49 protein-coding genes and 1 tRNA gene (1 of these 50 cut by a window edge) are annotated in these 57,671 nt (G+C 55.1%); 36 read left to right on the top strand and 14 right to left on the bottom strand.

The features are described from left to right. Positions 1-162: 162 nt before the first annotated feature. From B2952_RS11285 to B2952_RS11270, 4 genes are all read left to right on the top strand, one after another. Complete coding sequence (locus tag B2952_RS11285; protein WP_290728483.1) at positions 163-738, top strand: pilus assembly FimT family protein; 576 nt, start codon at positions 163-165, stop codon at positions 736-738. A 7-nt stretch (positions 739-745) separates the two neighbouring features. Continuing rightward, entirely contained in the window at positions 746-1,252 is a 507-nt protein-coding gene (locus tag B2952_RS11280) for a type IV pilus modification PilV family protein (RefSeq protein ID WP_290726290.1), read from the top strand. 114 nt (positions 1,253-1,366) lie between these two features. After that, positions 1,367-4,906, top strand: coding sequence for a hypothetical protein (locus B2952_RS11275; RefSeq protein ID WP_290734244.1), 3,540 nt, complete (start codon positions 1,367-1,369; stop codon positions 4,904-4,906). Between the two features lie 25 nt (positions 4,907-4,931). Continuing rightward, complete coding sequence (locus B2952_RS11270) at positions 4,932-6,113, top strand: acyltransferase family protein (RefSeq protein ID WP_290734246.1); 1,182 nt, start codon at positions 4,932-4,934, stop codon at positions 6,111-6,113. A gap of 7 nt (positions 6,114-6,120) precedes the next feature. On the opposite strand, the gene B2952_RS11265 is transcribed toward B2952_RS11270, so the two are convergent. The 3 genes from B2952_RS11265 to B2952_RS11255 are packed head-to-tail and all read right to left on the bottom strand — an operon-like array spanning position 6,121 to position 10,580. Then, complete coding sequence (locus B2952_RS11265) at positions 6,121-7,398, bottom strand: M16 family metallopeptidase (protein WP_290734248.1); 1,278 nt, start codon at positions 7,396-7,398, stop codon at positions 6,121-6,123. An 11-nt stretch (positions 7,399-7,409) separates the two neighbouring features. Continuing rightward, positions 7,410-8,294 carry a nuclease-related domain-containing protein gene (locus tag B2952_RS11260; protein WP_290734250.1) on the bottom strand — a complete coding sequence of 295 codons (885 nt, stop codon included), beginning with the start codon at positions 8,292-8,294 and terminating at the stop codon, positions 7,410-7,412. 18 nt (positions 8,295-8,312) lie between these two features. Next, positions 8,313-10,580, bottom strand: coding sequence for a DEAD/DEAH box helicase (locus tag B2952_RS11255; protein WP_290734252.1), 2,268 nt, complete (start codon positions 10,578-10,580; stop codon positions 8,313-8,315). Positions 10,581-10,859: 279 nt separating this feature from the next. On the opposite strand from B2952_RS11255, the gene B2952_RS11250 reads away from it, so the two are divergent. The 3 genes from B2952_RS11250 to B2952_RS11240 all read left to right on the top strand — a co-directional run bounded on the left by B2952_RS11250 (position 10,860) and on the right by B2952_RS11240 (position 12,602). Next, positions 10,860-10,944, top strand: a tRNA-Ser gene (locus B2952_RS11250). A gap of 308 nt (positions 10,945-11,252) precedes the next feature. Continuing rightward, positions 11,253-11,702, top strand: a complete 450-nt coding sequence (locus B2952_RS11245; RefSeq protein WP_173366416.1) for a hypothetical protein — start codon at positions 11,253-11,255, stop codon at positions 11,700-11,702. Positions 11,703-11,717: 15 nt separating this feature from the next. Continuing rightward, positions 11,718-12,602, top strand: coding sequence for a hypothetical protein (locus B2952_RS11240; protein ID WP_173366415.1), 885 nt, complete (start codon positions 11,718-11,720; stop codon positions 12,600-12,602). On the opposite strand, the gene B2952_RS11235 is transcribed toward B2952_RS11240, so the two are convergent. Further along, on the bottom strand, positions 12,599-13,771 hold the full coding sequence (locus B2952_RS11235; RefSeq protein ID WP_290734254.1) for a TraB/GumN family protein: 1,173 nt from the start codon (positions 13,769-13,771) through the stop codon (positions 12,599-12,601). The two genes, B2952_RS11240 and B2952_RS11235, sit on opposite strands and share 4 nt — an antisense overlap. Before the next feature lie 151 nt (positions 13,772-13,922). Here B2952_RS11235 and B2952_RS11230 point away from each other — a divergent pair, with 151 nt between their 5' ends. From B2952_RS11230 to B2952_RS11180, 11 genes are all read left to right on the top strand, one after another. Further along, entirely contained in the window at positions 13,923-14,531 is a 609-nt protein-coding gene (locus tag B2952_RS11230; protein ID WP_290726301.1) for a hypothetical protein, read from the top strand. A gap of 61 nt (positions 14,532-14,592) precedes the next feature. Continuing rightward, the gene (locus tag B2952_RS11225) at positions 14,593-15,033 is read left to right on the top strand and encodes a hypothetical protein (protein WP_290734256.1); all 441 of its coding nucleotides are present in this window, start codon (positions 14,593-14,595) and stop codon (positions 15,031-15,033) included. Between the two features lie 23 nt (positions 15,034-15,056). Further along, complete coding sequence (gene cmk, locus B2952_RS11220) at positions 15,057-15,728, top strand: (d)CMP kinase (protein WP_173381844.1); 672 nt, start codon at positions 15,057-15,059, stop codon at positions 15,726-15,728. Positions 15,729-15,763: 35 nt separating this feature from the next. Continuing rightward, the gene (gene rpsA / locus B2952_RS11215; protein ID WP_290734258.1) at positions 15,764-17,551 is read left to right on the top strand and encodes a 30S ribosomal protein S1; all 1,788 of its coding nucleotides are present in this window, start codon (positions 15,764-15,766) and stop codon (positions 17,549-17,551) included. Between the two features lie 186 nt (positions 17,552-17,737). Further along, the gene (locus B2952_RS11210; protein WP_290734261.1) at positions 17,738-18,970 is read left to right on the top strand and encodes an FISUMP domain-containing protein; all 1,233 of its coding nucleotides are present in this window, start codon (positions 17,738-17,740) and stop codon (positions 18,968-18,970) included. 68 nt (positions 18,971-19,038) lie between these two features. Continuing rightward, positions 19,039-20,337 (top strand): bifunctional phosphopantothenoylcysteine decarboxylase/phosphopantothenate synthase, encoded by a 1,299-nt coding sequence (locus B2952_RS11205; RefSeq protein WP_290734263.1) that lies wholly within the window; start codon positions 19,039-19,041, stop codon positions 20,335-20,337. Next, positions 20,330-21,148: a hypothetical protein gene (locus B2952_RS11200; RefSeq protein WP_173365746.1), complete on the top strand. Its 819-nt coding sequence runs from the start codon at positions 20,330-20,332 to the stop codon at positions 21,146-21,148. Before B2952_RS11205 ends, B2952_RS11200 begins: the two co-directional genes overlap by 8 nt. Positions 21,149-21,194: 46 nt before the next feature. After that, complete coding sequence (gene dnaB, locus B2952_RS11195; protein ID WP_173382789.1) at positions 21,195-22,613, top strand: replicative DNA helicase; 1,419 nt, start codon at positions 21,195-21,197, stop codon at positions 22,611-22,613. A gap of 2 nt (positions 22,614-22,615) precedes the next feature. Next, positions 22,616-23,398 carry an MlaE family ABC transporter permease gene (locus tag B2952_RS11190; RefSeq protein WP_173382788.1) on the top strand — a complete coding sequence of 261 codons (783 nt, stop codon included), beginning with the start codon at positions 22,616-22,618 and terminating at the stop codon, positions 23,396-23,398. 14 nt (positions 23,399-23,412) lie between these two features. After that, the gene (locus tag B2952_RS11185) at positions 23,413-24,195 is read left to right on the top strand and encodes an ABC transporter ATP-binding protein (RefSeq protein WP_173382787.1); all 783 of its coding nucleotides are present in this window, start codon (positions 23,413-23,415) and stop codon (positions 24,193-24,195) included. A 120-nt stretch (positions 24,196-24,315) separates the two neighbouring features. Beyond that, positions 24,316-25,518, top strand: coding sequence for a hypothetical protein (locus B2952_RS11180; RefSeq protein WP_290728509.1), 1,203 nt, complete (start codon positions 24,316-24,318; stop codon positions 25,516-25,518). Between the two features lie 81 nt (positions 25,519-25,599). Here the strand turns inward: B2952_RS11180 and B2952_RS11175 are convergent, their stop codons facing one another. Beyond that, entirely contained in the window at positions 25,600-26,298 is a 699-nt protein-coding gene (locus B2952_RS11175; protein WP_290728511.1) for a porin family protein, read from the bottom strand. Positions 26,299-26,435: 137 nt separating this feature from the next. Here B2952_RS11175 and B2952_RS11170 point away from each other — a divergent pair, with 137 nt between their 5' ends. From B2952_RS11170 to B2952_RS11130, 9 genes are all read left to right on the top strand, one after another. Further along, the gene (locus tag B2952_RS11170; RefSeq protein WP_290728513.1) at positions 26,436-27,869 is read left to right on the top strand and encodes a T9SS type A sorting domain-containing protein; all 1,434 of its coding nucleotides are present in this window, start codon (positions 26,436-26,438) and stop codon (positions 27,867-27,869) included. A gap of 69 nt (positions 27,870-27,938) precedes the next feature. Then, positions 27,939-29,357, top strand: coding sequence for an ATP-binding cassette domain-containing protein (locus B2952_RS11165; RefSeq protein WP_290734265.1), 1,419 nt, complete (start codon positions 27,939-27,941; stop codon positions 29,355-29,357). Between the two features lie 2 nt (positions 29,358-29,359). Then, positions 29,360-30,484: an Mrp/NBP35 family ATP-binding protein gene (locus tag B2952_RS11160; protein WP_290734267.1), complete on the top strand. Its 1,125-nt coding sequence runs from the start codon at positions 29,360-29,362 to the stop codon at positions 30,482-30,484. Beyond that, positions 30,481-30,777, top strand: a complete 297-nt coding sequence (locus B2952_RS11155; protein WP_173365739.1) for a DUF971 domain-containing protein — start codon at positions 30,481-30,483, stop codon at positions 30,775-30,777. Before B2952_RS11160 ends, B2952_RS11155 begins: the two co-directional genes overlap by 4 nt. A gap of 58 nt (positions 30,778-30,835) precedes the next feature. Further along, positions 30,836-31,684 carry a sigma-70 family RNA polymerase sigma factor gene (locus B2952_RS11150; protein ID WP_173365738.1) on the top strand — a complete coding sequence of 283 codons (849 nt, stop codon included), beginning with the start codon at positions 30,836-30,838 and terminating at the stop codon, positions 31,682-31,684. After that, on the top strand, positions 31,684-33,399 hold the full coding sequence (locus B2952_RS11145; protein ID WP_290726328.1) for a tetratricopeptide repeat protein: 1,716 nt from the start codon (positions 31,684-31,686) through the stop codon (positions 33,397-33,399). The genes B2952_RS11150 and B2952_RS11145 overlap by 1 nt, the downstream gene beginning before the upstream one ends. A gap of 65 nt (positions 33,400-33,464) precedes the next feature. Further along, a complete protein-coding gene (locus B2952_RS11140; RefSeq protein WP_173381750.1) occupies positions 33,465-35,378 on the top strand; it encodes a tetratricopeptide repeat protein in 1,914 nt (637 codons plus the stop codon). Between the two features lie 9 nt (positions 35,379-35,387). Next, a complete protein-coding gene (locus tag B2952_RS11135) occupies positions 35,388-35,822 on the top strand; it encodes a septal ring lytic transglycosylase RlpA family protein (protein ID WP_290734269.1) in 435 nt (144 codons plus the stop codon). 137 nt (positions 35,823-35,959) lie between these two features. Next, positions 35,960-36,145 carry a hypothetical protein gene (locus B2952_RS11130; protein ID WP_173381751.1) on the top strand — a complete coding sequence of 62 codons (186 nt, stop codon included), beginning with the start codon at positions 35,960-35,962 and terminating at the stop codon, positions 36,143-36,145. Positions 36,146-36,149: 4 nt separating this feature from the next. Here B2952_RS11130 and prmC read toward each other — a convergent pair whose 3' ends face one another. Together prmC and prfA are read right to left on the bottom strand one after the other, a co-directional pair. Beyond that, positions 36,150-37,064, bottom strand: coding sequence for a peptide chain release factor N(5)-glutamine methyltransferase (gene prmC, locus B2952_RS11125; RefSeq protein WP_290734271.1), 915 nt, complete (start codon positions 37,062-37,064; stop codon positions 36,150-36,152). Positions 37,065-37,107: 43 nt separating this feature from the next. Then, positions 37,108-38,175 (bottom strand): peptide chain release factor 1, encoded by a 1,068-nt coding sequence (prfA, locus tag B2952_RS11120; protein ID WP_290734273.1) that lies wholly within the window; start codon positions 38,173-38,175, stop codon positions 37,108-37,110. Positions 38,176-38,513: 338 nt separating this feature from the next. Between prfA and B2952_RS11115 the strand changes: the two genes are divergently transcribed. Beyond that, positions 38,514-39,404, top strand: coding sequence for an FISUMP domain-containing protein (locus B2952_RS11115; RefSeq protein ID WP_349682244.1), 891 nt, complete (start codon positions 38,514-38,516; stop codon positions 39,402-39,404). A 27-nt stretch (positions 39,405-39,431) separates the two neighbouring features. Continuing rightward, positions 39,432-42,335 (top strand): FISUMP domain-containing protein, encoded by a 2,904-nt coding sequence (locus B2952_RS11110; protein ID WP_290734275.1) that lies wholly within the window; start codon positions 39,432-39,434, stop codon positions 42,333-42,335. Here the strand turns inward: B2952_RS11110 and polA are convergent. Beyond that, the gene (polA, locus tag B2952_RS11105; protein WP_290734277.1) at positions 42,332-45,130 is read right to left on the bottom strand and encodes a DNA polymerase I; all 2,799 of its coding nucleotides are present in this window, start codon (positions 45,128-45,130) and stop codon (positions 42,332-42,334) included. The genes B2952_RS11110 and polA overlap by 4 nt on opposite strands. A gap of 53 nt (positions 45,131-45,183) precedes the next feature. On the opposite strand from polA, the gene B2952_RS11100 reads away from it, so the two are divergent. The 4 genes from B2952_RS11100 (at position 45,184) to B2952_RS11085 (ending at position 50,100) form a co-directional block, all read left to right on the top strand. Further along, positions 45,184-45,885: an SIMPL domain-containing protein gene (locus B2952_RS11100; RefSeq protein ID WP_290734279.1), complete on the top strand. Its 702-nt coding sequence runs from the start codon at positions 45,184-45,186 to the stop codon at positions 45,883-45,885. Positions 45,886-45,992: 107 nt separating this feature from the next. Continuing rightward, entirely contained in the window at positions 45,993-47,150 is a 1,158-nt protein-coding gene (locus tag B2952_RS11095) for an FprA family A-type flavoprotein (protein WP_290734281.1), read from the top strand. Positions 47,151-47,393: 243 nt separating this feature from the next. Next, complete coding sequence (locus B2952_RS11090; protein ID WP_290734283.1) at positions 47,394-49,184, top strand: T9SS type A sorting domain-containing protein; 1,791 nt, start codon at positions 47,394-47,396, stop codon at positions 49,182-49,184. 79 nt (positions 49,185-49,263) lie between these two features. Beyond that, on the top strand, positions 49,264-50,100 hold the full coding sequence (locus B2952_RS11085) for a fibrobacter succinogenes major paralogous domain-containing protein (RefSeq protein WP_290734285.1): 837 nt from the start codon (positions 49,264-49,266) through the stop codon (positions 50,098-50,100). A 7-nt stretch (positions 50,101-50,107) separates the two neighbouring features. On the opposite strand, the gene B2952_RS11080 is transcribed toward B2952_RS11085, so the two are convergent. From B2952_RS11080 to B2952_RS11065, 4 genes are all read right to left on the bottom strand, one after another. After that, positions 50,108-51,883, bottom strand: a complete 1,776-nt coding sequence (locus B2952_RS11080) for an NAD(P)H-hydrate dehydratase (protein ID WP_290734287.1) — start codon at positions 51,881-51,883, stop codon at positions 50,108-50,110. A gap of 15 nt (positions 51,884-51,898) precedes the next feature. Further along, the gene (locus B2952_RS11075) at positions 51,899-52,198 is read right to left on the bottom strand and encodes a hypothetical protein (protein ID WP_072812312.1); all 300 of its coding nucleotides are present in this window, start codon (positions 52,196-52,198) and stop codon (positions 51,899-51,901) included. Continuing rightward, positions 52,183-52,425 carry a hypothetical protein gene (locus B2952_RS11070; protein ID WP_173381759.1) on the bottom strand — a complete coding sequence of 81 codons (243 nt, stop codon included), beginning with the start codon at positions 52,423-52,425 and terminating at the stop codon, positions 52,183-52,185. The genes B2952_RS11075 and B2952_RS11070 overlap by 16 nt, the downstream gene beginning before the upstream one ends. A gap of 217 nt (positions 52,426-52,642) precedes the next feature. Further along, positions 52,643-53,530, bottom strand: coding sequence for a hypothetical protein (locus B2952_RS11065; RefSeq protein ID WP_290734288.1), 888 nt, complete (start codon positions 53,528-53,530; stop codon positions 52,643-52,645). A gap of 348 nt (positions 53,531-53,878) precedes the next feature. On the opposite strand from B2952_RS11065, the gene B2952_RS11060 reads away from it, so the two are divergent. Continuing rightward, positions 53,879-54,688, top strand: a complete 810-nt coding sequence (locus B2952_RS11060; RefSeq protein ID WP_290734290.1) for an alpha/beta fold hydrolase — start codon at positions 53,879-53,881, stop codon at positions 54,686-54,688. A gap of 15 nt (positions 54,689-54,703) precedes the next feature. Here the strand turns inward: B2952_RS11060 and B2952_RS11055 are convergent, their stop codons facing one another. Further along, positions 54,704-55,675 carry a glycoside hydrolase family 16 protein gene (locus tag B2952_RS11055; protein ID WP_290734291.1) on the bottom strand — a complete coding sequence of 324 codons (972 nt, stop codon included), beginning with the start codon at positions 55,673-55,675 and terminating at the stop codon, positions 54,704-54,706. 127 nt (positions 55,676-55,802) lie between these two features. Between B2952_RS11055 and B2952_RS11050 the strand changes: the two genes are divergently transcribed. Continuing rightward, positions 55,803-56,807, top strand: a complete 1,005-nt coding sequence (locus B2952_RS11050; protein WP_290734293.1) for a glycoside hydrolase family 11 protein — start codon at positions 55,803-55,805, stop codon at positions 56,805-56,807. 5 nt (positions 56,808-56,812) lie between these two features. Here B2952_RS11050 and ybaK read toward each other — a convergent pair whose 3' ends face one another. Beyond that, a complete protein-coding gene (ybaK, locus tag B2952_RS11045) occupies positions 56,813-57,313 on the bottom strand; it encodes a Cys-tRNA(Pro) deacylase (RefSeq protein WP_173823916.1) in 501 nt (166 codons plus the stop codon). Between the two features lie 63 nt (positions 57,314-57,376). Between ybaK and B2952_RS11040 the strand changes: the two genes are divergently transcribed. After that, positions 57,377-57,671 carry the 5' portion of a 4'-phosphopantetheinyl transferase family protein gene (locus B2952_RS11040; RefSeq protein WP_290734297.1) on the top strand. It continues 425 nt past the right edge of the window, so 295 of the gene's 720 nt are visible here — the first part of the coding sequence; it begins with the start codon at positions 57,377-57,379; its stop codon lies beyond the right edge, outside the window.

Here is a 57,671-nt window from a genome sequence, read left to right as displayed (position 1 = left end):
ATTATAGTAAATAAAACTTTACCGCCTTCGGCGTTTTTAATATATATTTAGGGAGCCGGTCGTCCGCGGAGCCGGTTTTTTTGAGGTGTATAAAAATCCGCGGAGGGTTTGAATTGCTAACTTTTTGAGTATCAAGTAGTTGTGGTTTTACAGGAGTGCAGGATGAAACTGGGAATACGCCCCGGAAAAGCTGGTTTTACCTTGGTCGAGGTCCTCGTGGTGGTCACCATCATGGGCATCCTCTCCGGTATCGGGGTGGCCAGTCTGCGCAGTGCGGTTGCGAACAGCCGAATCAAGGACGCCGGTATCAACGTGACCGCCTTCATGCAGCGCGCGGCGAACGAGGCTACGCGGTTGAACGAGAAACTGACCGTGGAAGTGGAAAATAACAACAAGTCACTGAGACTTTATAAATGTACTACAGTTGGCGATGATGGAAACTGCTCTGCGCATGATTCACAAATTCTTGATGAGATGACGCTTGAGTCGGTAAGCGCGTTTGTTCCTGGACAGGCTGGTGGTACTGACTGTCCGACGCTTGGGGGCGAAACGACGCTAAATGCCAAGACGTCAATATTGCTTACTCCTAAAATAGGTGTGTCACCTATTTCCAGTGGCTGTATTTTGATCCGATATGGAAGTACAGACCGGTTTGCGGCCTCCATCAAGTCCCCGACGAAGTTCTCTATGTATTATGAGTTGAGTTACGATTCTGGTGCGAGCTGGTTTGAACCGTAGGTGTGTTATGGATAAGTTAATGAAGAGCAAGAAAGGTTTCGGCATCACGGAGGTGCTTATCTCCGCGGTGGTTCTCGGTCTTTTGTACATGGCGATTCTCCACATGCAGACGGGCAACCGCGAGGCTTTGCTCCGTATCCGTGGGCGTGACGGCGCCATCGAGGTCGCACAGCAGGTCATAGATTCCCTGAACCGTATCGGCATCGCGTCCATTCCCGATGAGTCTACGCCACCAGGGGACGACAGTGAAGATGAGGTTGTTGGCCATGACTATATCTGGAAATGGGACCCGATACAGCGTTCCTGGGACCGTGGCGAAAAGGTCGGTGGAGGACAGTCCACCATCCAGTATACTCCGACCGTGACGGTTTCTCCTACGACCGACTATACTGCGACAAGCGAATCGAACCTTGAGTCGGTTCAACATGTCTATGCCAAGCAGGTGAACGTGCAGGTCTCCTGGCAGTTCAAGGGCTCCACGCAGTCCATTAATATGTCCACCGTGATTCGCTAGGCCGCATTGACTGTGATTTTCGCCGGGATTTGCTCCCGGCTTTTTCTTTTGGATTTGCATTTCTAATTTTTTTATATACTTTTTAAAGAGTATGGTTTTATTAGGAGATTCCGTATGGTTAGGAAATCTACCCTCTTGAAAACAGCAACTGCGCTTGCGCTTTCTTTTCTTGTGACAATCTCCTGGTCCGCGGACCTTTCGGACGAGCAGGAAGGTGCGTCCAAGTTCTATTGCGTGAAACTGACGCGGAATGTCAATTATAATGCTGCAATCCAGCTGTCGCAGCAGAATGCATCGTACGAACCGGACTCGGGCGAGTCGTGTTTCGAAAAATGGGATTCTCCGGAGGGTTACCAAACGGCATATGAGTTTATTGGCGAACTTCTCTATAATTCTAACGTTCAGCCAGAAGCGTTGTTGCTTGCTTCGGATATCGACTTCGGCGGTTATGACGGGCAGACGCAGTCGTGTAATGAATATTTCAAGCCGTTCGAGTTTGATATTACGTCTCAGATAAAACTTACAAGTGCGGAAGACGGTATCTATACGATTAGGGGAATCTGTTATACCTCGCTTTCTGATGAGGCCTCGTTTGGCGGAAACTTGATTGGTTCCATTCAGAATGTCCGGTTCGAGAACATTCGTCTGGAATCCCTTACCTTTGCGAGCCTTTTTGGCACGGCTGTGAATGAACCCGAAGTGAATAATGTCTATGTTGCAAACGCGACCATAAGTGCCCCTGTAGCGGGCCTTTTCGTTTCGTCGTCGGTCGGGCTTTATGTGACGGATTTCGAGGGAAACTCCATTCAGGTCCGTTCTGTTCCCGATATGGACTTGAATGACGCTGTCGATTTAATTTATCCTTCTTCGGTCGCGATTGGAGGCCTTGCGGGCAGCGTGTCTAATATGTCTGCGGTCGGCGTCTCCGTAGATGGCCTTAGCGTGTCGAACAACGCATACCTCTGGGATGGTGCCCATCACTTTGTCGAGGAGGTTTCCATGGTTGAAGCGCACATAGGTGGAATTGTCGGTCATACAGGGCGTGTCGAACTGCGCCGGGTGGGGCTTGAGACGTCTTTGCTGAGTGACGATGCTTCTGCGGGAAATAAGCAAATATCTTACCTGGGCGGACTTGTCGGCTCGCTTACGTACAATACGATGGTGTGGTTCCATTCCACCTACACCTTTAGCGATATCACTTGTTCATCGGAAAGGGGCCCGCAACATTGCAAGGCGGGTTACCTTGTCGGTTTGGCTGTATTCTCTGATTCCCTTTCCAAGAATGCGAACGATATAAGTATAGTCTCGAATTTCCATTACACCGAAGCCGCCAATGATTCCGCTTCTGGCATGTTTGGTGAAGCTTACTGCGACTACCTGAAAGAATATATGCCGGAAAATGAGCAGAACCAGGAGCATATATCCTGTGCATACGAATTGAATACCTTTGGCGAACTTTCCGTGATTGACGTTGAAGAGAAAGCCCTCGCTCCCAAGGCCTATGCCCACGGCAACTACCGGAGCGCAGCCGGGAATGCGGTGGCGACGGACAACTTTGACTCGGACACCTACATGTTGGGTGGAGATACGCGCGAAGCGGTCTCCGTGGGCATCATTGAGAAGGAGTATATGCAGGGTCAGGCCTTTGCCGATGTCCTGAACCGCTTCAATGCAGATTACGGGAATGCCACGGTGGAGTGGATTGCAGATTCCTCACGCGTTTATCCGTATGTTGCATCGACTTACCACGGTGTAAATGCGGAAATCTCCAACGTGCACAGGATTGTGTTTATGCTTGACTGCATCGAGTCGGGATGCCTTACCGAAAGCGAGGAGCGCATGCTTGGACAGTTTAATAATTACCGGATGGGTACTAACGAGTTCGAGTTCGTGACGGATGAATCTGGAGCAATCACGAATACGGCGTGGCTCGAATTTGCGGCTAGTCTAGAACAGCCGAATGCCGACCGCGACCCTGTTCACTGGGAAGGCCCGAGCGACAACGGCCCGTACAAGAGGTTCTCTGCGGAAGAGGCGTACGATGGTGATTACTTCTTCAAACTTATGGCAGGTGCTTCGCCAGATTCAAACGGCGTGGATGAGGGAGAAGTTGATGTGGCCTCCTCGACTCTGTTCCTGTCGGGTAACGCTGTCCAGCTTGCCGTAAAGACGGACGACTTCACGATTGGAAATGGAACGCCTTTTGTAAGTGTTTTCCTCGAGGATTTGGACGGAAATGTAATCGATGATTCCACGATGGATTTTCCGAACGGCGGATGGCCCGAAATGATCACGTGGGAAAAGTATCCGCTTGCCGCAGGCATGTACCATGTCGTCGCAAAGATGTACAACGGGAAGGGCGACAATCCGGACGTGCGCGAGTGGGATTTCGAGGTGAATCGCGAAATCGCGAATGATTGCGGAGACTGCTGGCAGATGATTGCGCTTTCGGATGTCGATTTCGATAGCTACAAGTGGAACGATGACGGGGTGTTCTACTGGTGGGATGAATTTGCCAGTTTCGGCGATTACTGGCAGTACAAGAATTTCACAAAGAAGGATTCACCGGAACAGGGAAAGGGGTACTGGTACAATTCGCTCGAAGGCCGCCCGCTTGTGCTCAAGGATGAGGCCTTTACAGGCGAGGCCGTGTGGTCGCTCGATAGCGTAAACAGCGGCTGGAACCTGGTCTCTAACCCTTACGGCTGGAAGATGAAGATTGGCGTTGCTGGTCAGGAAAATCGGGAAGAAAAGCCTGAGTTGGAATTCTGGCGCTGGAACACGCAAACTGGCCAGTACGACCCGCCTGAAGCTGTGGAGGAACTTGAACCTTACGAAGCCGTGTGGGTAAGGCTCAATCGCGGTGTGGCAAAGGATTTGCCGCTTTCTACGGAGCCGGCCTTTGTTGATTTCGTGAATGAGGAAGGTGAAACGGAACCCGTGAAGTCGCTCAACAAGAAGGGTGTGCTTGCGAAGGCGGCCGGCGCCGACGGCTGGGCATTGCAGGTGGAACTCTCCGATGCGAACGGCAAGATGGACAGCTGGAATATGCTCGGCGCGGGCAAGGTAGCCTGGAGTTCCGAGGAACCGCCTGCAGGCATGGGCAACCGCGTGAACCTCAGCATCATGGATGCGGGCAGGCGCCTTGCAAAGAGCGTGAAGGCACTCGGCGAAGACGCGTATGAATGGGACGTGGAGCTTTCGGCAACAAGCGCGCGTGCGGGTTACCTGAAGTTTGCGGGTATCGATGGAATTCTCCCGAGCGGGCTTCGCGTGTTCGTGACTGTCGATGGCGTGACTACCGAAATGCGTGACGGTGAGACGCTGCAGTTGGCGCTTTCTACGACGGCGAAGTCCGCGAACATCCGTGTTGCGAAGTCTGCAAGGAAGGTTGTCGCGCAGACATTGCAGGGCTTGCGCGCCTCGCAGAATGCCGGCGCCTTGCAGGTTGTATTTGATGCTTCTGCCGGCTTGAACGGTGCCAGATCGCGTGTCGATGTTGTCGATACGAAGGGATCCGTTGTCGCTACTGTGGATTTCAAAGCGGTCGAAGGCTCTAACAGGATTTTGCTGGAAATCCCGCGCCGCGGTCTCCACGTTATCCGCGTTGTCTCTGGTAGCCAAGTCGCCTTGCAGAAGATTTTGCTGCGGTAGCAGATTTTCTAAATTATACCGCACGATGGCAGAGAACTCCCCGAACGCAGGTGCAAAAAAGCCGGATTACTTTCCGGCGATTGACGGCCTGCGCCTCCTCGCGAGCATAAACATCGTGATGCTCCACTTGGGTAGTTCGAGCGCGCTTGCCTACATGGCAAGCAACACTTGGCTTATGCCCGTCTTTACCGCTCCCGCATTTGCGGCAGGCATATTCTACGTGTTCGCGGGGTTCCTCTTTGCAAGCAAGTTCAGCGATCCGGAACGCCGCATACCGGTAATCCCGTTCATGTTCGCCCGTATAGCGAAGCTATATCGGCTCCACTTCTTCATGACCCTTCTCATGTTCGTGGTACTCGTGTTCAAGTTCAGCGGCTACACGCACTTGCCCGGCCCAGGCGAAATCGTCGATTGCGCCTCGGCGGGGCTTGCGAAGATGTTCCACCCCTGGCGTAGCCTGCTTCTGCACCTTTCGCTCACGTGGTCTATCGTTCCCGACCTGGGCATGAAACTCAATGAACCCAGCTGGTCGCTCACGAGTTTCTTCATGTGCTACGCCATCACGCCGTGGTTCAGCCGCTGGCTCTTTAGGCAGAATCGCCGCACCCTCTGGATCCTCTTCTTTGCGGTGTTCATCCCGGGTATCGCGTGGGCAGTGTTCTTCGGGCTTACGGGCAACCTCTGGTTCGACAGTTACGATGAAAAGTACAGGTTCTTCCACATGTTCGCCCCCGTGCGCGTGTTCGAGTACATCTTCGGCATGGTCATCTTCCGCCTGTACAAGGAAGGCTTCTTCGAGTTCCTCAAGAAGGACTACGTGAGCGGAATCGTTCAGGCATTGCTCCTTGCCGCCCTCTACGGGAGCCTCTTCCTCATGTCGCCCTCGTTCAATTCCGGCGTAAACTACTTTATTCACCATAGCGTCGCCGTGTTCATCTACGGGTTGTTCGTGCTCTCGCTCCTTTCGGGCAAGGGGTTCATGGCGCGATTCTTCTGTATCGGCATCGTGCGCAAGGTGGGCCGCGCGAGTTTCTACCCTTACCTCATACACCTTCCGCTCATCACGATTGCTTGGGGTATATGCAACCTGAACACTCCCAAGAACACGCTCCTCTTTATGCTGTTCGTCTACACGGTGAGCACGCTCTACATGGAGTTCAAGGTCTGGAACAAGAAGCGCAGGGCGCGCGCCGTGCAGTCGAAATAGCTGTTGCTTAATGTTCGAAAAAGTCGAGGGGGAGCTCGGCCTTCTTGCGGCCGGCGGGCTCGATGACCGCGGCGGAGAACTTTGCGGCACCGAACAGGCGGTTTACGGTACCGACGACTTCTTCTTCGGTCATGGACTTGATGATTTTCTCGGAGTGCTCCATCGTGTGGAACTCGCCCAGGTGTAGCGTCTGTTCGGCCATGCGGACAACGCGTTTTTCGGGACTGTCGGCGCCGAGGTACATGCCTCCCAGAATGTTTGTTTTGGTGCGTTCGAATTCGCCCTTGTTGAAACCACGCTTCAAGAAACCGTGCGTTTCGTTCAGCGAAAGCTCGAGGGCAGTCTTGAGCTGGTGCGGCTCGGTCGCAAGCGATACGCCCCAGTCGGTGCAGTCGCAGTAGATATCCGCGGTAGAATACACGGAGTAGGCGAGGCCCTTGTCTTCGCGAATCTTCTGGAACAGGCGGGATGCCATGCCCGCACCCATCGCGACGTTGAAAAGCGAGAGGGCGCAACGCCCGCGCTCGTCCATCAGGTTGCGGTCAAAGCTCAAGCCCCAGAAGAGGTTCGACTGCGCGATGTCCTGTTTCTGCACGACCTTCACGCTGTTGTGTGCCCTGTAGGTGTCTGCGGGCAACACGCCGGAGCATTTTTTCTGCGCGAACTTTTCCGCACAAAGTTGCACGAGTTCCTCGTGGTCCACCTTGCCTGAAGCGCAAATGAGGAGCGGAATCTCGCTTATGACCTGCTCCCTATACTTGAGCATCTGCCTGTGCGTGAGCGCCTTCACCTGCTTGACGGTGCCCGTGATGGAATGCGCGATGCCACAACCCTTGAAGTGGATTGCATTGAATACGTCGCCCACGATTTCTTCGGGAATGTCGTCGTAGCTGTGGATTTCCTCGATGATGACGCGGCGTTCTTTTTCCATCTCGCCCTTGTCCATGCGCGGGTGCATGAGCATGTCGGCAATCACGTCGATAGCGAGCGGAAGATGGCTCCGTTCAATCTGCGCGTAGAACCCGGTCTCTTGCCTTGTGGTGTATGCTTCCAGGTTCCCGCCCTTGTCCTCGATGGCGTGCGCGATTTCGAGGGCGCTGCGCTTTTCGGTTCCCTTGAATACCAGGTGCTCGTAAAAATGACTTAGGCCAAATTCATCCTTCGCCTCGTGGCGGGATCCGCGCGGCACCCAAACGCCAACCGCAACCGAGTAAGCGTGCGGCATGTAGTCTGTCAGGATGGTGATGCCGTTATCGAGAACTGTCTTTTTTACAATCTGCTTCATAGTGTATCGTTTTAATTTTGTTCGCGGGATACTCCCTTTCGGTGCGTGTAATCCCGGTGTTTCGCCTTGACTTCTTCGCTTGCATTCATGCAGGTGGTGAGTTTGTAGTAAAAATCCTCGATTTGTTTCGGGGTATAAATTGTCTTACGTCCCGATATGCGCTTGAGCAGGACATCCTGCAGTTCGCTGCAGTGGACGATGCTCCAGAATTCGTTGTCCTTTGGTACCTTGCGGAGAACGCAGCGGTCGCTGAATACAATGAACGAAATAAAGTGAGCCTGCTCGTGGCGGATTTTCAGGAAATGTTCCAGTGCGAGGATGTGTCCGATGTTTTGGCGGATGGGATTGTGGAACGTGTGCTCCGTGTGCTCGGTTAGGTGCTGATTCCAACGTTCGCTTTCGAGGTCGCCCGAGATTTCGCCGGAGAGGTTCTTGCTTTCGAGAACGTAGAATCCCGACTGGTGCAAAAGCAGCGCGTCGATTTCGGTGTAACCTGCGCGCGCGGGAACGTAGAGGTTCCGCATTAGCACGTACTTGCGCTTGTCGGTGTCGCAGACGCGTGCGGTGAGCGCCATCATCGCCGCTTCGCCGAAAATGCCGCGCGGGTCGTTCACGATGCGTTCATCGTTGAATTTCGGGTCTAGCTTGAAGAAGTTCTCGCTGCGGTTGGGGGCATGCGTGATTCCGTAGCCTCCCAGTTCGAAGGGCTTGCCCATGTCGCGAGCTTTATTCCCGAGTCCCTGGCGCCGTTCGTGCTCAAAATCGTGAAAGGTCTTGCGCCGTCCATCGCTGTGGTACATCTTGTGGTTCTTTTTCGGCGCCTTGCCCTTGATTTTGAAAAAGACAAGGGCGAGCAGCAGAATTAAACCGAGGAGAGTCGAAAGCGAAAAGGACATGCCGCAAGTATAGAAAAACTAGACTCTGCCGAATCGCCTTGTCTTGCGGAAGGGCTTGTCGCCTCTCTTTTCGCCGAAACCCCGCTCGTCGCGGTCCCTGTGGAACTTGCGGTCGCCGAACATGCGTTCTCGGCGGGCCTTGCGGTTTTCGAACGGGTGCGCCTTGCCGTGCGGCTTGGTTCCGGGAGCGGGGCCGGTGGGCGGCTCGTCGGTCATCAGGCGGAAGCGGGCTTCGTTCCCGCGGATGGTCATGCCCGACAGAATGTCAAGCACTTCCTGCGGCATGGTCTCGGGAAGCTCTACGGTGCTGAACTTGTCGAACAGCTTGATGCGACCGATGTTAGAACTGCTGATGTTGCCTTCGCCGGCGATGGCGCCCACGATGTCCTTGGGAGTCACGTGGTCGCGGCGGCCTACGCCCAGGTAATAGCGCAGGTAGCCTTCCTCGACTCCATTTTCGCCTTCCTTGCGCTCCTTGCGGAGTCGATTCTTTTCTTCGCGGTCGAGCCCGAAGTTGTCTCCGCGTTCGCGGCGTTCGCCTCTTTCGCGCGGGGCGTCGAGCGGTTTCAATTCCGGGAATAGCGGCTGCTTTTTCTGCCAGATCTTGATGACGGCGGCAGCGACATCTTCTGCCGTAATTTCATGCACGGAACCGTCTTCGAGAGCGACGCCGTTTTCCATATTGCAGCCTTCTGCGACCATGCTCTGGACAAGTTCCTTGAACTTGTCGAGTTCGCCGTAGCTGAGCACGCTCTTGATTTTTGCCTTGAACGCGGCGACACGCTTTGCGCTGATGACGTCGGCGGTCGGCATCTCCATCACCTCGATGGGCTGGCGGGTGGCCTTCTCGATGGTCTTGAGCATGCGCTTTTCGCGCGGGGTAATGAAGAGGATTGCGTTCCCGCTTCGCCCGGCGCGGCCCGTACGACCTACGCGGTGCACGTAGGATTCCGTATCGTAGGGAATGTCGTAGTTTACCACGAGCGAGATGCGGTCCACGTCGATACCGCGGGCGGCCACGTCGGTGGCGACGACGATATCGAGCTTGCCCATCTTGAGGCGGTTGATGGTGCGTTCGCGCATGGACTGCGCGAGGTCGCCGTTGAGCGGGGCCACGTTGAATCCGCGGCTTTCGAGCTTCTCGGCGACTTCGGTGGTGCTCTGCTTGGTGCGCACGAAAATCAGAACGCCGTCAAAGTCTTCGCCCTCCAGCACGCGGGCGAGCGCCTCGATCTTGTGCTCGTTTTTCACCAGCAGGTAGCGCTGTCGGATATTCTCGACGGTCGTCGTCTTGCCTTCGATGCGGGCTTCCTCGTATTCGCCGAGGTGCTGGTCGATAATCTTCTTGACTTCGTTCGGCATCGTGGCGCTAAAGAGCGCGCGCTGGGCCGTGGCCGGGATTTCTTTCAGGATGGTTTCCACGTCTTCCATGAATCCCATGTCGAGCATCTCGTCGGCTTCGTCGAGCACGATGGCTTTCACGCCCGAAAGCACGATGGAGCCGCGCTTGATGTGGTCAATGAGGCGGCCCGGGGTGGCGACCACGATGTTCGCCTGGCGTTTGAGGGCGCGCAACTGCACTGCGATATCCTGCCCGCCGTAGACGGGAACTACGTGCACCTTCGGCATCTTGGCGGCATACTGCTGGATAGCTTCCGCTACCTGGATGGCGAGTTCGCGTGTCGGCGTGAGCACGAGCATCGTGGTCTCATGGCCGTTGAAGTCGAGCCTGGAAAGCAGCGGGAGCGAGAAAGCGGCTGTCTTGCCGGTACCGGTCTGCGCCGTGCCGAGCAGGTTTGCTCCTTGCAACAGTGCCGGGATCGCCTTCGCCTGGATGGGGGAGGGAGTCTCGTAGTTCATCGCCTTGATGGCTTCGAGAACTTCGTCGGCAAGTCCCAGGTCTTCGAAGGTTACGAGTGCTTCGTCGCCCGGATCTTCGTCTGATTCTTCGGCCGGTTCCGCGCAGTCCTTCTTCGACTCGGCATAATCCTCGTCCGAGGTGGATGAAGTTGCCGAATCGTCATCTTCGGGCTGTTCGACTTCGCCGTCCTCGATTTCGACCTTCGTGCCGACTTCGATGGCCGATTTGGGGCCCTTCTTCAGCACGTCGCCTTCTTCGTCGACGACAACGCCGTTCGGGTTTGTTGCGAAGAATGCGGCCTCGTCTGCCTCGTCTTCGTCGGCGCCGCCGGCGATGGCAATCAGGAAAGCGTCCGCCTCGCGTGCAATTTTGGATTCCGGGTCAATTTCCTCTTCAGGGATACGCTCTTCGGTATCTTTCGACATAGTTCACCTTCAGGACCCGTAAACTTCATCTGCGGCCCATGCCGCACTATCGAATGGTTCTAGCGCCGGTTGCCCGGCCGAACCTTGAAAAGCCCCGAAGCGCACTCGCGCTTATAAACCTGAAGTTCTGTTGGATCCTTTTTTTGGATTCGCGGCCAAATGTAGAAATACGGCAGGCCGTTTCAAAGGGTGGCAAGAAAAGAAAACGAGCGGGGGAAGACCTGTCGTGGGGCCTAGGGTAGACAAACCGCGAAATCTTTACTAAATTATGCGAACCTTGGAGAGATGCCAGAGTGGTCGATTGGGCCGGTCTCGAAATCCGGAGACTGTCACAGGTCCGAGGGTTCGAATCCCTCTCTCTCCTTGAAAAAATAAGGAACCCCTTGCGGGTTCCTTATTTTTTCATAGGGTAGCGGTTCGAACCCTCGCAGAGGGTTCGACAGACGTCTGCGGAACGCAGTGAAGCGCAGACGTCTGAGATTTTGGCCGAAGGCCAGAACCCGAAGGGCTGCACGGGAATGAAATGACCGCGCAGTCCATCCCTCTCTCCAATCACACACTTTCATAGCTCTCCTCGTTGTCGCACTCTCAACAAAAAAAACTCCATACCCTTGTATGTTAATATAAATAAACCTAAATTTGTGCGCGAAAATTTTCAAACAGGAGCTCAAAATGAAAAAATTCGTCTATATCGCCATGATTGCTGCGGTCGCTTTTGCCGTGACCGGTTGCGCCGGAATGATACCCGTGCAGCAGACCCAGAAGAAGGAAGGACCTGTCCGCACCGAGAAGTACGGCTACGTCGACAAGCAGAGTTCTACCATGGGCGTCTATGGCGCCAGCACCTACGAGATTGTCGGACCGGTGTCCTGGGAAGACAAACACAAGTGTTCCGTTCTGGATTTTGTCACTTACGCAACGGTCACGAGCCCGAGGAACGGAGCCCAGGACGTCATCAATGTCAGGGCCGAGGAACTCTGCAACAACGTCAATGGCGAAAAGAAATGCTCCTGCAAATACTGGGGCCTCTCGATCCGCTACAAGATGCTTTCTTCGAGGGAAGTCAAGGACATGCGCTCTACCGCCGAAACTCCGTCTGACGCTTCCGTCAACCAAGAATAATTGTCTGTTAGCGTAATGAAGAAATTATTGCTCGTTTTGCTCGCCCTCGCCTGTCTCGCGTGGAGTGACGATTATGGAGACCGAGGTACTTACGGTTCAACGGCGTATGGCTCGACGGCGTATGGCTCGACGGCCTACGGCTCGACGGCGTATGGCGAGAAGGGATATGGTACGGCCGGCTACGATGGTGCCGAGAATCCGAAATCGAAGGCGAAGTCTTCCAAGGAGGCGCCTTCCTCGTCTTCGTCTTCCTCGATTTTTGGCTCCTTGCTCTCGAAAATTGCTCCCGCATCCCAGACGGCTTCGTCCGCAGGTGGAGCATCCGGAGCGTCCTCGGCAGGCGACGTTTCTTCCGCCAAGCCTAAGACAGAAAAATCCGGAGATCTCAAACCGTACAAGTTCAGGCTTGTGTTCGATCTTGACGGCTTATTTTACGATGCCGATCGCATTCGCTTTAATGGCTTAGGCGTTGGGGCTAATGTGCAGGCCTTTATGCGCTCGGGCCAAGGAAAATTCTTCGTGGAATATGGCCTGGGTCTGGGGCTTAGCTCGTGGACTTACGAAGACAGCTATTACGACGATATCTGGGAATGGTGGGTCTATAATATAGATGCGCTGGTCCAGGGTGGGCTGCAGTTAGGGAACGCCATTTTGCGTTTTGGCGGGTATGTCGGTTATTTGAAGGATAACGACGTCCGCTATGGTTACTATGACGACAATATGTTAGTGAACAATTATCACTATGGTATTGCTTTGGGTGCGTCGTACTATTTTTCCCGCGTCGAGCTGGGCGTAGTCTTCAGGGATGACCTTTCCGAGATAAATCCTGAAATCGGGAAAATGGACTTCGGGAAGAAAGGCTTTATCAGCGGCGGCTTCTCCGTCGGCCTCGTCTTCTAGAACGCCTGGTAAATCTGGAATATCGCGAGTATCTTCCCGATAATCGCGGGGATTCCCGGACACAGGAAGCAGAGGATTACGCGGGTCACGCGGTTCTTCCACCAGCGCTTCACCTGCCAGATGTCATCGGAGAGGGTTTCCATCTCGGACACGCGCGGCGGTCTCATGTACACTTGCGTGAGCGCGGTAAAGAAACCGACGCCGATAAGCGGAGTGAGTCCCGTGAACGGGGCGACTAGCAGCGCTACCAGAATGGTGAGCGGATGCCCGCCTGCAATAATCGTACCGAGCATGGCGCCGCCGCCGGTGAGCATTGCCCATTGCAGGCTCAGTTCGCCAGCCTTCTCTACGCCCGCGTTGTAGCCCACGAAGATGATGCTTGCGATAATGGCGAGCGGGATGGCCCATCCGATAATTTTCCAGATGGGAGCCCCCTTCGGGATGACCGAGATGGATTCCTCGCTCGGGAGTTCCTTGTTTTCTTCGATGATGCTTGCGATGCCCCTCATGTGGCCCGCGCCGATGACGGCCACGATCTTCTTGCCTTCCGCATTTTTGATTTTGCTTGCAAGGAACTGGTCGCGTTCGTCGATGAGCACCTGCTTCACCTCGGGGAATGTCTTGCCGAACTCCTGCATCATGGAGTTGAGGGCGTCCTGCTCCTTGATTTTTGCGAGTTCCTCCTCGCTGATTTCGGTCTTGTCGAAAATGCTCCCGAAAAGGCCGCCCAGCAGGCTGAACTTGCGGTACCAGGGGGTGCATGCCCAGGTGCGCCTGAGTGTTATCTTGATGTCGCGGTCGGCGAGGACTAGAGGAATTTGCTTTTCGTTCGCTATGTTGACCGCTTCCTTGAGTTCGGAACCCGGTTTCACGCCGGTCTGGTCGCCCATCCTCTTCTGGTAAGACCCGAGCACGAGGTTCGCGATGAGGGTCGCGAGCTGCTTTTTCTTGATGACCTCCTTCAGGTCGGTCTTTTTCCAGCGGTCGGGGTCCTGGATGGACTTGAGGCGGCCCTCGTCCAGTTCGACGCAGACAGTGTCGGGGTGCTCGTTTTCGATGGTCTCGCGGACTAGTTCCAGGGAGGTCTTCGAAATATGCGCGGTGCCAACAAGGATAATTTCTTTTCCGTCGGAAGAATTGATGCGGTAGATGTCTGCGTTTTCGCTCATGATAGGGAGAAAATAGAAAAATGAGGGCCCGAAAAGCTCCGTAACTGCAATAATGACACGGAGTTAGGTGAAAAAATGATTTTTTTTGGATTTTTTACGAAAAATTTGTTATATATTTGAAATGGTATCATTTTTTTAGGAGGTTTCCTCTATGAAAAAGTTATTGATGGGATTGGCTCTTTTTGCTCTGGTGTTGTCCGGTTGCGCCGGCACTTCCGATGACCCGGAAGCCCTCGACAACGCCCTTGTAGGCTTTACCTCTTGCGTGCAGAGCTCGCGCTGGCAGGAAGCCCTCGAATATGTCACTTCGGACGAAGCCCGCGAAATCAGCAGCGACGGTTACGAATTCAAGCAGGAATACCAGGTCGCCGCACGCCGCCTGCCGCTCTCCACTCTCCGTAAGGCTGGCCTCAAGGTCGATGGCCACGGTCGTCTGGTGGGCATCAAGGCCGCCATGGACGAAGCCAACGAACGCTACGTCGTTTCCGAGGAACAGGCCAAGGTAGGCACGAACCTCGAGGAAATGGAAAAGCAGCGTATCCAGCGCCGCCTCGAAGAAGGCCAGAAGATCCTCCAGGGCGAGGAAGAAGAGGCCAAGGCTGAACCCGAAGTCGAAGTGTTCACGAACAAGTTGACCGAGGAAGAAAAGAGGAAGTACGGCAGCACCCGTGACCTCCAGGCTCCCGAGGAATACAAGGACGAGAATACGGAAGAAGCCGAAGAACAGATCTTCAATGGTGACTACGAATCCAACGACTAGCTGTTAGTTTGTTTTGAACGAATCCCCGGCGCCCGTCGGGGAATTTTTTTAGGAATTTTTGATGTCCCGTTTTACCGCAAAAATGACGTTTGCCTTGACGGCGCTCCTTCTCCTTGCGGCGTGCGGCGATTGGACCGCCGGATCCCCGGATGCGGACGGCGCCGTATTTAACCGCTCGTACCGATACTACTACGTGATGGACTGCCGGTTCGACGGCATCGGACTTTTCGATTGCAGCCTTGCCGCTCCGATAAGCCCTGCCTATACGGCCTCGCTCCGGATCGATTCCGACGATCTCGCAACGCTCTCTTTGGACGGCAACTACAGCTACTATTATACGACCCACGAGTACACCTCGGGGCACGACGACTACGGTAGTTACTACTACTTCTACGACAACGGCTGGGAGCTGACCTTCTACAAGGACGGCTCGGAGCTGATTTTCTGGGATACCGACGAAAATACTGCCACGGTTTACCTCAACGACTTGGACTACGAGTAGTTTTTTCTAAATTTGCGCTCACTATGGTAAAAACCAGTGAGCATTTCGTTATCGCCCTTGATGGCGGTTCGGGTACCGGGAAGAGCACCACGGCGAAGATCGTGGCGAAGACCCTCGGTATAACCTACCTCGATACCGGCGCCATGTACCGCGCGGTGACGCTTGCCGCCCTCGACAAGGGTCTGCCGGCCGAAGAAGGCCCCGCCATGGACGAACTGCTCTCTGACCTCACCCTCGGGTTCGACTCCGAAAACCACATCCTCATCAACGGTGTTTGCCGCGAAAGCGAAATCCGCGGCATGAAGGTCTCGAGCAACGTGAGCATCTACTGCGCCCTTCCTTCCGTCCGTGCCGCCATGACCAAGCAGCAGCGCGAAATCGGCAAGAAGCAGAGCTGCATCCTGGACGGCCGCGACATCGGCACGGTCGTTTTTCCCGACGCGAAGTACAAGTTTTTCATGGTGACGGACGTGAAGGTCCGCGCCGAACGCCGCTACAAGGAACTCCTTGAAAAAGGCGAAAAGGTTACCCTGGAAGAAGTCCTCGAAAATTTGGTCGAACGCGACCGCCTGGATTCTTCCCGCGCGAACGCCCCCCTCAAGAAGGCGGACGACGCTATCGAAATTGACACTACACACATCTCAATCCAACAACAGGTCCAAAAGATTCTCGACTACGTAGGTGTAGTGGCGTAGCCCCGAGTCCTTTGAACCGCAACCAAAAAAACAATATGTCTCAAAATCTCAAATTCGGAACCCAAGAAGATCTCGCCGAAATCCTTGCCGCCCAGGGAGAATGCTCCCCGGACTTCCGCAAGCAGAACGCCGACGTGTATGCCGGCATGGGCTGCCTCGAACAGGGCAAGCTCGTCATGGGCAAGATCAGCCAGGTGAACGACCAGGAAGTCCTCATCGACGTGAACTACAAGAGCGAAGGTGTTATCGACCGCGCTGAGTTCAAGGACTCCGACTCCCTCGAAATCGGTTCCGAAATCGAAGTGTTTGTCGAAAAGCTCGAAGATGAAGACGGCCGTCTCATCCTTTCGAAGCAGAAGGCCGACTTCGTGCGCGTGTGGGATCGCATCCACGCGGCATTCGAAAACAACGAAGTCGTGCGCGGCACGCTCACGAAGCGTATCAAGGGCGGTGTGGTTGTCGACTTGTTCGGCATCGACGCCTTCCTCCCGGGTTCCCAGATCGACCTCCGTCAGATCCCGGACATCAACGCTCTCATCGGCCAGGAATTCGACCTCAAGGTTATCAAGGTCAACAAGGCCCGTCGCAACATCGTCGTGTCTCGCCGCGTCGTTCTCGAAGAAGAACGCAACAAGCAGCGTGGCGACGTTCTCGAAACTCTCGAGAAGGGCCAGGTCCGCAAGGGTATCGTCAAGAACATCACCGACTTCGGTGCCTTCATCGATCTCGGCGGCGTGGACGGTCTCCTCCACATCACCGACATGAGCTACAAGCGCATCAACCACCCGACCGAAATGGTCCAGCTCGGCCAGGAAGTCGAAGTCATGGTGCTCGACTTCAACGACAAGAAGGAACGCATCTCTCTCGGCATGAAGCAGCTCAAGCCGCATCCGTGGAAGGACATCGCCGAACGCTACCCCGAAGGCGCTATCGTCAAGGGCAAGGTCGTTTCCATCACCGATTACGGTGCATTCGTCGAACTGGATTCTGGCGTCGAAGGCCTCATCCACGTTTCCGAAATGTCCTGGACGCAGCATGGCAAGCACCCCTCCAAGATCCTCTCCGTGGGTCAGGAAGTGGAAGCCGTCGTGCTCAAGGTTGAAGAAGATGCAGAACGCATCTCTCTCGGCATGAAGCAGCTCGAAAGCGATCCGTGGGATTCCATCGAGACTGAACTTCCGCCGGGTGCCCGCGTGGTTGGCGAAATCCGCAACATCGCTTCCTTCGGCGCCTTCGTCGAAATCAAGGAAGGTGTGGATGGCCTCATTCACGTGTCCGACATGTCCTGGACCAAGAAGATCACTCACCCGAACGAAATGGTCAAGAAGGGCGACAAGGTCGAATGCGTCGTGCTCGCTGTCGATAAGGAAAAGCGCCGCATTTCTCTGTCCATGAAGCACCTCACCGAAGACCCGTGGGATTCTATCGAAACCACGTTCCCGGTGGATTCCGAAGTGAAGGGCAAGATTGTCCGTATGCTCGACCGCGGCGTCGTGGTTGAACTCAACGACGGTATCGAAGGCTTCATCCCGGTCTCCAAGCTCACTGCTGAATACATCAAGGTTCCGGCCGATGCATTCAAGGTTGGCGACGAAGTCCCGGCTGTCGTGACCGAAATCGACCAGAACAACCGCAAGATCTACCTCTCTGTGGTGGACTACTTCAAGAACCGCGAATCCGCAGAACTCAAGGCTTGGATGGATTCCCACAAGCCGGGTGAATCGGGTACGACGATTGGCGAAGCTGCCGCCCCGAAGAAGAAGGCTACCAAGAAGAAGGCTGAAAAGCCGGCCGAAGACGCCGCTGCTGAAGAAGCCAAGTAAGGTGCCGTTGCAAACCCCATAAGGGGAACAACAATCGCTTGCGACATTAAAAGTCCCGTGGGTAAAACCACGGGATTTTTTTTATTATGAATTTTAATAATAAGTTATTGTTGTTTGTATAAATTATTACATTTGGTAGTATAGAATAAACAAGCAATTCTGCTGTTTACAAAAAAGGAGAACACGATGATCGGGAATAGCAAGCGATGCTGGGGAATTTTCGCAGCAGGAATTGTCACATCCATGGTTTGTCTTACTGCCTGCAATGACACCATTACAGAATCAAAAGGCGTAGAGTCTGTCGCTACTTTCGAGAAGCTCGGTGACTGCACCAAGGACAAAGACGGCGAAATGATGTTCGTTGCGGATTCCGCAATGCTCTATTATTGCTACGAAGAAGAATGGGTGAGAGTGAAGGGCCTTGACGGCGAAAAAGGCGAAAAAGGTGAAAAGGGCGATAAAGGCGACGATGGCGCCAAGGGCGCAAAGGGCGATGATGGCGACAAGGGCGACGATGGAAGCAAAGGCGACGACGGTGCTGATGGCAAGTCGGCCTACGAACTGGCCGTTGCCGCCGGATTCACCGGAACGGAAGAAGAATGGCTCGCTTCGCTGAAGGGTGAAAAGGGCGAAAAGGGCGATGACGGCAGCGGTTGCGCCGTTGCTAAAACCTGGAATGGGGTCAAGTTCGTATGCAGCGGAGACACACTCGAAGTTTCTCTCCAGGATGAACAGGAATATCCTCTTTGCGGCGGCATTCCCTTTAATCCCTCGACTAGCTTCTGCGATGTGCGCGACAGTTCGCTGTATTACTATGTTACCATCGGTAACAAGAAGTGGATGGCCGAAGACCTCAGGTACATCGATAGCGTCCAGACCCCCAGCCTGCAGAACAATTTCTGGTGCAAGGACAGCTGTGAAACGGGTGGCCGCTATTACAAATGGGCGGCAGCCATCGATTCCATTTACACTTACGAGAACAGCGATATCAACTGCCATGATTCGGTCGACTGCAATCTCCCCGAAACGCTGAGAGGCATTTGCCCCAGAGGCTGGCACCTGCCGACAATCGAAGAATGGGAAGGCTTGTTCATCCTTATTGGCGGCCTCGAAAATGCATCGTGGGTTCTCAGGGAAAGAATGGAATGCTACGGACAGTGGTACGACCATGGAGGCATTCCCGGCCTGAACTCGTTTGATTTTACCGCAGATCTTGGCGGTCACATGGAATACATGGATTACTACGGTTACGAGCATGTCCAGAACTACGGTGGCATTGCAGAATACTGGACCGCATCGACTCCGTTCCAGGAGGCCGACAAGGGTTACGGCGTCCAGTTCTCGTGCGAAAGGAAAGACGCCGTCTTCACAAAATACAAGAAGGATATTGCGCTTCCGATTCGTTGCGCTAGAAATTAGCCGCTAGCTTGCAAGAAATATTTCCCTGAAAGGGCCGGCCATGCCGGCCTTTTTCTATCTTGCATTATATGGAACTAGCCGGAAAGAAGATCCTCCTTGGCGTTTCGGGCGGAATCGCCGCCTACAAGAGCTGCGAACTTTTGCGCCTGTTGCAGAAGAAGGGCGCCGAGGTGCGCGTGTGCATGACGGAGGCCGCGACGGAGTTCGTGGCGCCGCTTACGTTCGCAAGCCTCAGCAAGTGCCCCGTCTACCTCAAGAGCGGAGCCGTCGAGGCGCGCCCCTTCCAGCATATCGATTTTCCTCGCTGGGCCGACCTCTATCTGGTTGTTCCCGCTACTGCAAATGTCATCGGCAAGTTCGCCTGCGGTATTGCTGATGACCCGGTGAGCCTCTGCTTCATGAGTTGCACGTGCCCGCGCGTGATTGCGCCCGCGATGAACGTCGCGATGTACAACAGCCCCGCCGTAAAGCGCAACCTCGAAATCCTGCGTGGCTTCGAAGACACGACCGTACTCGAATCTCCGGCTGGTGAACTCGCCTGCGGCGAAGTCGGGCAAGGCCGCCTGATGGAACCGGCAGAAATCGTGAAGTGGCTTGAAGGCGCGGCGTTTTGTCATCCCCGCGAAGGCGATAGGGGCCAAAGCAATCCGCCCGCATTCCCTGTCGCACAGGACGTCCAGCCCACGCAAGACAAAACGCTCCCCGGCCATGGCAAGAAGCTGCTCTTGACGGCCGGTCGCACCGAAGAAGCGATTGATCCGGTCCGCTACATCTCTAACCGCAGCAGCGGAAAGACCGCGGTTGCGCTCGCCTCGGTATTCTATGCGAACGGCTTCGAGGTCGAAGTTGTCGCGGGCCCGATGGAGGCGGCGTTTCCGGGCGGCGTCGCGGTTACCCGCGTGAAAAGCGCCCGGGAGATGCACGACGCCGTGATGGCACGGCTCGCCGAGGCGGACGCCGTCGTGCATTGCGCGGCGGTAGCGGACTACCGCCCCGCCCACGCCGCCGACGAGAAAATCAAGGACAGCCGTAGCCAACTCACCATCGAGCTTGTGCCGAATCCGAACATCTTGCGCGACTGCACCGCGGCCCGCGCTGGAGCCAAGATGTCCCGGCACCAGGTCATCGTCGGCTTCGCGCTCGAGACGGACCACTTCGAAGAACATGCGGCAGAGAAACTCAAAAAGAGCGGTGCCGATGCGCTCCTTCTCAATGCGCCGGTCGCCTCCGACTCCGGCTTCGGTCTCGACCGAGTGCGCTTCGCCCTAGTGGTTCCGGGTGCCGACGTGCCGCCGATGAAGATGGGGGGCAAGGTGGACCTCGCCGAAACAATCTTGAACTTTTGCCTGGAGCGCCTGAATGCCTGAAGAATATGACATGAGCGAATTGCGCAACTACTTGCGCGGTCAAATCGACATGGGCGATTCCGAAGTTTTTTTGGATGAACCCTGGTCTCTGAATGCGAAGAAGCCGCGTGCGGTTCCGCAGCCGCGGCCTGTTGTCACACCGCAAGCGGTCGCATCCCGCAGTGCTGTTGCCCAAGAAGTTCCCCCTGCACCCGTGCGAACGCAGGAACCCCTGTCCGTGGGCCCCGCGATGGCGGCTCCGTCTGCCCGCCCCGTCATGAGGAAGGCTGCGTCGGCTTTCGAAGCGGCGGAATCCCTGGATGCCTTCTACGACTCTATCCAGAACGAAGCCGTCTATGCGAAAGTCGGGGACATTGTCCGCTATGCGGGCCCTGCGAATCCGAAACTTCTTCTGTTGATGCCGAATCCGCTTCCGGACTCGGGTGATTTTTTCTCGTCGGAACCGGGAGCCATGCTCGTGAGGCTCTTTGCGAACCTGAACGTTGCCGAAAACGAAATCGGGGTCACCTACTTCTACAAGGGCCATGCCGCAAGGAACATTCCCGCCCTGCTCGAAACGGCGCTCCGCAAAATGCTTGCGAAGGAACTCTCCTTTATCGCCCCGCAGGTGATGGTCTCCTTCGGCGAACCGCTGTTCCACCAGCTCTTCGGCAAGGGCAAGGTCTTTAACGACCTGGCCGGAACCGACCTTGATTTTTCGGGCGTAAAGACATGTTCGCTTGTGGACGCGGTCGCCATGTCGCAGGACAAGCAGCTAAAATGGCTCACCTGGAAGGTCCATATCCCGAAGTGCACATACTTCAAGGCCTGACGGAGTGCTGGTCGATTTATAAAAATTATATTTCCGATGTATTGCTATGTCTGAATTTGTAAACGAAGGTGGAAGTTTCGAAGGTCGCCAGGTCCCCATGGACGGCGAGGCCGAACGTTATTTGCTGGGTGGAATCCTGCGCGATCCGAATGTCATGACTCCGGTCATCGATGTTGTTTCGGACGATGACTTTTTCTACCTGGAACGCCATCAGCTGATATGGAGGGCGATGCGGCAACTCTATAGCGCCGGAACCCCCATTGACATGCTTACCCTCCCTGCCGAACTCGAGAAAATGGGCAGGTTGCAGCAGTCGGGCGGCCGCGAATATATCTTTGAACTCATGGAGAGCGTCGCTTCCTCGGCGAATGTGGAGTGGAACCTGGAGCATCTGCGCGACAAGTTTGTGCTCCGCAAGCTTATCCGCATGTCGTCCGATACCATCAAGAAGGCCATGGACGTCTCTTCCGCTCCCGACGAGGTGCTCCAATCGGCGGAACGTGCCGTTTTCGCGATTGCCGAGAAACAGGTGAAGAACTCGCTTCGCCCGATTGAAAATTTTGTGACCCCGCTGCTCGACCGCCTGAACAACAGGAAGGACGGCATTACGGGAATCCCCACGGGACTCACCGAACTGGACGAACTTACGAACGGTCTGCAGAATTCCGACCTCATCATTCTCGCGGCCCGTCCGGGTGTCGGCAAGACGTCGTTCGCCCTGACGATTGCGGCGAATGCGGCCATCGACTTCAACAAGCATGTGGCGTTCTTCAGCCTCGAAATGGATGGCGTGCAGCTCGCCCAGCGTTTGCTCTGCTCCCGCGCTCAGGTGGACCAGTCCAAGCTGCGTAACGGAAAGCTCAACCGCGACGAGATGAACAAGCTCATCGCACATGTCGCGCCGATTAACCAGTCTCCGCTGTTCGTGGACGACAATGCGGACCTGGGCATCATGGAACTCATGAGCAAGGCGCGCGACCTCAAGCGCCAGGGCAAGCTCGACCTCCTCTTGATTGACTACCTCCAGCTGATGAAGACGGGTAAGGAAGAGAACCGCGCCGTCGCTATCGGTGCTATTTCGCGCGGCCTCAAGATTCTGGCCAAGGAACTCCACATCCCGGTCATCGCGCTTGCTCAGCTGAGCCGTAAGGTCGAAGAAAAGGGCCGCGAGCGTCCGCAGCTCTCCGACCTCCGCGAATCGGGTTCTATCGAACAGGACGCCGACATGGTCTGGTTCGTGGAACGCCCCTACGTGCGCACCCACAAGGACGACGACAAGTACAAGGCGGAACTCATCGTTGCAAAACACCGTAACGGTTCCGTGAAGGATATCCCCCTCGCGTTCGTTCCCGAATACACGACCTTCTACGATGCGACCGCGGACGACGGCGGTTCGGATGACGGTGGCGATTACCAGTTCGGCGGCGACGACCAGGGCGGCGGCTACAGCTTTGGGGAGTTCTAGCGATGACTGTTTTGCTCAAGCCCATAGCGTGGATTGGACGTGTCATCGTGGATGGCATTTCGAGCATCGGCGAGGTGCTCTGTATACTGCTCTTGACGCTCAAGCAGATGCCGCACGTGTTCAAGAACCCCGACCTCATCGTGAAGCAGATGATATCCATCGGCGTGTCCTCGCTTCCGCTCCTGTTCGTGACGTCCATATTCACGGGCATGGTGGCGACCGTCTGTGCCGAGTTCGAATTCCAGAACCTCGTGGCGGACAAGTTTGTCGGTACGGCTGCCTGCAAGATGGTGCTTATCGAGCTTGGCCCCTTGCTTACGGCTATCGTGCTTTCGGGCCGCGTCGGCAGTGCGGTCGCAGCCGAACTCGGGAGCATGAAGGAGAAGGAAGAACTCGCTGCCTATACTGTGCTCGGTCTCGAACCCTACCGCTATCTTGCACTCCCGCGCTTTGTCGCCTTCATGACGATGATTCCCTGCCTCACCGCGATTTCGAATGCTCTCGCGCTTATCGGTGGCTGGATCGTGTGCGTGCTTGGCCTAGATATTACTACGTACACTTACACTACCGGCATGCAGTACCTGTTCGAATCCATGGACTTGTGGTCGGGCATGATCAAGTCCCTCGTGTTCGGCGTGCTGATTTTCGTGCTCGGCTACTACCACGGGATTAACGCCCAGGCGGGTGCCCGTGGCGTGGGACTTGCGACCATGAACGTCGTGGTTTCGAGCTGCCTCATGATTTTGATTTCTGACTTTATACTTGACGCTATCATGTTCTTCTAGTTCCAGGTGAAATTATGCCAAACGTAAAGATTGACCCGAACGATATCGCCATCCGCCTGAAGGGTCTCAAGAAGTCCTTCGGTCCGCAGACCGTCCTCGAAGATGTGAACCTCGACATCCGCCGTGGAGAGACCATGGTTATCATCGGCAAGTCCGGCGGTGGCAAGTCCGTGATTTTGAAGCACATGATCGGCCTGTTGCAGCCGGATGGTGGCGAAGTGTCCGTCGATGGCGTGACCATCAGTACCCCGAAGTTTTTCGACACGCATACCATCCGCCGCAAGATGGGCATGCTGTTCCAGATGGGCGCGCTGTTCGATTCCATGAACACCGGCGAGAACATCGCGTTCGCCCTCCGCGAACACCATCCGGAACTCTCCGAGAAGCAGATCCAGGACGTGGTGACCGAGAAACTCCAGATGATCAACCTCGTCCCCGAGTTCCGTACCAAGATGCCGAGCGAACTTTCGGGCGGTATGCGCAAGCGTGTGGCCCTTGCCCGCGCGATTGCCCTGAACCCCGAAATCCTCCTTTACGATGAACCGACGACCGGCCTTGACCCCATCACGAGCGACGTGATTAACGACCTCATCCTCGACATGCAGAGCAAGCTCGGCGTGACCTCGGTGGTGGTGACCCACGACATGGTGAGCGCCTTTAAGGTGGCCGACCGCATCGCGATGCTCTTGAACGGGCGCATCATCGAGGTGGGCACGGTGGACGAAATCAAGAACACGAGCAACCCTTACGTGCACCAGTTCATCACCGGGCAACGCAAGATTTCGGTCGAAGAATAGGGCGAGGAGCGTTTTTTTAGCCTAAAATGCCGTTTTTTTTGTGTTTTCCTTCACGAAAAATTGTTTTTTGTGTCCGTTTTTGCAAAGATTTATGTAAATTTCTCTAGAAGAGGTTTTTATATGAACAAGAAACTTTTGATAGGTCTTTCCTCTATCGGCATGGCTGCCGGTTTTTGGGCCTGCGGTAGCGGTTCGATTGAACCCATGGCCGACGATACGGATGTCTTCGTCGAGGCCATGCTGAACAATTTGGATTTTAGCACCCAGATTAACGATGCCATGAGCAAGTGCAACGAGGATATCGTTTGCATGAACGAGATGGCCAAGGCTGCCCATGGCGTTGTCGAACTTTCGTCGGAATCTACGCTTCCGGAATCGTCCGCAGATGGACAGCCGGTCGTTAGCTCCAGCTCTGAATCGTTCTTCAAGTTCTCCTCGATTGGCGATGTTGGTCGCCTGTCCAGTTCTTCCGATGCGGGAACCGTAGTGAGCAGCTCCAGCGAACAGGTCATAATAACGGGTATGGGTCGCTGCTACCCGCTATCCGAAACGATTGAATCGAACGGCCAGGCTCAGTGGAAGGTGGAGTGGAACTCCAACTATGGCATAAGGGATGTTGCGGCTGCAACGTATAGCTGGATTTTTGGCATGGATGCGACGCCCGACAACAATACAGCGGCGAGCCCGAAGGTCTCTTACTCGAAGTCCGGTCCGAAGTCCGCTTCTGTTGATGTCGTTATCGGCGGCCAGAAGGGGCACATCGACTGCGACAAGACTGTGAACGTGAACGGAGCCCCGATTACGGGATGTGTATGCTCTACGGCCGCCACTTCGGTTGACTTTACTGCGACTCCCGATGTAGTCTGGACGGTGGACGGGTGCAAGTCGCAGGGACAAACGACGTTCTTCTATTCATGGGAGGGTGGCGCTGCCGGTGCAGAAGCCAGCTTTACCAAGACATTCACGGCTGCGCAGGCTGGATATGCCCCGAAGCTCAAGGTTAGCCATGCGGATAACTCGATACAGGAATTTCAGTGTCCGGCAGTGAAAACGACCGATGGCCCGGAATACACGTTTAAAGTTAGTCAGGATAAGCTTGATATTCCGGCAGGAACACATTCGGTGACTACGAGAGGAGATGCCTCTGTCACTCAGTGCTATTTTAGTTGCAATGCGCAGGGTGATATATCTGTAAAATTAAGCACTGGAGAATCGATGACAGGAAGTTACTATGCGGGAGGCCCTGTTTCAGCGGATGCTTGTAAGGGTACATTTGAGTTGACTTTAAGTGCTGCTGCAACCTGCACAATACAGTGGAATTAAAAGAGATATCAAACGTTAATGCGAATATTAAAGAAGCTCCCCGTCGGGAGCTTCTTTTATAAGTAGAAAGGTGGGATCCTGTTACAGGAACCAGTATCCGATGCCGGCTTTGAATGTCATCTGCTTGCCGCCGTCCATGGAATCTATCAGGTCGTTCTTTAGGGGGTCGATGTCGGGGTAGACGTCGGTAAGCCCGAGGACGAGCCCTGCGTCAATGGAGAGGCGTTCCATCACGAAGCCGCCGACTCCAAAGGCGATGCCGAACCCGAATGCGGCCTGGTCGACCTCTTCCTTGTACTTGAAGTCGGTTTTGCCGAGGCCGCCGCCCAGGGATATGTCGTTTTGTTCGAGCGAGACTTCGCTGCTCAGGTTCAGCGAAAGCTGCACGCCGGCGGCGACATAGAAGCGTTCCTTGACGAGGGCTCGCATCATGAGGGGGATTTCGAGGTCCATCTGCTTGAACTTGTGGTCACAACCTTCCTCGTCCATGGAAAGTTGCGCATAGTGGAAGTTGATTTCTGGCGTGAATTGCAGGATGCTTGCCATGGGAATCCTGCCGCGGAGGCCTATATCGAACCCGATTCCGGAAGGAGCCTCGGCATCGTCTCCCAGGTACCAGTCCTGCGGAAGCCCGATGAGGTAGCTGTAGTTGAAGTCGGCATGCGCGCCGATGCCGGGTTTGCCGTTGATGCCGCCCTGGGCGTTGGGGGTGGCGCCGTCCTGTGCAAGCGCGATGGACGATGCGATTGCGCCTGCGGCGATGATTCTGGAAATCTTCATATTTCCTCCTTGTATGGGTGAAATATAGGAAATTTGCCTGTGGATTTATTGTCCATGAAACATGCTTTTGAATGTGAGCGGAATCACCGTATTGAAAGTAGTTTTGTATCAGGTGAAACTCTAACGGAGTGTTTGGTATGAAACATACTTTATGGACAAGCGTGTCCTTCGGTGTTGCAATGGCTCTCTCTGCCGTTGCGGCGAATGCATTCACCCTTACGGGTACGGTGAACGACGAAAGCGGCAAGGCCGTTCAGGATGCTGACGTTTCTCTCCTGAAAAACAAGCTCGATACGAAGACCGATGCGGACGGGAAATTCTCGTTCAACCATGAGATTTCGGCCTTGGCTTCGTCCGGTTCGGCCGGGTATCTTTCTGTAAGCGGCGGCATCCTCTCGTTCTCGCAGAGTTCGAACGCTCCGGTGCAGGTGCAGATTTTCGACATGGTTGGCAACCGCCTGCTAAACGAGACGCTGTACGGTACGGGCACGGTAGATATGAAGGCTTCCGTGAAGGCCCAGGGCACGTATTTCGCCCGCGTCCGCGTGGGGAGCGCCCAGCAGAATTTCAAGTTTACTGCGGACGGTAGCTTCAACGCCTCGTTTGGCGACCGCTCGCCTGCGAAGGCCCTGCTCAAGCTGGACAACTCCGATATGTTGCGCATCGTCAAGGACGGTTTCGACACGCTGAGCGTGAGACTCTCCAATCTCGATACAAACGTCACGCTCACGCTCAAGAAGAAGGCCGCTCAGCCGCAGTACGCCTACGGTTGGGGCCTCAAGAACGATCCGGTGCCTACGCGTGGTTGCGGCAAGACCTGGAACCGCGTGAAGTCCGGCAGCTACGAATTCCAGTGGAGCAAGGGCAAGCGTACCATCCGCATCGATATTCCCGACAATTACGACAACAAGAAACCGTACAAGCTCATCTTCGGCATGCACTGCATGGGCGGCTGGGCCGGCGGTGTGCAGCAGGAAGGCTACTATGGCCTCAAGCCGCTCGATACCCAGAAGACGGCAATCTTTGTCGCTCCCGAAGGCAACGGAAACCAGGCCCCGTGGGGCCAGGATGACTACCTCCTGTTCGATGAACTCCTGGCCGATTTGCAGAGCAACCTCTGCATCGACTCTAGCCGAGTGTTCTCTACTGGCTTCAGCTACGGCTCCATGTTCTCTAACGGTCTTTCCTGGAACCATCAGGATGTGCTCCGCGCAGTTGCCGTGTACGAGACTGCCGAACGAAACATTTGGCTTCCGCAGCGCCAGAACAAGGGCATTGGCTGGATGGGCGTGCTCGGCCTCGATGATAACCTCTGCACTCCCGAAATGGGCCGTGCTGCCCGCGATATCATCTTGACGCTCAACTCCGAGAATGGCAAGGCGAAGAATGAACAGGCCCAGGAAGCCCAGCGCAATGCGGCCCACAAGTGTTACGATTATACGACCGTTGAAGAACGCTTCCCTGTCCGCTGGTGCACGCAGTCCGGCGGCCACATCTGGGACCACAAGGATCCGGGCCAGCAGAAGTCCTGGGTTCCCGAGACCACCTGGGATTTCTTCAGCAAGTTCTAAAAAATATCCACACATCCAAAACACCTTCCTGGCTTTGCGGCCGGGAAGGTTTTTTCTAAATTTGGGCGCATGGAATTCAAGCGTTTTGAGGCCCTGATCGAGATGTTTCCGCAGGTGCAAATCTTTAGCACCGAGGGCGAGGACCTTGACCGGGTCATTACCCACTTTTTGAACCAGCGGAAGAATGTCTCCACGATGTCGGAAGCGATGCAGCGGAAAATCCAGCACGCGCTCGCTCCGTTTTTTCAGCAGCGATTCATCAGCCTGCACGACGAGGAAGCCCCGCTGGTGCGTCACCTGTTGCTGAAGAAAAAGTTCTTCTTGCAGACGGACCGCTACATCGACGACATGGCCTGGCCGGAGACGGACCCGGACAAGCTGGGCGAGGCCTTGAAGATTGCAGACCTATCCGAGGAAATTCTCGACCGCAAACTGCTTAGCCTCTCGAACGGCGAACTGCGCCGCGTGCTGCTTGCCCGCATGTGGATGGAAAACCCGGAATGGGTCTACTTTAATGATTTGTTTGGCGGGCTTGACCCGGAATACCGCAGGCACCTTGCCGCAAGCGTGGTGGAACTCTGCAAGCGCCCGGATCTGAAAGTCGCCGTGCGCCTTGCCCGCGAAGACGAGCTGCTCCCGGAAATCCCTGCGTTCGTTTATGCGGGAAAGACCTTTACGCAATATGAAGGCAAGCTGCCTTCCGAAGTCGCGAAGCCGAAGTTCTCGAAGGCCGAACTGAAGGACTACGAGATTGTTGAGCTTAGACGAAAGACGATAGACGAAAGACGAAAGAGTGAGAATGCCGCTTTTCCTGATGACGCGGTGGGCGAAATCCTCTTTGACCTGAAGAATGTCAATGTGCAGTTCGGCGACACGACGGTGCTCAAGAACCTGAACTGGACGGTGCGCAAGGGCGAACATTGGGCGGTGATGGGCGAGAACGGTGCCGGCAAGAGCACGCTCCTCGGGATGCTCACCGCAGATCACCCGCAAATCTACAAGAACGATATTACTTTGTTAGGAGAACGACCGGGCCGTGGACTGAACATCTGGGACCACAAGGCGAAACTCGGATTCTTCTCGCCGGAGCTCGCGCTCCAGTACCGCGAGGACCTGAACTTGCAGGAAGTCCTGTGCACGGGCTTTACCGCGAACCTCTGCAAGGCGGAGAATACCACCTGGGAAGAACGCGCGAAGGCGAAGGAGTGGCTTACGTACCTGGGCTTCGACGACGTGGAGGCGCGCTACCGCAACCTCTCTCCCATCGACAAGCGCGTAATCCTCATGGCACGTGCGGCAATCCGCCCGCCCGAGGTTCTGCTGCTCGACGAACCCACGCAGGGGCTCAAGGGCGAGTACCGCGAAAAGATTTTTAACTTGTTGCAACTGCTTTCGAAGGAGACGACCATCATATTGGTGAGCCACTACGAAGAGGAATGGCCCCCCTGCATGACGCACCTCCTCCGCATGCCCAAATTCTCGGGGTGATTATGCAATTGAGCGAACAGACTATCTTGAAGGCCTTGCAGGCAGTCCAGGATCCGGACTTGCACAAGAATATCGTGGAACTGGGCTTTGTCCAGAACCTGAAAATCGAAGGCGGTCACGTGAGCTTCGACCTTCGGCTCACGACGCCCGCATGCCCCATCCGCGACAGGTTCAAGGACCAGTGCATCGCCATCGTAAAAAGCCTTGGTGCAAGCGAGGTAAATGTGACGTTTACCGCGCAGGGCCGCGCGGGCGAAGGCAATACGGCAGCACAGGCCCCGAAGGTGTCCTACATCAATGAAGTCGCACACGTGGTCGCGGTAGCGAGCGGAAAGGGCGGCGTCGGCAAGTCTACGGTGACGGCGAACCTAGCGATGGCATTGAGCCTCTCGGGTGCCCGCGTGGGTATCCTCGACGCCGATATCTACGGCCCCTCCATGGGCCTCATGTTCGGCATCGACCGCGCTCCCGAGGTTTTTGACGACAACACGATTGCGCCTGTCGAGGCGAAGGGCGGCATCAGTATCGTCAGCATGTGTATGTTCGCCGATAGCGACAAGGCGACCATCTGGCGCGGCCCGATGGTCTCGCAGATGATCCAGCATTTTATCCACCACGTGCGGTGGGGCAAGCTCGACTACCTGCTGGTGGACTTTCCTCCCGGAACGGGAGACATCCAGCTCACCCTCACGCAGAACTGCCCGATGGCGGGAGCGGTCGTTGTGACCACGCCGCAGGAGGTGGCGCTCGCAGACTGCCGCAAGGGGCTCGCCATGTTCGACAGCGTGGGCGTTCCTGTGGTGGGCGTCGTCGAGAACATGAGCTACTTTATCTGCGACCAGTGCGGCAAGCACCACAACATCTTCCGCGAAGGCGGTGGCGAACGCATCGCGAAAAGCTGGGGCGTGCCGCTCATCGCGAAGGTGCCGCTTGAACCTGCAGTGGCGGGTTGTGGCGACGAGGGAACTCCGGCCGTGCTCCGGTACCCGAACTCCGAATCGGCGAAGGCTTTTATGCAGGCGGCCGATGCGACTGTCCGGGCGCTCTCGGTTTTTGAATCCGAAGGCGACGGCGTTCTCAAGACTTTCAATTTCGAATTCGCGGAACTTCCGGAGGAGGACGTATGATTCAGCCCAAGAAGATTTTCAGGACAAAGGACGGCAGGCTCGGGTTCGAGTGGAACGATAGTTCACGTGGAGCATGTTCCATACGCGAACTTCGCCTCGCATGCCCCTGTGCGCTCTGTGTCGACGAGCATACCGGCGAAAAACTGCTTGACGAATCCACCGTTTCTGCCGATATAAAATTGGTAAAGGTCCAATCCATCGGTCGCTATGCGGCGGGACTGACCTTTAGCGATGGTCACAACTCGGGAATTTACCCTTACGACAAGTTAAAAGAATTGACGAAAAACGCGTAAAAAACCATATTTGTTTGACCGAAAGGTTATGGAAGATGGATAGATAGGTGTAAAGGTTATGAGTGATTTTAACGAAGCGCTTTATTTTCGCGATTTGAATCGTTATCCGACGCTCTCCCCGCAGGAGGAGATGGCGCTCTTGACGATTATCAGGTCGGACGAGAGTGAAGAAATCCGCAAGTCCGCACTGCAGCGGTTGATTCGCGGTAACCTCCGCTTCGTGGTCAGCGTCGCCCGCAAGTACCAGGGCCGCGGCCTCGCCCTCCTCGACCTCATCAACGAGGGCAACCTCGGACTATTCAAGGCGGCAAAGCGCTTCGACATGGATAAGGACGTGAAGTTCATCTCCTATGCCGTGTGGTGGATCCGCCAGTCCATCCAGAAGGCCTTGTTTGAACAGGTGGGCGCCGTCCGTATTCCGCCCAACAAGCTTGCTCTTGTGAACCGCTTCAAGCGCGCGCTGATGCTCAATGGCGGCGACTACGACAAGACGATTTCCATGGAAGAATTCGCCCCGTTCGAAAAGGACATCGTCGAGGTGATGGAAAAGATTGTCGATATTTCCCTGGATGCGCCTATCGGTGACGATGTCGGCGGAAGCGGAGCCGATTCCGTGAGCACGCTCATGGATGTGCTTGGTTCCGACGGCAACCAGGACGACGACATGGAGAAGGAAGAACGCAAGAAGCTCATCCAGGAAACGCTTGCTTCGCTCCCGCGCCGTGAAGAGGAAATCCTCCGCATGTTCTATGGACTTGACACCGTGGAAGACACGACGCTCAAGGATATCGGCGAAGACCTGCGCCTTTCCCGTGAACGCGTCCGTCAAATCAAGAACAAGACCTTGCGCCGCCTGCAGCGTAGCAAGGAACATAAAGAAAAACTTGTCGATTTCCTGGAGCTTTAATGTCTCGATCATCGTCGGCGGCTCGTAAGGCCGCATATTGGTTTCTGGCTGTATGCTGCGGAGCCCTCCTTGCTTTTGGCGGCTTCAGGCTCTATGAAGAATTCGGCCCTTCCAAGATTTCGGTCGATGGAGTCCCGTTCGGGGTCCCTGCGGGAACTACGGTAGTCCGTGGCGACACTCCCGACATGAACAAGCAGCTCGAACAGCTTCCCCTGCAGACCCAGACCGAAGTCCGTCGCGCTTTTGAACTTTCCCGTTCCGGTTCCAGCCGTCCCGCCTACGAGATTCTCGATGCGGTGGTCCTCCTGTTCCCGAGCCTGATGCCTGCTGTGTGGGGCGAAGTTAATACTTTGTTCGAAATGGATTCCCTCACGGAACAGGAAAGGGAACGCCTGAACCTGCTGGTGGCGCGCCTCCAGACGGCCTATCCCAATTCCGGCGTCGAGGCTTACCTCGAAAGCCGCAAGGCGTTCGCTGCAGGAAACTCCTCGCTTGCCATGCAGCTGGTCCGCGCTGCGGCAGAAAAGGCGCCTGCCCTTTACGAGGCGAGGCTCTGGTACGGGATGCTCCTGATGAACGAGGGACGCTATGCGCAGGCGGTCGCCGAGACGCGCACGGCCATCAGCCTTTCGGCGGGGAACTCCCCGCGCGCTTACGAGACTCTCGCTAAACTCTATCACGACCAGGGCATGCTCGACAGCTGTTCTGCCGTTGTGGAATATGCCCTTTCGCAGTATCCCGTAGATGCGGAACTGATGCTGCTCCAGGGATACCTCGCGGAATACCGCGGGCATTTCGATGCCGCCGACAAGATCTATCAGCGCATCCTCGCGTTCCGCCCCGAATTCAAGAAGGCTGCCGCCGCATCTGCCACGCTCGGTGAAAAGTCTCCTCCGGGACCGGGCTCCGCGGTGAACCTCACGCCCAGGGACCGTGCGCAGATGGCCATCGATATCCTGGAACCGCTGGTGGACCGCTATCCCGAAAACCTGCCGCTGCGCGAAGCTCTCGGCCTTGCCTTTCTCAAGGGCCGCGAATTTGAACGTGCCCGCATCCAGTTCCAGGAAATCATGGGGCGCGATGCGGAATATCCCGATATCCAGTTGCGCCTCCAGGAAGCGAACGTGACGAAGCCTGCGCCGGTCTCGGGTTCCGACGGCCTGGCCGCGAACTTGAACCGTGCACTCGACAGCATCAAGGGCTCGACGGCGCCGACAAAGGAACATGACTTCACGACGATGCTTGGGCACTACCTTGTCCGCTACGGAGCGACTCCGGGTGAATTTTTCAAGAAGTACGCCATCAGCAATTTTCGCCCCATCAAGACGAACGTGTGGCAGGAGACTTTCTACGAGGCGCCCTACCGTCATACCTATACGGTGGTGTTCGATTCGCTCAACCATTTCCGCAAGGTCCATGTGACGGTTTTTGATTCCTCTTCTTCTTCGAACCATATCGGGCTTGCCCCCGAAATCTACACGCGGCTCCTGAAGCAGAACTCTCGTATATCGGGAATCGGCAGCAGCACGGGCGAGACGGTCTGCAGCGACAGCGTCGTTATCGATGCCGCCGTGTGGGAGACGCAGGATAACTTCGAAATCCTTGCCCGGTTCGTGGGGGTGCAGGCTGAAGTGCGCATGGTCCGTTTCGACAAGTCCGCGCTTCCGCCGGGGCTCAAGCTCTGCGACTATATTCCCTACCTGAAGGAATTCTAGAACTTTGCCGAAAATTGGCCACGTTGCCGGATAACGGCGGTGGCTAATTTTGTATTTTTACACATATGTTGCGCATCCGCTATATCGTGCTCGTTTTTGCCGCCTTTCTGTTCGAGGGCTGCACGTGTTGCGCATACCTGAACCACATGTTTAACGCGGAACGCCTGTACGACGAGGCGACCGAGATGCGGACGGCGCGTCTGGATAGCGTGCCCGATGCGGAAGCGTCTTCGCCGTCTAGCGAAGAACGCCAGAAATACGACAAGGTCATCGAGAAGGGCTCCCGCGTCCTCGAACGTTTTCCCAAGAACAAGAAGCGCACTGCCGAAGCCGTGTTCCTTATCGGGGAATCCTTCCGTCACAAGGGCGAATGGGGCAAGGCGATAATCAAGTACGACGAGTTTGAACGCTATTTCGCCGACCACGATTCCATGCGCACGGTGGAATACCAGCGTGCCTACTGCCTTTACAAGAACCAGGAATACAACATCAGCCGGTTTGCCCTGGAACCTGTCATTGCAAGCAAGGACCATCCTTACTATTTCCAGGGGCTGAACCTGCTTTCGCTTCTGGATGAGAAATCGGAACATCCGGACCAGGCCATTGCCGCCTTGGAAGCGGTGCTGGCCGATACGGCGGGGACGCCCTTCATGCGGGCGAAGGCGCACTTCCGGTTGGCGGGGCTCTACTACAAAAAGGAAAACTGGGACAAGGCGCGGGAACATTACAAGGCTCCCGAAATCGAACAGCTGACCGTGCGCGAAAGACAGACGGCGGGCGAACAGGCTGCGGAATGCCTCATCAACAAGAAGGAATACCTGAAGGGCGCCGACGAATACAAGGAACTCTACAAGAATCCGGAATATGAGGCGAAGAAGGGGGATTACCTGGTGCGTATCGGTGAGGCTACCTTGCTCGGCGACCGCTATCCCGACGCTTTTGTCATCTTCCAGAAGGTGAACACGGAATACCCGAAGTCGACGAATGCGGCCCGCAGCTACTTTAACCTCGGCGACTACGAGCAGACCAAGAAGCTCAATTACGAACAGGCGATGGTCTACTACGACAGCAGCTTTATCTCGAGGACGATTTCGGAATGGGGCAAGATGAGCCGCGAACGCCGCGATGCCCTGCGCAAGCTTGTCACGCTCAGGAACCAGAGCGATGACATGAAGCAGAAGGATTCGATTCCCAACATGGATCATTTCTTCGGCGTGGAGTTCGCGATTGCGGAACTGTTCCTGTTCAAGCTTTCCGAAGTGGACAGCGCGATTGCTAGGCTTACGGAAATTATCGAGACGACGGATGACTCGGTGAAGGTGTTGCGGGCGACTTACGCGCGGGCCTTTATCTACGACGAGTTCAAGGGTGACGAGGACAAGGCGGAAGAACTCTACAAGGAAGTTATCGAGAAGTTCCCGGGTACCGAGTACGCAAAGCAGGCGCAGGCGAACCTGGGCATGAAGGTGACCATCAAGACCCGCGACGACGAGGCCCGCGAAATCTACATGCGTGCAGAAAGCCTCTGGACGGTGGCGACGGAAATTCCTCTCGACCAGATGGAACTCGTGGATACGGCGTATGCGAATGCCTTTGCCGTATTCGACAGCCTCTACAACGAATATCCGGACACGGAATCGGGAATCCAGGCCCTCTACATGAAGGCCATCTACTATCGCATGAATCCGGAGCGCCTGGATAGTGCGGTGGCAATCTACAAGACACTTCGCGACAAGCACGGCCGCACCCCGTGGGGCCAGGAAGCGGCGAAGGTCCTGAATACGAGACTCAAGACGTCGGATTCCGACCTCGAACGCTTGCGCAAGCGTGTGAAGGAAAGTGTCGAGCACATAGAGCAGCTTTCGGCGCAGTATTACCAGAACCTTAGCAAGAAGCCCGAAGAAAAGCAGGCCGAGGTCAAGACCAAGGAAGACGAGGTGCTCGAGAATACGTACAACAGCATGTACGATTTCGAGTAGGGGAGGCCTGTGCGCGCGTTCCTGGCTTCGTTGGCGTGTGTCGCGGTCCTTATTTCGGGATGTGCGGCGGGCAATGCGAAAATCGCATCGCGCAAGGGCTACGTGCGTTTCCCCGAAAAGCATTACGCGTCTGGCGAAAAAGCCGAAATCGGTCTGAAGATTCGGGGGGAGGCGAGCTATTACGGCCCCGGATTCCATGGCAAGCAGACGGCGAGCGGAGAAATCTTCGACCAGGAAGACTATACCTGTGCGCACAAGAGCCTGCCCTTCGGTACAAAACTGAAGGTGGTGCGCGTCGACAACGGCAGCAACGTCGTGGTGCGCGTGAACGACCGGGGCCCGTACGTCGACGGCCGCATCCTCGACTTGAGTGTTGCCGCCGGGAAAAAGATAGGCCTTGACAAGGTCGGCCACGCCGAGGTGGTTGCGACCGTCGTGGAGTGACATTCCCGCCTCCGAAAACAAAAATCAGAAAAAAAATGAAGAATGTCATTATTTGACATTGCGGGATTCTATATTTTACTGCACAGAGAAGCACTTATGCGTTTGTGTGCTCCTCTTCGAAAAAAAAGAGGTAAAATATGGTTAAAAGAGTCAGTCCCTGGGATTCCGGTTTCTCGATGTTCAAGCGCCGCATTGGCGAACAGCTGCAACTGAACGGTTTTTCGGACGGCCTTGTCGATGATTCCGAACTGCTTTCGTTCTACCGCATGGGCGAAAGCGAAACCTACGTGCTTTCTGCACTCGGTTGCGCGGTTGGAATGTAGGGCCTTATTTAGCCTTGTAGCTGACGAAACGGATGTTCCCGCAGAAGTCCTTGTGGCTTCCGGTAAATTCGAGCCAGGGGTAGTTGTCGGCTTCCGCCTCGAGCATGGGGGCCTGTTCCGAACCGATTTCGAGGAAAATCGGGGCGCCCGCATTCAGCTTGCCTTCGGTCTGCTGGAGCATCTTGCGCACGAGCGTGAGGCCGTCGGGTCCGCCGTAGAGGGCGAGTTCCGGGTCGAACTTGTCTACTTCGGGCTGGAGTTTCCCCTTCTCGCTGTCGGGAATGTAGGGGAGGTTCGCGATGAGGCAGCTGATTTTAGGCAAGGTCGCTGAGCTTGCCGAAGCGCCGACAATCTTCGCCACGATGTCGCCCGTTACGGCGTCAAGCAGGTCGCCCTGCGCGAAGGTGAGGCTTGCGCCTTCGGTGCTTTCTCCGAGCCCGTTCGCTTCTGCATTTTCGCGGGCGAGTGCGAGCGCGTCTTCGGAAATGTCTGTCGCGAGGACCTTCGCACCCGGGATTTCCTTTGCACAGGAGATGGCGATGGCGCCCGTGCCCGTTCCCACTTCGACGACGAAGGGAGCAGAAACACCCTCGAGCGATTTCTTCGCCATGTCGACGAGTTCCTCGGTTTCCGGACGCGGGACCAGCGCACGCGTGTCGCACTTGATGATGTGCCCGCGGAAGCTCGTGTCGCCTATGATGTGCTGCAGCGGTTCGCGGTTCGCGCGGCGCGCTACCAGCGGGCGGAGCGTGTCGAGTTCGGCTGCGGTCAGGGGCTTCTCGAAGTTCAGGTACAGGTCCATGCGGTTTTTCATGCCGAGACCATGGCTGATGATGTATTCCGCATCCAGCCGCGCGTCGGGCACGCCCTTCTTTTCGAAGAAGACCTTCGTGCGATTGAGGATTTCAAGTACGGTCATTTGCGGCATTTTCTTGTTATGCCCGCGAAGGCGGACATCTCCTTTAAGCGGTGAACTTCCCGAGTTTCTCCTGCGCGTTGGCCATCTGGAGCCCGTTGATGATTTCATCCAGGTCGCCGGTGATGACCTTGTCCAGGTTGTACAGGGTAAGGCCGATGCGGTGGTCGGTCACGCGGTTCTGCGGGAAGTTGTAGGTGCGGATTTTCGCGCTGCGGTCGCCGGTGCCCACGAGGGCCTTGCGGCTGGCGGCTTCTTCTTGTTCCTTCTTTGCAATCACGGCGTCCAAAATTTTGGAACGCAGCATTTCCATGGCATGCAGGCGGTTCTGCAACTGGCTACGTTCGGTCTGGCAGCTCACCACCACGCCTGTCGGAATGTGGGTGAGTCGCACGGCGGAGTCCGTCTTGTTGATGTACTGGCCGCCTGCGCCCGAAGAACGGTAGGTGTCCATGTGGATGTCCGCTTCCCGGATTTCCACGTCCACTTCTTCGGCTTCGGGGAGGATTGCGACTGTTGCCGCCGAGGTGTGGACGCGGCCCTGGGCTTCGGTTTCGGGCACGCGCTGCACGCGGTGCACGCCGCTTTCGAACTTGAGCGTGCCGTAGACGCTGTCGCCTTCAATGAACACGCGGATTTCCTTGTAGCCGCCCACGGTGCCTTCGCTCGCATCCTGGATGGTCATCTTCCAGCCCATGCGGCTGCAGTAGCCCTGGTACATGCGGAACAGGTCGCCCGCGAAGAGCGCCGATTCGTCGCCGCCGGTACCGCCGCGGATTTCGAGCGTCGCGTTGCGGTAGTCCCACGGGTCCTTCGGCACCATCAGTATCTGCAGCTCGTCGGTCACGCCCGGCAACTTCTTCTCGATGTCCGAAATTTCGGATTTTGCCATCGCGACCATCTCGGGATCCGGGTCTCCGAGAGCCGCCTTGTATTCGGCGAGGTCGTTTACCAGTTGCAGGTATTCCTTCGCCTTTTGTACGGCCTTCTCGATACCCTTGTACTGCTTGTGAATCTTGTTGTAGCGGGCCTGGTCGGCGAGAACGTCCGGGTTCCCGAGTTCCGATTCCAGTTCCTCGTACTTTTCAATCAGTTTTTGAGCCTTGTCTTTCATCGTGCCCAAATCTAAAAAAATTTATATACTTTAGTATAGACCTATCTTGAAATGGTCGCTCGGAATCCTGCTATGCTTTTATAGACAACATCCCGACTATGAATTTGTAGAGGGTCGTTTCCGGTTCGATGAGCGGCATGGAAATCCTGAAAGGAGAAACAGTGTCGAACCCTTAATCCGGACGTCCAATGCCATTTTGGATAAAATAGATAATTTGGGACTTTCGAAAGAATTTGGCGCAACTCAGGGCCTCTTGCAGAATCAGGTGTCGAAAATGCTGGGCAGCTATGGAATGTGCAATGGCGAGGATGCGTTTCGGACGTGCAATTACCGTGTGAATTGGCCTTGTCAAGACCGTAAGGATAGGACGTCAGGAGTGGATGGACCATAACGTGCTCTTCGGGGAAGGACTTACGGGAAAATATGGAGTAGCACTTGTAGGGAACGAGGATTTGTCCAATATCACCAGCGTGGCCATGGATCGGCTTTCGTATGCAGTCCCTAGCGGCGAAGCGAATTCCTGGTTCGTAATGATGGACCTGAATTTGCGGGCGCTGATCTATCAGGATTTTATCGAAAAACCTGACATCAAGGAAAATCATCGCGGGGTTTGCCCTGTAGGTTTTCATGTCCCGACCCGTGCGGAATGGGAGGAACTGATTTCTTATGTTGCCATGGATATGGTGAAATTCCGCAGCTATAGCCTGTTCCGCGATTATGCAAAAGCCTACGAAGCGGATGACACGAAAGCGATGTCTCGGATCAATGACGAACTGGATGCGTCTTACAGCAGGTGGCGAAAGGGCCGGAAGGACGTCTTTGACTGTAGGGATGGAGAAAGGTGCCGCTTCAATGTATGGGATATGCAGTGTGTCATCGAGGAGGAAATCGTGAAACACCTCTGCAAGAAGGGCGCATGGCCGCTTGATGAAAACGGAAATGACCAGTGCCTGGATTCGTATGGATTCTCCATGCTCCCCAATAGCTTGACAGGAGGGGACATGTCTTATTGGACGGCGGACGCCAATATTTCGAAATGCAGGGATATCTTTGAAAAAGGCCGCCACCAGTGCGTGTACGATATCGAGGGCTTGGGCTTTACAGTAAAATACGGTGCCTCTGTAAAGAAAACCTGGCAGGGCTTTGAATTCTCGCGTATTGAACCGAGACTCGGATTTGCAAATCTCCGTTGCCTAAAAAACAGGGAAAATACCTATATTTCCAGGTAGGCGCTTTTGCGTTGAAGGTGGGTTAGAATGTTTTTTGGGAGCAAGAGGCTCGTTCCCTTATTCCTGTTATTGTGGCTTGTCGCATGTGGCGATGACGAGAGTTCCGGTGGAAACACAGGAACTCCGGTAGCTGACGAGAAGACGATTTCGGGCGTGGTACAGAAGGGCCCCTATGCGAAGGGCGCGTCCGTCTCCGTGCATGAACTTGATGCTGGCATGCTGTTGCTTACGGGGAACCATTACGAAGGAAAGGTGCAAAACGATTCGGGAGCCTATTCGGTCACCTTCGACGAGTTTGACTCTCCGTATGCCATACTTGAGGCCAGTGGCCTTTTCAGGAATGAACTGACGGGCGCAAAGACCAAATCGTCTGTGACGTTGTATGCGGTGACGGATTTGTCCGAGCGTGATTCGGTGAATGTGAACTTGCTGACCCATCTGGAATACGCACGCGTGCTTTACCTTGTCACCGTGAAACACATGTCGTTCTCCGAAGCGAAAGCGCAGGCCGAACGCGAGGTGATGGCCGCATTTGGTATCAAGGGAGACTTTGGACTGGCGGAGGATCTGAATGCCTTTGGGAACGGGGATGGGAGCGCGGCCCTGCTTGCCATGAGTGTGCTTGTGCTTGGATGCTTGAATACGGAATCCGGCCCCTTCAGCTTGGGGAATCCCAAAGGGGGCGCTGGTGAGGAATCGAAACTTTCGGAACGCCTTTCGAATATGGTTTTTGATATCGAGAAAGATGGCGAATGGAACGACAAGTCGACCATCGTGAAAATAGCCGACTGGGCGGCAAACCAGAGCATGGAAGGCGGTCTCGACTCAATCCGTGAAACGGTCGCTTCGTGGAAGATGTCCAAGAAGGTCCCGGCATTTGAAAAGTATGTGGACAATTTTTGGCGGATGGCTTATGGGTTCGATGTGTGCGATGGAAAACGCGAGAACGAGGCGCGACGCAATATGAACCCGAAAAGCGCAATGGAAGGTGTTTATTTTGTATGCCAAAACGGGAAGTGGGTGTCGGAAGAATACTTGGAGGATGATTCTGACACGACGGATGTCAAGGATACGACAGAAAATAGAGACACGGTAAGCTTCGATTACGGCAAACTGGTGGATGCCCGTGACGGACAGGCTTACCGTACCATCGAAATCGGAATTCAGAACTGGATGGCCGATGACTTGAACTACGGGGGAAGCTCCGAATATTATTGGGACGACGCCAAGGAAGTTTGCCCTGCGGGTTGGCACTTGCCGAGCAAGGAAGAATGGGATTACTTGTTCAGGAGTATAGGTAGCACGTCACAATCTGAACTGGATAAACGCGGTTTTGCGGCAAGGCCTGCCGGACTGCTGGGCGTGAGTTATTGGACGAGTTCGTATGACAAGGATTCCCAGGGCAGATACCCGTATGACATCTTTTTTTCAAGTACGGGAACAGGAATGTCGAAGTTGCATGATTCGACTTCACGATTCCCGGTCCGTTGCGTGCAGGATTACGAAACGCTTTCTGCGTGCGATGAGGAAAATTTGCACAGGGTCGCGAGATATAACAACATGGTCTACTATGTCTGCGAAGAAGACGGCTGGCATATGATGAACTATGACGAATATAACGAGTTCAAGTGGACGGGTGCGGTGGAAGGCAAAACGCTGTGGGATGGCTCTGATCCGCGTATGTGCTATGTTTACGATAATGGTGCTTGGTATGAACGCGATAGTTCCAACTGCAAGTTAGGACTTGGTGGCTGTACTGCGGCGCGACAGGGGGAATTGTCGAGGTCGTCTAAATCCGTATGGTACACTTGCGATAATGGCACTTGGGTGGGGACAATGGATTCCACTGTGGACCAGATAATGTTGGGCACCGATTACGACGAGGGCACTGTCGTGAAATGTCCGTCAAATGGCCGCTACTGTGTGTTTCAGGATGGCCATTGGCGCGAGGGAACCAAGATGGATAGCGTCCTCTATGCTTTGGGAGGCACCCCGTGCATGGTAGAGGGTGATACGTCCAAGGTGAAGTATGCAGGTGAATACTATGTGTGTCGCTACGTGTCGTGGCGTGCGGTTCACATGCAATGGGAGACGGCTCCGCTGATATACAGCGATACCTACGAAGACCGGGATGAGTGTAGCGCGACAGGGCTATATGGCGACGGATCTTTCCATAACAAGCATGATAATGCGACTGGACGCGTCTACGTATGCGAAAATGGTGGATTCCGGTTGCCTACGGAGAGGGAAATGAGCCTGAATTTGGGCTGTACAAGTTATATCTACGGCAAGAAAATTACGGTAAACAATACGCATTTCGTGTGTGGCGAAGAGGGCTGGAAAATAGATTCGACCGCGTGGGAATATGGCTCGTTCACGGATGCGCGCGACGGCAGGGTGTACAAGACAATCGACATCTGGGGCCAGACATGGATGGCTGAAAACCTGGACTACAGGGATTCTGTCTCAAAGCCCGAACTGGAAGGGAATCGCTGGTGCTATGACAATGAGGCAGAACAGTGCGACACCTACGGCTCGTTCTATTCTTGTGAATTGTCCAGCCAGGTATGCCCTGCGGGTTGGCATTTGCCGTCGATATCGGATTGGTTTGAGTTGTACAATTTTATAGTGCTTATGGGTGGTGACCCGCAGAATGGTTTGCGGGCGAAGGAAGGCTGGTCCGATAATACGGGGCATAGCAGGAACGGAACTGATGTGCTTGGTTTTACGGCACTCCCTGGCGGAATCATGTATGAAGTAGGTTCGTATGGAGATGCTACGCGACAAGCGTGGTTCTGGTATGCGCAGGACTGCTCGCTGAACGAGTATGAAGCTTTCTATTTGTCCAGCGAGGAAGTAAACTTTGTTTCGAGCTCTGTTTCGAACGGCAAGATAACGGAAGCGTATAGCATCCGCTGTATAAAGGATTAATGCGCCTCTAGCCAGTTCTCGCCGAAGCCCACACTCGCGACGAGGGGGACCTTCAGTTCCATGGCGCCTTCCATTTCGGATTTCACCATCTGGGCCATCGCTTCTACCTGGTCGCGGGGGCATTCGAATACAAGTTCGTCGTGCACCTGCAGCATCATGCGGAGCGGGAGGTTCTCGGCGTTGATTCGCTTCTGGATGCGGATCATCGCAATCTTGATGAGATCGGCGGCGGAGCCTTGGACGGGAGTATTCACGGCCATGCGCTCGGCCATTTGCGATTCCATGCGGTCGCTAGAATCGATGCCCGCAATGTAGCGGCGGCGGCCCGAAAGCGTTTCCACATAGCCGTCGCGGTGGGCGGCCGCCTTGGTATCTTCAATAAACTGCTGTACACCCTGGTACATCCCGAAGTAACCGTCGATGAAGTCCCTTGCCTGCGACATCGGGATTTTTAGGTCACGGGCGAGGCGGAAGGCCGTCATCCCGTAGAGCACGCCGAAATTCACGACTTTTGCATCGCGCCTCATGTCGCTCGTGACGGCGTCGAGATCCACCCCGTAAATTGCTGCTGCTGTGCGGGCGTGAATGTCGATGCCTTCCTTGTAACTTTCGATGAGCGCGGCATCGCCACTCAGGTGCGCAAGCATTCTGAGTTCAATCTGCGAGTAGTCCACCGCAAGGATGACGTTATCCTTACTCTGCGGGATAAATGCTGCGCGAATTTTTTTGCCGAGGTCACTACGCACGGGAATGTTCTGCAGGTTCGGATCGCGGCTCGAAAGGCGGCCCGTCGCGGTACCCCACTGGATAAAGCTCGTGTGGATGCGGCGCGTATCTGGATTGATGAGCGTCGGGAGCACCGAGATGTAGGTGCTCTGCATCTTCTTGAGTTCGCGGTACTCGATGACGGCAAAGACAATCGGGTGCGGCGCCTTGTAGCTGAGTTCTTCGAGAACCACGGCGTCGGTGCTGCGCTTCTTGATTTCAGGGAGGCCGAGCGTATCGAAAAGCACGTCGCCCAGCTGCTTTGGCGAACCGATGTTGAATTCGACGCCTGCCATGTCGCAGATTTCCTTCTCCAGATTCTCGATGCGGCGGCCCAGTTCCTGCTCCAGCGTCTTGAGAGCCGGGACATCGATGGCGACACCCACGGATTCCATCTGGTACAAAACCTTCAGGAGGGGCATCTCCTGCGCGAAGAAATACTTCACGTAGTCGAGCTTTTCGAGTTCCTGCTTGAGCGGTTTCCAAAGGCGGAGCGTGTAGACTGCATCTTCGGCGCCGTATTCGGTGGCTTCCTTGATGGGCGCGCGGTTGAACGTAATCTGGTTTTTGCCGCGACCAATCAAGTTCTCAATCGGGATCATCTCGTGCTGTAGACGCTGCATCACCTGATTGTCGAGCCCGAGGCCCGATTGCCCCGGCGAAAGCATCCAGGCGGCAATGAGCGTGTCGATGATGTTTGCGTTGTCGATGACGGCTTGCGGAATCTTGAACGCGCGTGCGAGAACGTGCAGGTCGAATTTCGCGTTATGGAATACGAACGCGCGCGGCGTCTCGAAACCTGCGGCGGGTGTGTGGTCTGCGAAAAATTCCTTGAACCACTCCTTCGCCTTGTTGAAGTCGAAGTTGCCGCCCTTGCCCGCGGGGAGCGGGAACCCGATTTCGTCGGTGTGCGCGAGCGGGACATAGTAACCCTTCGCCGGGTCTGCCGAAAGGCAGAGGCCCACGATGTTGCATTGCATCGGATCGAGCCCGTCCGTTTCGGTATCGATGCCCACGGTACTTGCAGCCGCAAATTCAGCCTTCATCTGCTCAAAAACTTCATCGGTATCGACGCAGATGTATGTGGGCAAGTCTTCTACGGGGAAACTTGCGGCAACGGGTTCGCCGTCGCTTACAAAACCCGCCTTGCTCGGGACCTTCTCGAGCAGGCGCAACAAACTATTGATTTCGTGGTCCTTGAACATCTGTGCCAAGGTGTCCACGTGCAGGCCGTTGTATTCGAGGGCGTCGAGGTTCCCGCTAAAGGCGCGCTTGGTCTGGAGCGTCACCAGTTCGCGGCTGAGGAAAGCCTTTTCGCGGTTGTTCGCCAAATTGTCGTGCAAACCCTTCTTGGTAATCTTGTCGAGATTCGCGTACAGGTTGTCCATGTCGCCATAATCGTTCAGCAACTGGATGGCCGTCTTCGGGCCCACCTTCGGCACGCCGGGAACATTGTCGCTCGCATCACCCATGAGCGCGAGGTAGTCGCGTATCTTTTCCGGCGGGAGCCCGTACTTTTCCATCACCTGCTCGGGGCCAAAATCTATTCCATCGGCGCCCTTCGTCAGGTGGAAAAGGTGAATCTTGTCTGTCACGATCTGCGACATGTCTTTGTCTTTACTGAGAATCACGACACTGTCGAATCCCGCCTCGACCGCAGCCACCGCGGTACTTGCCATCACGTCGTCCGCCTCGTAGCCCGGTTCCGAAAGCAGCGGAATTCCGCTAGCCTCGAGACTTTCGCCCAGCAGCGGCATCTGCGCCGCCATCTCTTCGGGCATGGGCCCGCGATTCGCCTTGTAGTCGGGGTAAAGTTCGTGCCTGAAGGTTTTCGTATGTGCCACGTCGCGAGCGATCGCAAAGTGCGTGGGCTTGTGCTTTGCCAAAATGCGGAGTACCGCACCCCAGTAGCCGTGCATCATCGACACGTCTTCGCCCTGGCTGTTCTTGAGCGGGTTTTGCGAGTAGGCGTAGAACATGCGGAACGCGAGCGCGTACGAATCGAGCAAAAGTAGAGTTTTTTCAGGCATGTTTTGAATGTAGAAAATTTGTATATTGGATTTATGTAAAAAAGGAGTTGAATATGCAATCAAGAGTTAAAGAGGCTCTCATTCTGGCGCTTGCCATTTTGTGCCTGGGTGCATTTTTCTATCGCGCGCAAATCGATGTCAAGGAACGCGACCGCGTGGTGTTCGTGCGTGGCCTTGCCGAACGCGAAGTACCGGCTGATTTCGTGATTTGGCCGATTGTTTACAAAGAAGTGGGCAACGACCTTGCGGAACTTTCTGCAACGCTACAGTCCAAGACGCAGATACTTGAAAAGTTCCTGCTCGAAAACGGCGTTAAAAAAGAAAACATTACTTACTCGACCCCGGCCATTGTCGATGCCGATGGCGAATTGTATAGCGGCGGTAAACATAATTACCGCTATGTGGCAACCGTGGTTGCGACTGTTGCGACAAACGATGTGGCCCTTGTCCGCAAGACCATGGAAAAGCAGGGCGAACTCCTGAAACATGGAATTGCCTTTAGCGGTAGCGATTACCAGTACCGCACCATTTATAGCTTTAACGGCCTCAACGAAATCAAGCCTGCCATGATTGACGAAGCGACTAAGAACGCGCGCACCGCTGCCGAAAAATTTGCCAAGGATTCCGACAGCAAACTTGGCAAAATCAAGACGGCTACGCAGGGAGTGTTCTCCATTGAAAACCGCGACGAAAATACGCCGTACATCAAGAAAGTCCGCGTCGTGACGAACGTGCAGTATTTCTTGGAAGATTAGGAAAAGATGACACCCGGCACCCTCTATCAAGCAAAATAGCGAAAAAAAGTGAGGGCAAAATTGGCGGTCGGTGTTTTTTTCTAAATTTCAAAAAAATAGGAGTCGGTATGAAGAACTTTAGCGAAAATATCAAGTACATCGGTGTCGACGATCGCGACATCGATTTGTTCGAAGGCCAGTACGTGGTGCCCGAGGGCATGGCGTACAATTCGTACGTGATTGTGGACGAAAAGATTGCCGTGACCGACACGGTCGATGCGCACAAGGTGAGCGAGTGGCTTGCCAATTTGGAAACCGCTCTCGCTGGCCGCAAGCCGGACTACCTGGTAATTCACCACCTGGAACCGGACCATGCTGGCGGCATTGCTGATTTTGTCGCGAAGTACCCGGAAGCGACGCTTGTGGCATCCGCGAAGGCGTTTGCTCTGTTGCCGCAGTTCATGGCTCTCCCTGAATCGGTCAAGAAGCAGACCGTGAAGGAAGGCGATACGCTTGCGCTCGGTAGCCATACGCTCCAGTTTATCGGTGCCCCGATGGTGCACTGGCCCGAAGTCCTGTTCAGCTACGAACAGAGCGAAAAGGTCTTGTTTGCGGCCGATGCGTTCGGTAAGTTCGGCGTGTACGATGCCGACCCGGATGACTGGGCCTGCGAAGCCCGCCGCTACTACTTCAACATCGTGGGCAAGTACGGCAACCAGGTGCAGGCGGTGCTCAAGAAGGCGGCTGCACTCGACATCAAGACAATCTGCCCGCTGCATGGCCCGGTGCTCACCGAAAATTTGGGCTACTACATCGACAAGTACAACACCTGGAGCAGCTACGCTCCCGAAGGCAAGGGCGTGCTCGTGGCTTATGCCTCGATTTACGGCGGAACCAAGAAGGCCGCGGAATTGCTCGGTGAAAAACTCAAGGCCGCCGGTGTCGAGAAGGTGGTGGTTTCTGACCTTGCCCGCAGCGACATGGCCGAAGTCATCGAAGACGCCTTCCGCTACGATCGCATGGTGGTGGCAGCTCCTACTTATGACGCGGGACTTTTCCCGGTGATGGAAGATTTCCTCAATCACCTGAAGGCGAAGAACTATTCTAACCGCAAGGTGGGTGTTGTCGAAAACGGCACCTGGGCCCCGATGGCCGCGAAGAAGATGACCGAAATCCTCGCCACGCTCAAGAACGTGACGCTTGCCGAAACGGTGGTGACGGTGAAGTCGACGCTCAGCACCGAATCCGAAGCAGCGATGGACAAACTCGTTCAAGAACTTGTGTAGGCGCATGTTTTCTCGGATGCCCGACCTGTTGTAATTGTAAAATAAATTTTTGAGAACATTTTAAGAATGGCGAATTTCTTTGAATTTCGCCATTTTTGTTTGTTTTGTGTCTAATTACGGGCAAAAGAGCGGCAAAATGATAAAATTTCCTATTGACTTTTTCCTTTTTTGAATATAAATTTTGAGAAAGATTTTGAGAACAATGCGGGCGGGTTGCCTGCATCTCAAAAAAGGATGGATGTTATGGGTTGTAATTCGTTGAAAATGTCGCTCTCGGCGCTGCTTGTGTGCGGGGCGACGGTTGTCGGTACGGCGACTTCCGCGTTCGCGGTCACCTCGCCGGACTTCCCGATGGCGGGATTTGCCACGCAGAATGGCGGCACCACGGGCGGCAAGGGATATTCCGAGGTCACGGTGGACAATGTGAGTGACCTTAAGAGCTACGCCAAGGCGGGCAACAAGATTATTTACGTGAAGCCGGGGACGTACATGGGCCCCGTCGAGGTCGGCAGCAACGTGACGATTTACGGTTACCAGGGCGCCATCATCGCGCAGCCCAGCTCGGGTAGCGCCATGAAGCTGAGCGGCTCGAAGAACGTCATCATCCGCAACCTGAAATTCAAGGGCGCCGGCGCGCATGACGATGATGACGAGGATTGCCTGCAGGTAAATCACGAATCCAAGAATGTGTGGATTGATCACGTGGATGTTTACGATGGTCACGACGGCAACCTGGACATTACCAATGCCTCGGACTACGTGACGATTTCGTGGACCAAGTTCAGCTATACCTCGGCATCGACCGGCCACCAGTTCAGCAACCTGATTGGCAACAGCAAGACAAAGACGAGCGACCGCGGGCATCTGAACGTGACGATTCACCATACGTGGTGGGCTGACGGCGTGGTCGAACGCATGCCTCGTGTGCGTTTTGGCAAGGTGCATGTGGCGAACAACCTCTTCGACAGTAAGAATGCGAGCTATTGCGTGCGTGCGGCCATTGAGGCGGATATCCGCATCGAAAGGAACGTATTCATCGGCGTGCAGAAGGCGCTTGACCTCTACACGAGCGACGGAGCCATCACGGCGGCGCAGATGATCGAAAATTACGAAGAGAACGTGAAGAAACCGCAGGCCGGTACGGGCACAGCGTTCAAGCCGAGTTATTCCATGAGCCTCACCGACGTAAGCACGCAGGCGAAGGCGTATGCCCTGCGCGATTCTATTAAGTTGTATGCAGGTGCTACTCTCCCGGATCCGGGCAGCAGTCCTGTGGTGACTCCGGCAAGCTCCAGCAGCGCAAAGTCGAGCACCAGCGTGGCATCGAGTTCTTCCGTGAAGTCGAGCAGCAGTGTTGCAAAGTCCAGTTCATCGCAGGGTTCTGTTGCGGGTGAGGCTAGCCTCACCAAGCATGGCTCGGGCAGTGCAAACCAGGAGGTTGCCCAGGGTGCTGCGGTTACGGAATTCTACTACACGATTGCGGGCGCGACGGGTGCCGCAGTGACGGGGCTTCCGGATGGCGTGTCGGGTACGCTCAAGGGTTCTGACTTCTACATTTCGGGAACGGTCTCTGCGACGGCTGCGCCGGGTGCATACAAGTTTACCGTAACGACAACGGGCGCTACGACGAATGCCTCGAAGAGCGGGACGATTACGGTCGTGGCTGGGAATGGCGAAGCTCCGGCGTCGAGTTCCTCTGCAAAGTCCAGCAGCAGTAATGTCGTCGAGCCTCCCGAGGAGTCGAGCAGTTCGAGCGCTGTCGAGGTGCAGGACGAATCCTCCAGCAGCGAGAAGTCTGATGCGATTGTGGCTGTGATGGCGAACCGCATGAACCTTGCTGTGTCGGGCCGTGAAGTCGCTATTTATGGCTTGGGTACGGCTGCGGGCTCCGTGCAGGTAGCCGTGTTCGACATGCAGGGCCGCCTGCTGTTCCGCCGGAATGTCACAGGCCAGAACAACGCCTTTGCGTTGCCGGGGGCGGGCTCGTACCTCGTGCGTGTCGGCACCGAGAACCACGTGGTGAAAATTCGCTAAAATTGTTCTCCTCCAAAACACCGGCGCCCGCGTAACAGCGGGCGCTTTTTTACATTGTGTATAAAATGGGAGGACCACTATGAGATGGAGAATTTTTGCCCTGGTTGCATTCCTGTGTCTGGCTGCTTGCGGTGACGATGATAGCGATTTTGCGACGCGCCCGGACGGGAAGGAATCTTCGTCGAGCGTCACGCCGAAATCGAGCGATGACGAGACAAGTGTGTCCAGCAGCAGTTCTGTCGCTTTGGCGACTTCGTGTAAAACCGATAGTACGGATACCTGTGAATATGGCGAGTTGGTGGATGAGCGCGATGGCCAAACTTACAAGACGGTAAAGATTGGTGAGCAAGTCTGGATGGCGGCGAATTTGAACTACGCTTACACGGGTGTTCCCTATAACTATGCCGGCGGTAATACCTCCGATTCTACTAGCTGGTGCTATGGCAATGACCCGGTCAACTGTTCCAAGTATGGGCGCCTTTACACATGGGCGGCGGCGATGGACAGCGTGGGAACGTGGAGTGCAAATAGCAAGGGATGCGGTCAAGAAAAGAACTGTTCGCCGATTTATCCGGTACGTGGTGTTTGTCCCAAGGGCTGGCATTTGCCGGATACAACGGAATGGAAAACGCTGATTTTTGCAGTTGGCGGCTTTGCTGGCATGAAGCTCAAGTCCACAACCAACTGGCATAGTGGTGGCGGTACGGACGCCTACTTGTTCTCAGCGTTGCCTGCTGGCGAAAGGGGGGACGATGGGTATTACTACGGCGAGAACTACAGAGCAAACTTTTGGTGTTCTACAGAGTTCGATTACTATTATGCGTGCGGCATGCTCATGCGCTACGACATCAACGTCGTGAACTTGTACGGCATCTACAAGGGCGGCGGGTATTCAGTCCGTTGCGTCAAGGACTAGCTGTTGATTAGTTAAACGCCTGCGGTAGCGCGCCGATGACATCGCTCGGGAGCATGCTGAATGCTCCCATTTTTGTGCGGGCTATGCGGCCCGCTTTTTGATGCAGTAATGCTCCGAGGACGGCAGCTTCGCAGGTGGACAAGCCCTGTGCGAGCAGAGCCGTGATGATGCCGGTAAGCACGTCGCCCGAGCCGCCCTTGGCGAGGCCCGAGTTGTGTGCGGGCACGATGAACACGCGACCGTCGGGAGCGGCGACGAAGGTCGGCGCGCCCTTCAGGAGAATGACCTTCTTCGTGTTGCGGGCGATGTCACGAAGTAGTTTGGGTATGTCGATATCGTTTGTCGGGAGGGCGCCGAAAAGTCTTTCGAATTCCCGGCGGTGCGGCGTGAGGATTGCCGCAGTCTCGATGCTGTGAAGGTAAGATGCCGCGCCCGAAGTGGGGCTTGCGGATGTCTTGTTGTGTGTGGCGATGGCGTTCAGCGCGTCGGCGTCGATGACTAGCGGACAATTGAGCTGCGGGAGTATTTCGATGACGGCGTCGCGAGTGCATTCGGCGCTTCCGATTCCGGGGCCGATAGCGAGCGCCTGGTTGTGTGCTGCCTTCTCGAGAATCTGCGGAATGTGTGCGGGGGAGAGCGCTGTGGCTCGATCGTCCGTGGAATCCGCATCTTGACCTGCGATATCTTGCAGGTTTACGAATACGGGTTCCGAAAGTTTTGCCTGCAGTACGGACATCACGGCTTCGGGGCTCGCGAGGGTCACGAGGCCGGCGCCGCTCCGGAGTGCTGCTTGCGTGCAGAGCGCGGCGGCTCCCGGCATATCGCCGGAACCTGCGACAATCATGGCGCAGCCCTGGGTGCGCTTGTCGCCCCAGTCGTCGCGCGCGGGCAACATTTGCGGAATGAGCGCCTCGGTGGCGAGGAACGTGTTCTCGCTGAACTGCTCGACGATGCCTGCGGGGTAGCCGAGCGGGGCGATGGAGGCTTCCCCGAAAGCGGGCCCGCCTTCGCGCGTGTATGCATCCAGCCGCGGGAACCCGAACAGGAGGGTTTCGCATGCGCGGGTACAGGGTTCCCGGCGCACGTGTTCCTGTGAGTCGTAACCGGTGGGTGCGTCGGCCGCGACAACCGGGATGTTTGATGCGGCAATGTCGCGGACCGCGGCTGCGTACAGTTCCCGCAGTTCGCCGTACGCGCCGTTCCCGAGCATGCAATCTACAATCAGGTCAAAATCCGCGAACCGCGGCGTGCGCGGTGCAGTTCCTGCCTGCGACAAACTTTCCGCTGCCGGCGAATACGGAATTAAACGGCCGCCTGCCTGCACAAAATCATCCAGAGCCATCTTGGCTTCGTTCTGGAATTTGTCCGCGGCGGCAAGCGAATACGTGGTGCAGGGGATTCCCGCTTCGATAAGCAACTTCGCGAGTACGAGCCCGTCACCTCCGTTGTTACCCCCGCCGACAAATACCGCCACCGATCGCGGCGCAGTTCTAATCTGCGTCTCGGGCGCATTACCAGACCCGCGATAAATATCCCCGCAATAAACGTCCCCGCGATAAGCATCTAAAACCTCGACCGCCTTCTTGAACAGCGCGGTTCCCGCCAGTTTCATCAGTTCATAACCGGCCTCAATCGCCGCGCGCGTCTCACCTTCAATTGGAGCGTCTGTCTGGCGAACGTCCTTGGCGAGCGCTTCCTTGGCCGCCTTGTCAAGTGCACGCATCCCCTCGGTCGAGAGGGCGGGCATGAGTTCCGTAAAACTGAACTGGTCGAGGAGTTTCATACTTTGAATATAAATTTATACAGCGGCCTTTGACAAGACCTCGATGGCGTATTCGCTGTACTTGACGCCGCCTTTTGCTGCATTGCGCTTGAGCCCTTCAATGACCCAAGTCGGCAAACGGAAAGATGCCATCTTCGTTGCTTCGCGGGCCTTGCGGGCCTTGATTTCCTTTACGGTTTCTTCCCAGGGGCCGTTGCTGACGATCGTTGTGCCATCTTCCAAACCCTTGCGGAATTCCTCTGCAAAATCGTGCTCGTTAAAATAGCGGAGTTCTTCTTCCGTCATGTCGGGCTTTTCCATTACCTTGAATGCCATAGATTTTCCTCGTCTTTGTGTGCACGCCTTGCCGTGACGACTGTGTACAGGTCTTTTTCTAGTACGACTGACCATATTTTACCATCTACCTCTCCGATTGCTATGTATCGGTCTGGAAAAGAATTTGAACGCCTAAACAAACATCTGCCATGGACGAGTTTTGCAGCCATTTCGGGAGTGAATGTTCTCTCATCGAATTTTTCAAATGCGTGTTTTATGATTTTCATAATTAATATACAAATTGTATTACAAATTGTCAATACGCTAAATAACTTTAAAATTATGCCAAAATACAATTATAAGTGCTTGCTTCTAAGAAAAAGTTTTATTGGCTCCCTCGTATTTGATGTCGCTTTTGTACTGCTCACGATCAAATATAAATAACAGAATGTCAAAACATGACATTTGTAAAAAATGCAGTTGCCCAATATTTGCGTGATTGCGCTAGAACAAATCCAGCGAACTGTCCAGGTAGATTTCTTCGCGCACTTTTAACTGGTGCTCGGGCTTGGTCATGTAGTAAAGCAGAAATTCCAAGATGAGCGCGCTGCCGAGGCTGCGGCCCTCGATTTTGAAGTGTCTGAATCCCGCGGGCGCGTACACGTTCCGGATGTCGTCAATTCCGATGAATCCCGGGTTCTTCATCGCGTCGGAGAATCGGTAGCCCCTCTGGGCGGTGGGCGAAACGCAAACGTGGTCTTCGCAGTTTTCGCCGAGGCTCTTGCGGCTTACGTTCTCGTAGCAGGCCTTGCGGTCGTGACAGCCGAACCAGCAGCATTCATTGCACAGGAACTCGACCTTCTGCTTTTGCGCGTCCGTAAGCGCGTTCAGCTTGCCGAATTGCTTGTTCAGGCGGAAATCCGGCACCACGTAACGGAATTCATCGCGGTTCAGTTCGGCGACAAACTCCTCGAAATCCGTAATCACCTTCGTGGTCGAAGAGACGAAATAAAAACCGGGGAACTTCGCCCTGATATAATCAAGCAGAAGGTCCGAGTGGATGATGATGCCGGCATCTGTGCTCTCGAACATCCTGCACAACTCGTTACACTGTGCATCGGCGAGGTGCTCTTCGCGAATCAGGGAATTGCTGAAGGTGAGCCGTGCCGAAATCCCGTATTCCTTCACGAGTGCCATAACCTTTTCCGGTTCGGCATCCCCGAAACCGACGCGCCCGCCGCCCCAGAGGCAGTCGCTAGGCGCTCCGTAGATGGAGCCGATATCGCACCAGTCGTAGAAGTATTCCCGGTGGTCGCGCCATAGCGGCAAAAAGGCCTTGTATAGGTCGTAGAACTCGAACAATCCGGGAAGGTGGTAAAAGACTTTTTCCAAGGACAATCCGCTGGGGCGCCATTGTTAGTCGTTGCAGAACGGTGCGTGCGCACCATGTGCGCAGGCGTTTTCGTGCCCACCTCCGCCATGGGATCCGCCAAGTAGTTCCGGTTGCGACTTAAGTTTGACGACCTTGATATAGGGTTTTTTGTATTCTTTTCATACGAGCAATGATAATTTTTTTGGGTGATATTGCAAGTGTTGCGTGTCACATTATGTTGCTTTGTAATGATGACAACATGTGTTTTTGTATTCACTTCACAAAAAAATACCATTCGATAATACCGGTGGTGTTTTGCGTTAGTCGGATGATGGAATGCGTGGCAAGTAGTTGCTATCTTTTACTGCATGAGCGAAAGTCTTGTACAGTGCGTCCGCACGGACGGATTCGAAATGGAATATGCGCGGTTCGGCAACGGTCCGCGTGCAATGGTTGTCATTCCCGGGCTTGCCATCAAGAGTGTAATGAAATCCGCTGCGTCCTTGCAGGTGCCCTACAAGATGTTTGTCGAGGATTTTACGCTGTATTTTTTTGACCGACGCAAGGATGTTGAGGCGGGTTATTCGCTCGAAGACATGGCCCGCGACCAGGTGCTTGCCATGCAGGCGCTCGGACTCAAGGATGTCGCCCTCTACGGCGTGTCGCAGGGTGGCATGGTGGCCCAGCATATTGCTGCGACGCATCCGGAACTCGTGTGGAAACTTGTTCTCGGTTGTTCGACTTCCAAACCCGAACCGCAGCAGCTCGAAGTAATCGGAAACTGGGCTCGCCTTGCCCGCGCGCATGACCGCGAAGGACTGGTGGATGCCTTCATCCGCGACTGCTTCTCGGTGAAGTTTGCCGAACGCTACAGTCGTGCGCTCCGTGCCATGTACAAGGATGTTTCTGATGCCGAAATGGACCGTTTTGCCATATTCGCCCGTGAATGCGACAACGTCGATACCGGCGATATGCTTGCAGATGTCAGGTGTCCGGTGCTGGTCCTTGCCGCAAGTGAGGACCGCGTAGTCCTTCCGGTTGCTTCCGACAAGATTGTAGACAAGCTAAAGTCTGCAAAAGTTCCTTGCGAGTACGAGGTCTTCGAGGGATACGGTCATGCTGCCTTCGACGAAATCAAGGAATACAAGGATAGGATTCTCGAATTCCTGAAACGCTGAATTTTCCGTTGCCGCCTACCGCGAAACCCTGATGTAGTCCACGAGCATCTCGTTCGGGAACTGCGCGTCGTCAACTTCGAAACCGGGCCAGTTGCCCGCGACGGCTACGTTCAATATGAAGAATTGCGGCTTGTGGAATGCCTCCAGGCCGTCCTTCGCGTCTTCGATGGCGATTTCTTGGTACTTGAAGTCGTCTACGTACATCGCGATGAGTTTTTCGTTCCAGACCATTTTGTAGTTGTGGAACTGCGTGATGTCGAGTTCCTTGCTCGTGCCGTAGTAATCCTTGGTGTTGTTGCCGTAGTCGGCGTGGTTCCCGTTGTATTGCCAGTGGTTGGTGCCGTATACGACGTTCTCGTCGTTTATCGCCTCGATGATGTCGATTTCGCCACAGGCGGGCCAGGAGACTGCGTCGATGTTTTCGCCTAGCATCCAAAATGCGGGCCAGATTCCCTTGCCTACGGGTAGCGCGATGCGGGCCTCTACCGTGCCGTATGTGAAGCTGAATTTGCCTTTGGTAATCATGCGGGCCGAGGTGTATTTTGCGCCTTCGTAATCTTCCTTGTTTGCGCGGATGTGGAGGATGCCGTCTTGCACGAAGGCGTTCTCGCTGCGGTCGGTGTAGTATTGCCACTCGTTGTTGCCCCAGCCGCTTGCGCCTGTCTCGAATGTCCATTTTGCAGTATCGATGGTGTCGAACTCGTCGTGCCACAGGTACACTTCGGCAGGTTCGGCAGGCTCACCAACCTTATCAGTGGCCTTGTCGCTGGAGGATGTCTCGGCGGAGACGGAAACATCTATTGAAGAGGATGATAAGTTCGCTGAGCTGAGCCGAAGCGAACTCGAAGAATTCGTGGCAATCTTGTCGCTGCTGCTCGCGGGCGGTTCTTCTGCGGGGCCGGAACTGCTCGAATCGGAGGAGCATGCGAAAAAGACGGCACTTGCTGCCGAGACGATTACAAGGGGCGCTGCGAACTTTTTGAGCATTCTTTAAATATAGCCTAAATTCCTGCGCTAGGGCCCCGAATACTCCAAGTTGGAATAATTGGCGCGGAGAATGCTCCCGGCGAAAACGCGTTTTTGAAGTAGATTTCTTGAAAAAAGGGATGTTTATATGAAAACCATTATCAAATATGGCTTAATTGCCACGTGTGCCCTGACGGCAAATGCGTTTGCCCAGGATTTCTGTTCAACTGCAAAACATACCGGCCAATCCGTGCAAGTGACTACGAACAAGGTTGGTACCATTGGCAATGTCGGGTACGAACTCTGGAACGAGGGCGGCAATGGTGGTTCCGCGACATTCTACGAAGACGGCTCCTTCAACTGCAAGATGACTGGCGCCAAGGACTATCTGTGCCGTACGGGTCTTGCTTTCAATAGCGATAAGACTCATCGAGAAATTGGCCACATGAAGGCGGATTTCAAACTGGTCAAGAGCGGTCTTTCTGAAATTGACTATTCCTATATCGGTATTTATGGCTGGACTCGCGAGCCCCTGGTGGAATGGTACATTGTGGATAACACCGGTAGCCAGTATATGCCGGGCGACTGGGTAGCACAGGGTTCTTCTGCAAAGAAGCATGGTACATTTGAAATCGATGGTGCCCAGTATACGGTTTACGAAGGAGACCGCACCTCTTATTCCATCGATGGCGACAACAAGTACTTCAAGCAGTATTTCAGCGTTCGTAAAACACCGCGCGATTGCGGTACCATCGACATTACGGCTCACTTCAAGAAGTGGGAAGAACTCGGCTTGAAGATGGGCAAGATGCACGAGGCCAAGATTCTTGGCGAAGCCGGAAGCACCAAAGGGCCGAATGCCAGGGGCGAGTATGACTTCCCCTATGCGAAGGTCTATATCGAAAGTGATGCGCCGTCGAGTTCTTCTGTTGCTCCTGAGGTCAGCAGCTCGGAGACCACGGCTATCGCGGGAATCCGTTCTATGGCAACCGGCAGCAATACGTCGCTCGTGTTTGACGCTCAGGGCAGATTCGTCAGTTCCTTCGAGACGGAAAACGATGCGTCCTTGATTTCGGCGATCAAGGACAAGTTCCATTCCGGTATTTACCTGGTGAAGCAGGGCGGAATCGTCCGTAGCATCACGGTGAAGTAATCCGGTCAGTCTTGCGGGGCTTCGGGCGGGACTCTTGCAATCACGCCCACGGTCGCGCGGGTCGCCTTTACGAGGTCGGCGGGAGCCACTTTCAACTGCAAACCGCGTTCGCCTGCGCTCACGTAAATATACGGGAACTGCATTGCGGTTTCGTGAATGAATATCGGGAAGTTCTTCTTGAGTCCGAGCGGGCTGCAACCGCCGCGGATGTAGCCGGTGAGCGGGGTCAAGTCCTTGAGCGGGACGGTATCGATTTTCTTGTTGCCGCTGACCTTGGCGGCGCCCTTCAAGTCCACTTCGAGATTCCCGGGTACGACGCACACGAGGTAACCAATCTTGTCGCCGTGAACGAGGATGGTTTTGAAAACTTGGTTGATGTCTTCGCCGAGACTGTCGGCCACGTGCTGTGCGCCGAGGTCATTCTCGTCGACCTTGTAGGGGATGAGTTCGTAACTGATTTTCTGGCGGTCCAGAATGCGCGCCGCGTTTGTCTTCTTGATGTCCATGTGGTAAAATATAAATCTTTGCGGTATGGCGTGCAATAGGCCTAAATTGCTATATTGCGCGGTATGGATACGCTCGTCTACACGGCAGATATTTCGGCGCTGGAAAGTCCCGCAGTTTTTGAAAGGCTGCTCGGGAAAGTTCCCGAATACCGTCGTGAAAAAGCGATGCGTTTCAAGTTCCCGAGCGGGCGCGCCCAATCGCTTGGCGTGGGACTGCTGTTGCGTCTTGCCTGTCGCGATGCGGGCGTTGCCGGAGCCGACGATAATGTTGTTCTCGGCGAGAACGGAAAACCCGCCTTTCGCGATGCGCCGGAGGTGCATTTTAATTTGTCGCATTCCAAGACGCGCGTGATGTGCG

This window comes from Fibrobacter sp. UBA7003, from assembly GCA_002449765.1.
Classification (GTDB): domain Bacteria; phylum Fibrobacterota; class Fibrobacteria; order Fibrobacterales; family Fibrobacteraceae; genus Fibrobacter.
The sequence above is the reverse complement of the archived record's forward strand: the minus strand, read 5'-3'. Positions and strand labels throughout refer to the sequence as shown.

Bases quoted from the DNA above. Each gene is read 5' to 3' on its own strand.
- B2952_RS11180 (WP_290728509.1), top strand. From the start codon at position 24,316: ATGAACAAGAAACTTTTGATAGGTCTTTCCTCTATCGGCATGGCTGCC.
- B2952_RS11205 (WP_290734263.1), top strand. From the start codon at position 19,039: ATGGAACTAGCCGGAAAGAAGATCCTCCTTGGCGTTTCGGGCGGAATC.
- B2952_RS11185 (WP_173382787.1), top strand. From the start codon at position 23,413: ATGCCAAACGTAAAGATTGACCCGAACGATATCGCCATCCGCCTGAAG.
- B2952_RS11155 (WP_173365739.1), top strand. From the start codon at position 30,481: ATGATTCAGCCCAAGAAGATTTTCAGGACAAAGGACGGCAGGCTCGGG.
- B2952_RS11245 (WP_173366416.1), top strand. From the start codon at position 11,253: ATGAAAAAATTCGTCTATATCGCCATGATTGCTGCGGTCGCTTTTGCC.
- B2952_RS11095 (WP_290734281.1), top strand. From the start codon at position 45,993: ATGAAGAACTTTAGCGAAAATATCAAGTACATCGGTGTCGACGATCGC.
- B2952_RS11255 (WP_290734252.1), bottom strand. From the start codon at position 10,580: ATGTCGAAAGATACCGAAGAGCGTATCCCTGAAGAGGAAATTGACCCG.
- B2952_RS11145 (WP_290726328.1), top strand. From the start codon at position 31,684: ATGTCTCGATCATCGTCGGCGGCTCGTAAGGCCGCATATTGGTTTCTG.
- B2952_RS11285 (WP_290728483.1), top strand. From the start codon at position 163: ATGAAACTGGGAATACGCCCCGGAAAAGCTGGTTTTACCTTGGTCGAG.
- B2952_RS11080 (WP_290734287.1), bottom strand. From the start codon at position 51,883: ATGAAACTCCTCGACCAGTTCAGTTTTACGGAACTCATGCCCGCCCTC.
- rpsA (WP_290734258.1), top strand. From the start codon at position 15,764: ATGTCTCAAAATCTCAAATTCGGAACCCAAGAAGATCTCGCCGAAATC.
- B2952_RS11055 (WP_290734291.1), bottom strand. From the start codon at position 55,675: ATGCTCAAAAAGTTCGCAGCGCCCCTTGTAATCGTCTCGGCAGCAAGT.
- B2952_RS11150 (WP_173365738.1), top strand. From the start codon at position 30,836: ATGAGTGATTTTAACGAAGCGCTTTATTTTCGCGATTTGAATCGTTAT.
- B2952_RS11270 (WP_290734246.1), top strand. From the start codon at position 4,932: ATGGCAGAGAACTCCCCGAACGCAGGTGCAAAAAAGCCGGATTACTTT.
- B2952_RS11230 (WP_290726301.1), top strand. From the start codon at position 13,923: ATGAAAAAGTTATTGATGGGATTGGCTCTTTTTGCTCTGGTGTTGTCC.
- B2952_RS11190 (WP_173382788.1), top strand. From the start codon at position 22,616: ATGACTGTTTTGCTCAAGCCCATAGCGTGGATTGGACGTGTCATCGTG.
- B2952_RS11160 (WP_290734267.1), top strand. From the start codon at position 29,360: ATGCAATTGAGCGAACAGACTATCTTGAAGGCCTTGCAGGCAGTCCAG.
- B2952_RS11110 (WP_290734275.1), top strand. From the start codon at position 39,432: ATGTTTTTTGGGAGCAAGAGGCTCGTTCCCTTATTCCTGTTATTGTGG.
- B2952_RS11130 (WP_173381751.1), top strand. From the start codon at position 35,960: ATGGTTAAAAGAGTCAGTCCCTGGGATTCCGGTTTCTCGATGTTCAAG.
- B2952_RS11085 (WP_290734285.1), top strand. From the start codon at position 49,264: ATGAGATGGAGAATTTTTGCCCTGGTTGCATTCCTGTGTCTGGCTGCT.
- B2952_RS11240 (WP_173366415.1), top strand. From the start codon at position 11,718: ATGAAGAAATTATTGCTCGTTTTGCTCGCCCTCGCCTGTCTCGCGTGG.
- B2952_RS11235 (WP_290734254.1), bottom strand. From the start codon at position 13,771: ATGAGCGAAAACGCAGACATCTACCGCATCAATTCTTCCGACGGAAAA.
- B2952_RS11165 (WP_290734265.1), top strand. From the start codon at position 27,939: ATGGAATTCAAGCGTTTTGAGGCCCTGATCGAGATGTTTCCGCAGGTG.
- B2952_RS11075 (WP_072812312.1), bottom strand. From the start codon at position 52,198: ATGGCATTCAAGGTAATGGAAAAGCCCGACATGACGGAAGAAGAACTC.
- B2952_RS11225 (WP_290734256.1), top strand. From the start codon at position 14,593: ATGTCCCGTTTTACCGCAAAAATGACGTTTGCCTTGACGGCGCTCCTT.
- polA (WP_290734277.1), bottom strand. From the start codon at position 45,130: ATGCCTGAAAAAACTCTACTTTTGCTCGATTCGTACGCGCTCGCGTTC.
- B2952_RS11070 (WP_173381759.1), bottom strand. From the start codon at position 52,425: ATGAAAATCATAAAACACGCATTTGAAAAATTCGATGAGAGAACATTC.
- B2952_RS11060 (WP_290734290.1), top strand. From the start codon at position 53,879: ATGAGCGAAAGTCTTGTACAGTGCGTCCGCACGGACGGATTCGAAATG.
- B2952_RS11265 (WP_290734248.1), bottom strand. From the start codon at position 7,398: ATGAAGCAGATTGTAAAAAAGACAGTTCTCGATAACGGCATCACCATC.
- B2952_RS11175 (WP_290728511.1), bottom strand. From the start codon at position 26,298: ATGAAGATTTCCAGAATCATCGCCGCAGGCGCAATCGCATCGTCCATC.
- B2952_RS11100 (WP_290734279.1), top strand. From the start codon at position 45,184: ATGCAATCAAGAGTTAAAGAGGCTCTCATTCTGGCGCTTGCCATTTTG.
- prfA (WP_290734273.1), bottom strand. From the start codon at position 38,175: ATGAAAGACAAGGCTCAAAAACTGATTGAAAAGTACGAGGAACTGGAA.
- B2952_RS11140 (WP_173381750.1), top strand. From the start codon at position 33,465: ATGTTGCGCATCCGCTATATCGTGCTCGTTTTTGCCGCCTTTCTGTTC.
- B2952_RS11050 (WP_290734293.1), top strand. From the start codon at position 55,803: ATGAAAACCATTATCAAATATGGCTTAATTGCCACGTGTGCCCTGACG.
- B2952_RS11280 (WP_290726290.1), top strand. From the start codon at position 746: ATGGATAAGTTAATGAAGAGCAAGAAAGGTTTCGGCATCACGGAGGTG.
- prmC (WP_290734271.1), bottom strand. From the start codon at position 37,064: ATGACCGTACTTGAAATCCTCAATCGCACGAAGGTCTTCTTCGAAAAG.
- B2952_RS11260 (WP_290734250.1), bottom strand. From the start codon at position 8,294: ATGTCCTTTTCGCTTTCGACTCTCCTCGGTTTAATTCTGCTGCTCGCC.
- B2952_RS11275 (WP_290734244.1), top strand. From the start codon at position 1,367: ATGGTTAGGAAATCTACCCTCTTGAAAACAGCAACTGCGCTTGCGCTT.
- ybaK (WP_173823916.1), bottom strand. From the start codon at position 57,313: ATGGACATCAAGAAGACAAACGCGGCGCGCATTCTGGACCGCCAGAAA.
- B2952_RS11090 (WP_290734283.1), top strand. From the start codon at position 47,394: ATGGGTTGTAATTCGTTGAAAATGTCGCTCTCGGCGCTGCTTGTGTGC.
- B2952_RS11200 (WP_173365746.1), top strand. From the start codon at position 20,330: ATGCCTGAAGAATATGACATGAGCGAATTGCGCAACTACTTGCGCGGT.
- dnaB (WP_173382789.1), top strand. From the start codon at position 21,195: ATGTCTGAATTTGTAAACGAAGGTGGAAGTTTCGAAGGTCGCCAGGTC.
- B2952_RS11210 (WP_290734261.1), top strand. From the start codon at position 17,738: ATGATCGGGAATAGCAAGCGATGCTGGGGAATTTTCGCAGCAGGAATT.
- B2952_RS11170 (WP_290728513.1), top strand. From the start codon at position 26,436: ATGAAACATACTTTATGGACAAGCGTGTCCTTCGGTGTTGCAATGGCT.
- cmk (WP_173381844.1), top strand. From the start codon at position 15,057: ATGGTAAAAACCAGTGAGCATTTCGTTATCGCCCTTGATGGCGGTTCG.